Below are 57,016 nucleotides of genomic sequence, written 5' to 3' on the forward strand. Positions count from 1 at the left end.
GCCGAGTACGTGGCGGTGGAGGCCCGCAACCTCGCGCCGCTGCCGGCCGACGTCGACCACACCGTGGCCGCCGCACTGCCGATCTCGGGGCTGACCGCGTGGCAGGGACTGTTCGACCACGGCCGCCTCGCTGCCGGTCAGACCGTCCTGATCCACGGCGCCGCGGGCGGTGTGGGTTCCATCGCGGTGCAGCTCGCGCGCGAGGCGGGAGCCCGAGTGATCGGCACCGGCAGGGCCGCCGCCAGGGACACGGCACTCGAGCTCGGCGTGGATGCCTTCCTGGACCTGCAGGCCGATCCCCTGGAAGATGCCGGTGAGGTCGACGTGGTGTTCGACGTGATCGGCGGTGACCTCCTGGACCGCTCGGCCGCGCTGGTACGCGCCGGCGGCACGCTCGTCTCCATCGCCTCGCCACCCACGGTTCGGCCCCGAGACGGGCAGGCGATCTTCTTCGTCGTCGAACCCGATCGCGCCCGGCTCGCGGACCTGGCCCAGCGGCTCCGGGACGGACGGCTCCGCCCGATCGTCGGGGCCGTGCTGCCGCTCGCCGAGGCGCCCTCGGCGTTCGCGGCCGGCCGGCGCGCCCCCGGCAAGACGATCATCCGGGTCGCGGCAGGCGGATAGCCGGCTACGTGCGCGGCCGCCGATTTCCGTGGAACCTCCGGGCCGGTTCAGCTGCCGGCCACGGGGTATCGGCTCGTGATAGCGGGGATCCTCACCGTGCCGGTGGAGACCTTCGTGGTCACCGATCGCGCGATCCTCATCGTGGGCCACGGTGAGGCGCAGCGCCTTCGGCGTGGCGGCTTGTGTCACCGCGCGTTTTCGGAGTCTTCCGCGGCCCCACCCGCGATGAGGGCGTCGCCGAGCTCCGAACGCAGATACAGGACCGAGCGGCCGTGGCGTGCGCTGGTGAGCAGGCCGACGTCGCGCAGAGCTCGCAGATGCTGGTTGACGGCCGAGGTGGTGACGCCGAGGCGGCCGGCGAGCTCTGTCGACGACGCCGGCGTCACCAGCGTCGTGAGCAGGCCCGCGCGCGTCGCGCCGAGTAGTTCGGTGAGCGCCGCGGGGGAACGGCGGGACTCCGCCTGCCAGAGCGTTCCGGCGCCGCGCGTGCCGTACATGATCAGAGGCGGCTCTTCCGGTGAGATCGGGGCGGTCACGCCCCTGCTGAAGAGCGTCGGCACCAGGGTGAGCCCTTCTCCGCCGGTGGACCGGCGGTAGCCGGCGTTGCTGACCAGGCGAACGCGTACGACGCCCTCGTACAGGTGGACCCGCTCGTTGAGGTCGGCGAACATCGCCGCCAGACCGTGCGCGGAGATGACCTGTCCGCGGTAGATGATGTCGGCCTGCAGGACCGTCCGCATCCGCGGCCACCACGGCGCGAAGCAGGTGCGCCAGTAGGTCCGCAGCGCCTCCGCGATGCGCGCGCGAACGGTTGCCGGGTCGCCCCGCAACGGTGCGGGCAGCCGCCCGGGATGGAGGGCGCGCAGGTCGTCGAGCATGCGTTCCAGGGGCACGCGCGCGACGGCGGCGAGTTCGTCGTCGATGCGGGTGAGGGGAGCGTGCGGCCGGGGTGTCAGATAGTCGGGCGACCACAGCGCGTCGTTCGTGAGGGCGTGCAGCAGGGGCAGGTCGAGCCGGGATCGAACGTGCTCCGTACGCCGCAGCCAGGGCAGGTGCACGGGATAGCGTCCGGGGTCCCGGAACGTGCGCAGTGACAGTGTGAGCTCGTTGATCGGTGAGGCGGCGAAGCGCACGTCGGCGACGTCCATCCCCGCGAGCTCGTACGCGATGACCCCACCGCTCCGAACAGCGAACATGTAGCCATACGCTACATCATTGGTTTGCCTGCCCCGGGTGCGAGAGAAACGGGGCGTGATCCGAACCTTCTTCCCCGAGGACCGTGTCGGCCGCTCGCTGACTCTCAGCACGATGGCGTTCGCGCTGTCCAGCGGCGTCTTCTACGCCGTCAGCACGCTGTACTTCACGCTTGTCATCGGACTCGGTGCGACGAAGGTGGGCCTGGGGCTGGGCATCGCGGGCGGCGCCGGGGTGCTGGCCTCGTACGCGTCGGGGCGGCTCGCCGACCGGGTCGGCGCGCATCGCGTCATGACGGTGGCGACGGCCCTCAACGGCCTGGCGATGCTCGCCTACACGCTCGCTTCGGATGCCGTCGTGTTCACCCTGGTCGCCTGCCTGGCCGTGGTGATGCGCTCGGCGAGCGGTACGTCGAAGCAGGCGATGCTGGCACGGTGGTACACCGGCCCGGAACGGGTAGTGGTCCGGGCGCGGATGCGCGTGGTCACGAACGTCTTCATCGGCCTGGGCACCCTGGCCGCCGCCGCGGCGCTCCTGACGGGCACCGCCGTGGCGTACCAGGCCGCGATGATCGCCTCCGGAGTCCTGCTGCTGGCGGCCGCGGTGCCGCTGGCACGGCTCGGGTCCCAGGTGCCGGAGCTTCCGGCCCGGATGGTCGCCTCGGCGGAAGGCCAGGCGGCCGACACCCCCGCGGGGGGACCGTCACCGCTCAAGGACCGCACGTATCTGGCGAGCGTGGCGTGCAACGCCGTCGTGGCCGTGCAGTTCGGCCTGCTGACCGTCGGCGTCCCTCTCTGGGTCGCCTCCACCGACGCCCCCACCGCCATCGTGTCTGTGCTGCTCGTCCTCAACACCGTGGTCGTGGCCGTATTCCAGGTGCGTGTCTCGCGTGGCGTCCACGACGTGCGTCGCGCCGGGATCGCCGTCCGGCGCGCGTCGTGGCTGCTTGCGCTCGCGTGCGGGCTGTACGCGCTGGCGGGCTACGGAAACGTGATCACTGCCTGTGTCCTGCTTCTCCTGGCGGGGCTCGCCCACGCCTTCGGCGAGATCCTGGGCGAGGCGGGCGGCTGGGGCATGGCCTTCGAACTGGCCGACCAGCGCAACGCGGGTGCCTACCAGGGCCTCAGCCAGACCGGCTACGCGATCGCCGCCATGGTCTCACCGGTGCTCGTCACCGCCACAGCCATCGAACACGAAACCGTGGGCTGGCTCGCGCTGGCCGCGCTGTTCGTCGCCGGCGGCACCGGCGCCGCGGCAGTCGCCCGAAGGCATCGCCCCAGGGCCACGTCCGTCCCAGACGCACCCGGACCGGTTGGTGCGAGCGCGAAGGCGTGCTGAGACGGGATGCTGGGATCATCCGGCGGGAGCTGGACGCCAGGACGCTCGTCGCGGCGCGCTCCTCGGGCGGCTCGACCTGCGCCTGAACAGACCATCGCCAAGGCTTGAATTCGCCCTCGATAGGCATCGAATCGCTTGGGCAGCGTACTCGAGCGATTCCACTCCGCCTGGCCACGCCGAGGTAAGCGGGCGGGATAGGAGAGACGTCATGATCCGACGACGGTTCGCCGGCGGCATTCTGGCTGCCGGCATGGTGGCCACTGCCACCGCCGCATGTGCTCCCGTAGCAGAGCATGCGACCGGCAAGGTGCAGGGTGCGGCCGAGGTGCCGGTTGCCGTCACGGTTACGCAACCGCCGACCGAGACGCTCTCGATTCTGTTGCAACAGGCGCTTCCCAACGTCAAAGGCAAGACGTTCACCTCGGCGATCGTAGACTTCCCGCCAGGTTCACGTGCGGTGCCGCATCGGCACGGCGACAGTTTTGTGTACGCCTACGTGCTTGGAGGCACCTTCCGTAGCCAGATCAGTGGCGAGCCGGTGGGAACCTTCCATGAGGGTGAGCACTGGGTCGAGCCTCCGGGTGCCCACCATGTGCTCACGGAGAACACCAGCCAGACGAAACCGGCGAAGCTGCTGGTCATCTTCATCTCCAACACAGGAGACAAGATCAAGATCGAGGACCCGCCAGGGTAGTCCATCGGTTGCACAACCACCGGCCCAAGCGGACGACCGCGCTGAGCAGACCACGATGACATCAGGATGCGGCACCGCTCAGCGTGTGCGGCCCGCCGCGCGAGCACCGGAGTATCCGATGTCGTACGACAACCTGCTGATCGTGCTGGCGGTAGCCGCCGGCGTCCCGTTCCTCCTCGCCGCGGTGCCCCGCCTACCCGTACCCGGCCCGGTCCTCGAGATCGTGGCCGGTGTCGTCCTCGGCCCGGCAGTGTTGAACGTGGTGGCGGCGGACACCGTCGTCCAATCATTGTCGATCATCGGTCTGGGCTTCCTCCTGTTCCTGGCCGGACTTGAGATCGACATCCGGCAACTGCGCGGGCCGCAGGCACGGCTGGTCGGCGTCGGCCTCGTCGCCACGGTCGCGCTGGCCGCGATCGTCGGCTTGTTCCTGTACGCAGCGGGGCTGGTCGAGAGCCCACTGCTGATCGGCACCGCTTTGGTGGCCACGTCACTTGGATTGCTGGTTCCCATCTTGAAGGACGCCGGCGCGATCGACCGGCCGGTCGGGCAGGTCACCATCGGCGGAGCCTCGGCCGGTGAGATCAGCGCTGTGGTGCTGCTGTCGCTGTTCTTCTCCGAGCATTCGTCGGGCCCCGGATCCCGGCTGCTGCTGCTCCTCAGCCTTATCGGGCTGGCGGTGCTCATTGTGCTGGCGTCGATGCAGGCGGGGCGCTCCATGTGGCTGTCCCGAGCCGTGGAGATGCTGGCGGACACAAGTGCGCAGGTCCGGGTCCGCCTGTCGATGTTCCTCGTCGTCGGGCTGTCTGCGATGGCCTTGCATCTCGGGTTCGAGGCCATCCTCGGTGCCTTCGTCGCGGGAGCCGTGCTCCGGTTGATCGACCCCGACGCGGAACGGTCCCACCCGCAGTTTCACATCAAGCTCGAGGGGTTGGGCTACGGATTCCTCATCCCGGTGTTCTTCGTGACGAGCGGCATCCAGTTCGATCTCGGCGCCCTGTTCGCCGATGCCGGGACGGTGTCGCTGGTGCCGATGTTCCTGGCCGCGCTTCTCCTGGTTCGCGGACTTCCGGCACTGGCCTACCGCGCTGCCGGTCTCTCGCGCGCGGAGGTCATGGCCAGCGGACTCCTGCAGGCCACATCGCTGCCGGTGATCGTGGCCGCGGCGACGATCGGCCTGAAGCTGGACGCCATCCGTCCGGAGAACGCCGCCGCGCTGGTGGCAGCGGGCCTCCTGTCGGTGGTGGTGTTCCCCTTGATGGCGTTGCGGTTGCTGAGCCGTTCCGACCACCCACGCCGGCGGCGCCGCGGTTCTTACGGCCACCCCGGATAATCGCATCGTCGGCACACCATCCATCCACGCCCCTTCGCAACCCTGCCTGACCTCCGGCGGAGGCTTATCGTTCAATTCCGGCCGGACAGTCAGACCCCGAGAAAACATTCGCCGAGCGGTGCAGCATCTTCGCCCCTTCGACCGTCTGGGACGTGACTACCGAAGGGACTACAAGTGGATGACGAACCCGGCTTCGACGACTTCGTGGCAGAGCAGACGGACGCGCTGCTCCGCTACGGATACGTCCTGACCGGAAACCCTCATGACGCCGCCGACCTGGTCCAGGAAGCTCTGGTACGGCTGTGCGGCGCCTGGCCGAGGGTGAGACTCAAGGACAGCCCGCACAGCTACGTCCGTACCACGATGGCACGGTTACATATCAGCATCTGGCGGCGGCGCAGGCGTGAACACCTCATCGGAGAGCCGCCGGAGCGGGTTCACCACGAAGTCTTCCCTCCCGACGAGGACCAGGGGCTCTGGGAAGAGCTGGCCGCGCTGCCCCGCAGACAGCGTGCCGTACTGGTTCTGCGCTACTACGAACAGCTCAGCGACGCCGAGATCGCCAAGGTGCTCGGCATCTCTCCCGGAACCGTGCGCAGCCAGGCCTTCCGGGGCCTGGACAAGCTGCGTTCCTCCCTCTCCTCCGCACCGGCGACCCACAGGAGCATGCGATGACCGATCTGGAAGACAAGCTGAGGCGCGCCCTGTCCGGGGCGGCGCATCATGCGCCGCAGGCGCCGGCCGGTCTGATCGCGACGGTCAAGACGCGCCATCGCCGGCGGCGGGCACGGACCGCCGCCGTGCGCGCGGCCGCGGCTGTGGTCCTGGTGGCAGGCGGGATGGGCGTGGCGGTGAGAGCCCTGGGCGCGTCGGCCGAGCCGCATCCCGCGGTCAGCGCGACCGGCGAGTCAGAGCCGTCGGCGGACCAGATTCCGCCGCCCATCGAGAAGGTGTGGCCGCAGGCCGTACACAAGATCCCGGCCAAGTTGCCCGACGGCCGCGCGTACTACCCGCAACTCCTCCTCGACGATCGCACGCTGCTCGTCATGACGGGCGTCAGTGACGGAAAGCGTCAGTTCCTGTGGAGCTACGACCTGGGCACCGGCCAGCCCAGGCAGATCGCCGAGATCCCCCCGACGAAGGGATCGGCGATCTTCGCCGACGGCGTCGCCGCCGGTGGCGGCAACATCGTCTGGTGGGCGTCCTACAAGGAGGCGGGCAGCCCGCGGGTCGCCCGGATCTGGACGGTGCCGGCCACCGGCGGCCGGCCTCGGCCGGTGACTGACGTCCCCCTCGGCAACGTCATGAAGCAGGGGCACATCAACGGGCTGACGGTGACGGGCTCGGACGTGGTCTTCGCCTACGAGAAGGGCGGGGTTTACCGGGTGCCACTGAGCGGGGGCTCGCCGCAGCCGGTGAAGGGCGCCGAGCGGCACCACATCCTGCAATGGCCGTGGGTGGGCATCCACCGCGGAAAAGCGATCTTCCGCGAGCTGCTCAATGTCGAGACCGGCGAGCGGCGCGACGCCGTGGTCAAGGCCGACGAGGAGGTCAGGTGCGGCGTCGACCGGTGCGCGGGCGTGGCAGCGCGATACAGGACCGTCAAGGTCAAACGCCCTCGCGACCGCTCCGGCAAGGAGATCATGTGCGGCACTCGCCGGTGTCCGGACACGGCTCGGACCCAAACCATTCTGCGTAGGTTCGTCCGCGATCGCGACGGCTCCCACGAGCGCGAACTGCCGAGCACCTTCCATCCAGGCGATGACGCCGGCCTGGAGCGCTTCTTCAAGATCACGTTGATGGGACAGGGAAACCAGGCCGTCCTGACGCTGTATGACGCCGACACCGGCAGGTCCGCCGATCTCGGCATACGGACGGATGCGAAGGGAAACATGGCGACCCCCGACAGCGGCCTCGACCGCCTGATGACCTACCCGATCAAGAACGAGATGTACGTCCTGGACCTGGCCGCGATCGAGTAGGGGTGCCGTGCTTGCCTCAGGGCTCGACGAGGCCGACCGCGAACGCGTAGTCGTCCAGCGTGAACTGAGTGATGCCCGTGATGCGCAGGGCTTGCACCCGGATGGTGTAGGTGCCCGCGCCCAGGGGGGCGGAGAAACGCTCGAGGGCGTGGGCCCCCTCGGCGCCACCGGGGGTGTCGAACCTGTAGTCCGTGCTCGTGACCGGTTGCAGCTCGGTGGTCGTCCCCGCGGAGTTGATCACGACGATACGCACGGAGCACCATGCACTGGTGTCGCCGGCGCAAAGGGACTCGGCGGTGAAGCGGGCGTCGACGAACCGCGTCGTCCCCGAGGGCACGGTGACGTTGACAGACGCCGTCGGGATGTTCCCCCAGGTTCCGACCGTCTGGGCGGTCCATGGGCTGCTCTCCCCGGCGTAAGACTGAGCGCTGGTCTGCGTGCCGGTCTGGGAACTGGACACGGCGTCGGCGGCGGTGATCGTCAGCGCGAGAGCGCCGGACAGCGCCGCCGCGGCGAACGCGGCCTTGGTGAGTTTGGACAACGGGGTTCCTCTCTGCTCGCGCGAAGCCGTGCGCTCCGCGATGGGTCGTTGCTGGAACCACGCTGACGAGAATTCCGTGGCTGGTGAAGCCCTGGCCGAATCATCCGTACAAGTCCGTACAAGCGCCCGTCCGCCCCTTCCCGCGCCGGCGCGTCGCCCGGCCGGCCGGGCCGCCGCCTCGTGCACGCCGCGCACCGCTTTTCCTCCTGCGAACAGCGGCGCGGCCGCGTCCTGGTCGACGGCATCCCGGAAGGAACCGCGGTGTTCGTGGCCACCCACCCGGTCACCACCAAGCGCCTCCGCAGGGCGGCTGCCCAGCCCGGCGCTGGTCTCACCGCCGCACCGGGCCATGCTGCAGGGCTGCGCCGAGATCCACGCCGCGCTGAAGGAGGGGACGCTGCCGCCGTACCTGCTGGCCACGCCCCTGCCCGCCGACCTGGGGCAGGCGCTGCTGAGACTGCCGCGCGAGGTGGACTCCGGCGTGGTGGCGCGCGCCGGCCGGCTGACCTCCGAGGCGGGTGCCACGCTGGTGCGCCGGCTCGAGGCACGGCCGGAACCCGTGACGAGCGTCGAACGGCCCACCGCGCCCGGCGGCCGTCCACGCCCGCGCGTCCGGCAGGAGCCGACGGGGATGGCGTTCGTGGACGCGCTGTTCTGCGGAGAGTGCGGGCGGTAGCTGAGGGAGTGCCTGCGGCTGCTCGACGTCAAGCCCAGCCCGGTGCTGCAGGCGCGCGGCAGGGCGCCGTCGAGGAGCTGATCCGGCAGCGGGACGAGCGGCGCGGCCACGCCTCAGAGCAGGTGCTGGTGGCGGGTGGCCGCTTCCTGCCGGACTTCGGTGAGGAACAGCTCGGCGTGGCGTTCCTGCCGCCGGTCGTCGTCCGGATCGTGCCAGGAGAAGGCGTGCCGCGTACGCGCGTGGCCGGCGTACTGCAGCCAGCAGCCGTGGATGCCGGTCATGAGGTTGTCGAGCAGGTCGAGGGCCGGGCGGGCGGGGTCGAGGGAGGTGATGGGCAGGCAGACGGAGTCGGGGCCGGGGTGGCGGTGGGGGTGGTCGATGCGGGTCCTGGCCACGAGGCGTTCGGCGGCGGCGATGCGCCGTTTGGCGTCGGTCACGCCGCAGAGGTGCCCCTCGGCGACGTGCAGGGTGTGGCGGATGAGCGGCATGACCGTCTGGCGCGGTGTGGCGCCGAAGCTGATGGCGCTCACGATCTCGACGAGGCTTTCGACGGCGAGGGGCCTGAGGTGGTCGCCCTCGGCCACGACCTGCACCGGATGCTGCCGGACGTGGCGGCCGGTCGTGGCGGCCGCCGCGTGCAGCCAGTGGGCGGCGGCGATGGCGGCCGCGGCGGGGTCGATCTGCGTGATCAGCTCCTCGGAGCCGAAGGGCTGACGGTTGAGGAAGGCGTCCGCCTGGGCGACCTGGAGGGGTGAGGCGTCCTCGCGGCTGAGGGTGACGGCCTGCTGGGCGCGTCCGGAAAGGTCGTCGCGCTCGGCCTGCTCGACGGCCGACAGCTCGGCTGCGACGTCGGCGACGACCTGCGTGGTGAGCTCCGGGCTGTCGAGCGCGCGCAGGGCGCGGCCCGTGCGCTGTGCGATCTCCCCGACCTCGGCGGAGACGGGGACGTCCGCGGAGGCGGTCAGGATCGGGGCCACGGCGGTGAAGGCGTCGCGTTCGCGCTGCCGGTGCCAGCCGAGGCTGCCCGGTCCGTGCTGGTCGGAGATGCTGGCCGGGTGGGTGTAGCAGCGCCAGCAGGCCTGCGACAGCTCGGTCAGGCGGGCGGCCAGGCGCAGGGCGTCCGAGGGGCGGGCCGGGGGAAGAACGGCCACGGTGACCGCGACATCCCCGATGCCGGTGCTCCAGTGGGCGACGAGCGCGTTTCTGGCGTGGTCGACGGCATACCGGGTCACGGCAGCTCCTTGAAGGGGGAGACGCGAATGCATGCCCAGGATGCAGGATGCACCGCTGATCTGGGGGCTGTTTGCGGCTGTTGCAGGTCGCTGATCAGCGCTTTTGTGGCGAGATCAGCAGCAATTTCCTGGGGAGTGCTTGGTCTTACATCCCTCCGTCGAGGCGCATGAAGGCGGCGCCTTGCATGGCCGCGCGAGCGCCGAGGACGTGCCCGTCGCACATCAGCGACTCCGTCCCCACCCGGTCGGTCACCTTCCACGTCACCGGCTCGCCGCACTTCTGGCCGCGCCGGTCGTAGTTCCAGGTACGGCGGCACACCCGGCAGGTGGACACGTTGGCCATGGCGGAGAGCGTGTTGCCGTGTTCGGGACAAACGCCCCACGGGAAGGCGCACGTCGACTCGGCCAGGGCTCGATACTGGGCCAGGTCCCCGGCTGCGCGCAGCAGGTCCTCGCCCGCTCTCTTCAGCCATTCGGCGGCGTGGTGCGCCGCCTGGAGATGGGCGCGTTCGGGCGAATCGGCGGGCAGGCCGGCGTACAGGGCACGGGCCTCTGCCTCGAGTGCGTCGGCGCGGCCGGCCAGGTCGCGCAACTGGGCGGGAGTAATGTTCATCGCTGAAGATTCTTCCCTGTTTGCACGTCGAGTGCGCAGCCCACAATGCACGGGGCGTCAGGGGCGGCTGGCGATGGTCAGGAGGGTCGAGGCGGAGCCCGTCAGGGAGCGGCCGCGGCGCCAGACCGCGCGCAGGTTCCTGACCAGGTTGAGGCCCGCCAGCGGCACCTCGACGAGGCGGCCGGTGGCCAGCTCGGCCTCGACCGCGTACCAGCTGAGCACCGCCGGGGCCGCGCCCGCCTGGGCGGCGCCCTTGACGGCCGAGTTCGACCCGAGCTCCAGGCGTGGGCTGGCCTGGTGGAGCCCGGCGAAGGCGACGTCCAGGGTCTCGCGGGTGCCCGAGCCGCGCTCACGTACGACCAGCGGGGTAGCGGCCAGCTCGGCGCCCCTGAGCACCGTACGGCGGCGCGCCCACGGGTGGCCCGGCGCCACCACGACGACGAGCCTGTCGGTGCCCACCACCCGGCTGGCCAGCCCGTCCGGCACGTTGGGCCCCTCCACGAACCCCAGCTCCACGCCCCCGCTGCCCGACAGCACCAGCGCCGCCACGTCGGCGGAGTTCAGCACGTCCAGGCCGATCTGGACCCCCGCCTCGCGGCTCTGGAACTCCCCGAGCCAGCGCGGCACCAGGTACTCGGCCACCGTCATGCTGGAGGCCACCCGCAGATGCGCCGCCTCGCCGTGGCGGACGGCCTCGGCGGCCCGCATGAGCTCCTGCGCCGCCGCCAGCACCTGCGCGGCCCAGCCCGCCACCATCTTGCCCTCGGCGGTGAGCGTGGAGCCGCGCGGCGTCCGCTCCAGCAGCGGCAGGCCGAGCCGCCGCTCCAGCTGGGCGATGCGCTTGCTCGCCGACGGCTGCGCGATGCCCGCCAGCTTGGCCGCCTGCCCGAGGCTGCCGAGCTCGCCCACGTCCACGAGGAGCTTGAGGGAGTCGAGATCGGGCAGCGCAGTCATAGCCATAGGCTATGACCTCCCAGGCAATGCGCGGCTACCGGCCCTGTCGATGGCCCCGAAGACTGGGATCATGCTTCCCACCCCCTCCAAGACGTCCTGCCTGCCGGGCATCGCGGCGTGCGCGTTGGCGACGGCGGCCGCCCTGGTCGTCAACCGGTTCGTGCCGGGGCTCAGCCCCGCCACCGCCGCGGTGGCCCTGGGGGCGGCGCTGGCCAGCGCCGGGGTGATCCGCGCGCCGCTGCGCCCCGGGCTGCTGTTCGTCTCCAGGCGGGTGCTGCGCGCGGCGATCGTGCTGCTCGGGCTGCAGATCGCGGTGCCGCAGGTGCTCGCGCTCGGGTGGCAGGCGCTCGCGGTCGTCGCCGCCGCCACGGGGCTCACGTTCGTGCTCACGCCGCCGGCGGGCCGCCGCCTCGGCCTTTCCCCCGGTACGTCGCTGCTGGTCGCCACCGGCGTGTCGATCTGCGGGGCGGCGGCGATCGCGGCCATGCACGACAGCGCCGACAGCTCGGACGAGGACGCCGCGGGCGCGCTGAGCGTGGTGGTGCTCTACGGCAGCGCGGCCATCGTGGTGCTGCCGCTGCTGGCGTCCTGGCTGGGGCTGTCGCACGGGCAGCTCGGGATGTGGGCGGGCGCGGCCGTGCACGAGGTCGCCCAGGTGGCGGCGATCGGCGCGGCCTCTGGCGTGCTCGCGACGGCGGTGACGGTCAAGCTCGCCCGGGTCGTGCTGCTCGCCCCCGTCGTCGCCATGACCACGTCCCTGCGCCGCCCCCGCAGTGTCCCGGCGGGGACAGCAGCGGCCGTCCCCGCCGGGACCGCAGCGGCCGCCCCCGCTGGGACGGCGGTGGCTGTGCCCGCCGGGCGTGGCACCACCCTCACCCGCCCGGTGGCACCGCCTGCCGCAGTTCCCGGGAAGAGGCCGCCGATCGTGCCGTTGTTCGTGGCCGGGTTCCTGGCGATGGTGGCGGTACGGAGCACGGGGCTGCTGCCGCCGGTGGTGACCGCGAACGTGCCGGCGGTCACGAACGCGCTGATGGCGGCCGCCCTGTTCGCCCTCGGCACGGGGATCGACCTGCGGAAGCTGCTCAAGGGCGGACGGGTCATGCTGCTCGGCGGCATCGCCACCGGCCTCATCGCGACGATCTCGCTGGCGGGGGTGTGGCTGATCGGGTGACGAGGTCGCCATGATGGGTGCCGTGCTGACACGAATGTTGTTGACGGTCGGTCTGGTCGCGGTCCCGCCCCCGGCGAATCAGCCGGTCTGGGAACTGGTCCGGATGCACAATTTCGGCGGCTGCGACTCGATGTCGGCGGTCGTCCCGCTGAGCCGGAGCGACGTCTGGGTGTTCGGCCAGAGCGAGCCCGTCGACGACGAATGCGCGGGGACCGCCCGTCCGGTGGCCCAGCACTGGAACGGCCGAGCCTGGCGGGCCGCCGAACTGCCCGGACGCCACTACGGCGCCATCGGCTCGGCGGGCGCGTCCTCACCGGACAACGTGTGGGCCTTCACCACGAGCGACACCGGCGAGTCCGCCGCCCTCCGCTACGACGGCCGTCGCTGGACGGACGCGGGCAGATCCGCCATGGGACCCAACCCCAACCTCAGCCACGGTCTGGTGCTCGGCCGCCACCACGTCTGGGCCTTCGGCTCGGACGTCCACTCGGCGTCCTGGTTCTGGAACGGCCGCACCTGGCACCGGCGAGCGCCAAGGGACGTCAGCCGGACCAGTGTCGTGTCCCAGAAGGACGTCTGGGCGATCGGCTGTTGCGAGGTCACCCACTTCGACGGCAAGGCCTGGAAGAAGGCCGCATTCCCCGCTGGCCGCGACAAGGGGACCACCAGCCTGACCGGCGTGCTCGCGGTGGCCAAGAACGATGTCTGGGTCTTCGGCGACACCGGTGAGCGGGTGCTGGCCGCGCATTTCGACGGCCGCGCCTGGTCGCCGGTCGACGTCCCTGTTCCCGCTCCGGCGGCATCCGGGTGGCGCCTCGGTGACGCGGTCGCGGACGGCCGGGGCGGCTTCCGGGTGATCGCGTACCCGCCGGATGACACGAGCTCCCGCGTGCTGTCCCGCTCGGCGGCGGGGCAGTGGTCGGCGAGCACCCCTCAGGTCGCCGGCAAAGTGATCAAGCTGTGGGACCTGGCGCTCGTCCCCGGCACCACGGAGGTCTGGGCCGCGGGCACCGTGCGGCAGAGCGAGACCGACTCCACCTCCGCGGTCTTCGCCCTCAGATAGGTGACGCCAGGGGCCGAGGAGGCTCGGCCCCTGGCCCGCCGGTCACGAATACCACTCGTAATGGACGTTGGTCTTGGTCTCGGTGTTGAAGTCGATCTCGCCGTCGAGGTAGCGGTTCCACATGGTGGAGAGTTTCGACGACCGTACGGTGCACCCGGCCCAGCGGACTCCCTTGGGACGGATGCTGCCGACGTAGTCGTAGCAGGTTCCGACCTTCTTGCCGTTGACCCAGAGCCGGGCGTTCAGGCTGACGTCGTAGAGCTTCAGGCGAGTGACGCTCTTGATCCGCACCTTGATGCGGCAGGTGTCCTCGCACTTACCGAAGTAGATCTTGTAGTCGAGCAGATGTGGACGGGCCGCCGTGCCCGATGCCGAGGCCGCCGTCGGAGTCACCGCGATGACCCCGGTCGCGACGGTGGCGGCTAAGAGCATGCCGACAAGACTCCTGGTCATGTTTCCCCCATGGCCATGAACAGCCGCTTCCCCCGTTGAAAGCGGCGCACTCCCTTCCGATTAACCATCAGGAAAGTGGAATGGTCAACATTTGTCCGCATTTGTACGGAGATTGTGATCTCGGTGGATACGGGTGCCTCTTGATCGCGAATATGGGACGTTTTTGTCCGGTCTGCTGGTGCTGTCGGGGGATAAGTGAATCAGCCGTTGGTGGAGGACGATCCACGGCGGCTGGAGCCGTACGACATCGTCGGCCGCCTCGCGCGAGGTGGAGCCGGCCCAGCGCGTGGCCAGGTTCTCCACCGCGCCCGTGCTCCACGCCGACCTGGCGGGCCGGCGGCCGTACATCGTCAGCGAGTACGTGCCCGGCCCCTCCCCGCACGACCTGGTCACCGTCGAGGGGCCGCGCCGCGCTCGACCGGGTGGCGATCAGCACCGCCACCGCGCCGGCCGCCATCCACCGTGCCGGGATCCTGCACGGGGACTTCGAGCCCGGCAACATCCTGATGGGACCGGAGGGTCCCGTCGTGATCGACTCCGGCGTCGCACGAGCCCCGGACGCGCCGGACCCGACCTCGGCGCCCGTCCCCAAGCCGACCCGCACCAAGAAGACCGCGAGCGCCCCGGTGAGCGACGACTCAGGGGCGGGCCCGACCTCCGGCCCGAGCTCCGGAGGTCCCCCGGAGACCACCGCCGCGCCCGAGCCGGCGCAGCCGTCGCCCACTCTCCGGAATCCCTTCACCTGCATTCCGTCGATGTGCTGACCGGATCTCACAGCCGCAGGAGCCGCTGCGCGTTCGTACGGCCGATCTTGACGAGGTCGTTCTCGTTCAGCTCCAGCCCGTCGAACCAGGCGGCGGCCTCGCGCATGTCCTCGAACGGGTAGTCGGCGGAGAACAGCAGCCGGTCGGCGCCCACCTCCTGGATCGTGTTGAGCAGCGCGGGCGTGCGGAAGTTGCCGCTGGTGGTGAGGTAGAAGTTGGTCCGCAGGTAGTGGCCGAACGGGTGCCGCACGTCGAGGCCGCGGGGCGCGACGGCGAGCCGGTGGTCGGTACGCCAGATGTTGAACGGCAGCAGCTCGCCCAGATGGCCGAGGATCACCGTGATGCCGGGGCGGCGGTCGAACAGGCCGCTGCCCATGAGCCGCAGCGCGTGCGTCCCGGTCTCGACCGAGAACGCCCATGCCGAGCCGTACAGCCAGGGATGGCCCTCGTACTGGGGGCTCGTGGCCTGCAGCGGGTCGCGCGGGTGCAGGTAGACGGGCACGTCCAGCTCTTCGACGGCCGCCCAGAAGCCCGCGTACCGCGGGTCGTCGAGGTAGACCACCGTGTGCTCGTCGCCGACCTGCGAGAACCCGTTGATCAGCGCGCCGACCAGCCCCAGCTCGGTGACCGCGCGCCGGAGCTCGGTCACGGCCGCGTCGGGGTCCTGCATGGGCAGCGCGGCGAAGGAGGCGAACCGGTCGGGCCGCCGGGCGACCTGCTCGGCCGCGTGGTCGTTGAGGCGGCATGCCCACTCGACCGCCTTCTTCGCCTCGTGCAGCGACTGGATCCCCGGCGAGAGCAGGGACAGCACGGCCTTCTCGATGCCGCATTCGTCCATGATCCGCAGCCGTGCCCCATGGATGTCCAGCAGCATGTCGCGGTGCGCGGGCCAGGCGTCGGCCGTGAAGTGCGTCGCCGACTGCTCGACGATGTCCGGGTCGGTGGCCCCGAAGTGCTCTTCGAGGGCGATCTTGTCCACCACTGACGTCCTCCTCGATCGAGAGAAGCGGGATGGCCGGACGACAGCGTACGTGCGCGGCCTTCACCCCGCGAGAGCCGTCACGGCGGGGACGCGGGCGCCGGCTCTGTGCTCCCGGACCCCCAGCAGGAGGATCAGGCCGAGCAGCGGCCCCGCGGCGAGCGTGGCGAAGGCCCAGAAGAACGAGTGGGTCGCCTGGAACACCGCGCCGAGCACGACGGGCACGATCGTGCTGCCGAGCTGCCAGAACGCGTTCGTCGCACCGGCCGCCGACCCGGCGAGCCGGACCCCGGCGAGCTCCGGGATCAGCGCGATCATCAGCGGGCTGTACACGTACGCCGCGACCCCGAGGAACGGCGCCACCCACAGGAACCCGCTCAGGCTGTCGCGGGTGCCGAACACCAGCAGCGTCACGACGAAAGCGGCGAGCACGGCGACGGCCGGGAGCTTGCGCCGGCCGCCGAACAGATCGGACACCATGCCCATGAACGGCTTCGCCGCGATGGCGGTGCCGCCGAAGATCGCGACCACGGTGCCGGCCTGCACGGGGGTGAGGTGGCTGCCCTTGATCATCAGCGCGTTGGACCAGGTGACGAAGCCGTACGTGCCCCACAGCGCGCCGAACCCGGCCAGGCCGAGCAGCCACAGGTCCCGGTCGCGGGCCAGCGGGCGCAGGTCAGGCACCGCGCGGGCGACGTGCGCGGCCTTGGTGCCGCGCAGCAGGACGAGGCACAGGACCGCGACGACCATCGAGGCCGCACCGAACACCTGGTACGACGTACGCCACCCGGACGCGGCGATGAGGCCAGGGACGACCGCGTTCGCGATCACCGTGCCCAGCGAGGTGGCCGTCATGAACACGCCCATGGCGAAGCCGCGGTCCTTGGGCGGGAACCACTGGGAGATGAGCTTGACCCCGGCCGAGTAGTCGCACCCGGCGAACACCCCGACCCCGGCCTGGAACGCGATGCCCATCGCCACGGAGTCCGTCTCACCGAACAGGATCATGAACCCGCCGGCGAGGAAGAGCGAGCAGCCGACGACCACCCGGGGGCCGAGCCAGTCGGTCAGCACGCCGCCCGCGGCGTTGGAGACGACGTAACCGACGTAGTAGCCGGTGGCGAAGACGCCGAGTCCGGCCAGCGACACGCCGAGGTGCTCGCCCACCGCCACCGAGGCCGGGCCCCAGGTGGACCGGTCCACGGCGGTCATCGTGAACGACGCCCAGGCCAGCGCCAGCACCACCCAGCGGTACGGGCGGCGGACGACGGGCGGCTCCGCGGCGAGACTCATGATGAACAAGGAATCACATGGAGTCGATGCGATTCACCGAAATCAAGGGTCCGGCAAAATTGTGGCTTCCATTGGCAAAAATGGTGCGGGACGCCTTTTGTTGGGAAATGAGAATGCGGCGCCGGATGGCTGTGCCGGGAAAGCGGGTCAGGAATACTCTGGGGGGTGGAGGCTTGGCGCCGTTCGGTGTCTCACGGGAGTGGCAGGGCCCCTCATGACGTTTTTGTTGGATAAATCCACCTTCATTGGGCGAAGGTGGGAACTGTCGGCGGCGCGTAAGGCGCTGTCCAGCACGCGGCTGCTCACCCTGACCGGCCCCGGCGGGGTCGGCAAGACCCGGCTGGCCCTCAGGATCGCGGAGAACCTGCGGAACAAGTACCGGGACGGCGTCGAGGTGATCGAGCTGGCCACCCTGGAGACCGGCGAGCTGCTGGAGCCGACGGTGGTCGCGGCCCTGGGGCTGCGCCAAGCGCACCCCGATCCCATGGGGCTGCTGGTGGAGCACCTGTCCAACCGGCGCATGCTGCTGGTCCTGGACAACTGCGAGCACCTGGACCTGCTCTGCGCGCACTTCGTGGAACGGCTGCTGCACGCCACGCCCCGCCTGCAGGTGCTGGTGACCAGCAGGCACTCGCTGGGCGTGCACGGCGAGCAGGTGCTCCCGGTCCCGCCGCTGTCCGTACCCGGGCCTGTCCCCGCGCTCCACGAGGTCCAGGCCGGCCCGGCGCTCCCCGAGGAGACGCGGGCCGGCCCGCTGACGCCCAGCCGCACCGTACGGGAGGCCGCCAGACACGACTCAGTGCGCCTTTTCGTGGAGCGCGCGGCGCACGTCGTGCCGGGCTTCTCCCTGAGCGCGGGCAACCTCGCCTGCGTGGTGCGGCTGGTGCGGCGGCTGGAGGGGATCCCGCTGGCCATCGAGCTGGCCGCGGCGCGGCTGCGCACCCTGCCGCTGGAGGAGCTGGCGTACGAGCTGGAGCAGCGCTTCGACGTGCTGGAGGCCGGCGGCCCCATGACCCTGCCGCGGCACCAGACGCTGCGGGCGACCATCCAATGGAGCTTCCAGCTGTGTTCGCCCGAGGAGCGGCGGCTGTGGGCCCGGCTGTCGATGTTCGCCGGAGGGGTCGATCTCGACACCGCGGAGACGGTGTGCTCGGGCGAGGGCATCGATCCGGTCGATGTGCTCGACCTCCTGGCCGGGCTGGTGGACAAGTCGGTCCTGTGCCGGGGCGGGCTCGGCTTCCGCATGCTGGAGAGCCTGCGCGCGTACGGCTGCGAGCAGCTGACGCCCGCCGAGCGGCAATGGCTGCGCAGGCGCTTCGTCGGCCACTACCGCGAGCTGACGGAGACGCACCGGACCGACCAACTGGTGCCCGACCAGCTGGACCGATACCTGGCCCTGCGCCAGGAGCTGCCCAACGTCCGCGTCGCGCTCCAGACGTGCCTGAACGAACCGGCGCTGGCGCCCCTGGGCCTGGGCACCGCGTCCGCGCTGTGGTGCTTCTGGGTGCTCGCCGGCGCGCTCACCGAGGGCCGCTACTGGATCGAACGCGGCCTGGGGCTGGTGCCGGAGCCGGGCCGGACCCGGGCGACGGCGCTCTGGGTGGACAGCATGCTCGCCCTGCGCCAGGGAGACCTCGACGCGGCGATACCGCGGCTGGAGGAGTGCCGCGAGCTCGCCGCCAGGCTGGGATACGAGGACCTCGTGCCGTACGCCGTACGGACCGCGGGCGTGGCCGCCTGCACCGCCGGCGACACCCGGGGCGGTCTCGCGCTGCTGCGCGAGTCGATGGCCCTCCACCGGGCCAGGAACGACCTGGACGGGCTCATGTTCAACCTCTACTTCGCGGCCGCGTACGGATCGACCGAGGATCCCGGCCTGGCCGCGGAGTTCGGCGAGGAGCTGCTGGCCCTGAGCGAGGCCCACCATGCGCTGGTGTCACGCGCGTACGCCCAGTTCGCGCTCGGCGTGGCGCGGTGGAACCTGGGCGACTACGAGCAGGCCGAGGCGCTCCTGACGGCGGCCGCGCAGTTCACCGGTGAGGTGGACGACCGCTGGTGCCTGACCCAGTGCCTGGAAGTGCTGGCCTGGATCGCCGGCGCCCGCGAGGAGCACGAGAGAGCCGCCGAGCTCCTCGGAGCCGCGCACGCGTTGTGGCAGGCGGCGGGCGCCTCACCCGAACGGCTCTGCTACCACGCCGCCTGGCACGAACGCTGCGCGCGGCAGGCCCGCCACGCCCTCGGGAAACCGGCGTTCACGTCCGCTTTCCGCCACGGGGCGAAGCTCGGCGTCGACCGCGCCGTGACTTACGCGGTACGGCCTCTGGAGGCCCAACCGGAGTTGCGGCACTTGTCCTGAGCATTCATCGGGATCTCGAACCAGAAGGCATTGCCCGCGGCACCCCAGCAACAGGCCAGCCGCCGGAACACCTGCAGATCGTGCGGCGTCGGCGTGTCGTCCGCGTCCTCCGGTTCGACCTCGCAGCGCAGCACGCCGTCGGTGGCCCAGACGGTCAGCCGGTACGCCCCGCGCGCGTGGTAGTCCCCATCCATGATCAGCTGGTCCACCAGCAGCTCGGCGGCCTCTGCCAGTCCGTCGAGCCCCCATGAGGCCAGCCGGGCATGGATGAGAGGCCGCGCCTGCATGTCCGATGACAGCGACCAAGAGGCGATCCGCTCGCCCGGCACCTGGCTCTCGTCGGCGCCCAGGGCCCTGGACTTGATCCAGTCCCAGGCCCGGCTCAGGGCGCCCAGGTCGAGATGGTGCCCGGCGCTCTGATTCATCAAGGCGTAGTCGTTCATGCGGCACTCCCACCTGCGAGTCGATGGACGGCGTCGTGGTCGCCGGCATATATGGATGGGCACCGTGGCCGGTGCTTGCACATGGTTGACGATTCCTTCGTTCCTCGACGGTGTTTGTCGATGAATCCAGCATGCGTGCGGCGGCGGCGCGAGCGGCACGGGAGGGATACCCATATGACTACCTAGGCCGCCGACGTAAGCACGTGGTGCCGGGCGTCTACGTTCTGTCAACGGCCCGCATATTGCCTGTGGGTAACGTTTCTCCCTGGAAATTCACTAATCGAAGCAATGGGGGATTGCCTTGTCCGATGAATCCGGGCCGGCGCCGTTCACCGCGATTCACGGTGACGAGCGGCACCACATTTACGCGGACCTCGCCGCCAAGGGGCCCGTCCACCCGATCACGACGCCGGAAGGCATGCCGGCGTGGCTGGTGACCGGCTACGCCGAGACCAGGGCGCTGCTGGCCGACCCGCGGCTGGTCAAGGGCGGCTGGACGTCGGGGTCGTACGCGCACCAACTGCCCGAGGACGTGGCGCGCGGCATCCACACGACCATGCTCTACAGCGACCCGCCGGATCACCCGCGGCTGCGCAGGCTGGTGACCTCGACGTTCACCCGCCGCAGGGTCGAGAAGCTCATCCCGCGGATCCAGCAGATCACCGACGACCTGCTGGCCGAGGCCGACGGCGAGGAGACCGTCGACCTCATCTCCGCGCTGGCCTACCCGCTGGCGATCGGCGTGATCTGCGAGCTGATCGGCATCCCCGAGGCGGAGCGGGCCGATTTCCGCGAGTGGACCCTGCCGGCCGTTTCCCCCGGCATCTACAGCTACGAGGAATTCCACGAGGCGGTCGCCTCGCTGCTCGCCTACAGCCGCGAACTGATCGCGAAGAAACGCCGCGACCCGCAGGACGACCTGCTCTCCGACCTGATCGCGGCCCGCGACGACGGCGAGGGGCTCAGCCAGGACGAGCTGACGTCGATGATCTTCCTGCTGGTGATCGCCGGGCACGAGACGACGGTGAACCTCATCGGCAACGGCATGCGCGCCCTCCTCACCCACCCCGACCAGCTCGCCCTGCTCCGCAAGCGCCCCGAGCTCCTCGACCCGGCGATCGAGGAGCTCCTGCGCCATGACGGGCCCGTGCAGAGCACCCTGTCGTACCACACCGTGGAGCCCGTCGAGGCCGGCGGGGTGACGCTCCCGGCGGGCTCGGTCGTGTACTTCGCCCTGGTCGCCGCCAACCGCGACCCCCGGGCGTTCCCGCAGGGCGCCTCGCTGGACATCACCCGGGAGGCCCCGACGCACGTCGCCTTCGGGCACGGCATCCACTACTGCGTCGGCGCGCCGCTCGCCCGGGTCGAGGCCCGCATCGCGTTCCGCACGCTGCTCGACCGCTTCCCCGATCTCCGCCTGGCGGTGCCCGCGGAGAGCCTGACCAGGACGCCATCGCTGATCATGAACGGCCTGTCCGCCCTGCCCGTCCACCTGCGGCTCCCGGCGGCCGCTTGATCTAGAGTCGGCTCTAGCCCGTAGGCTCCGACGCGCTCGGCACCCCATCACATCGCTAGGAGTCTGATCATGCGTCACCGCGTCCTCGGCGGCACGGGCATCGAGGTGAGCGTCCACTGTCTCGGCGCCATGATGTTCGGCGCGGTCGGCAACCCCGACCACGACGACTGCGCCCGGATCATCCACCACGCCCTCGACCAGGGCGTCAACTTCATCGACACGGCCGACATGTACTCGGCCGGCGAGTCCGAGGTGATCGTGGGCAAGGCGCTGCGGGGCCGCCGTGACGACGTCGTACTCGCCACGAAGGTGCACTTCCCGATGGGGGACGGGCCGAACCGGCGCGGCAACTCGCGGCGTTGGATCATCAAGGAGGTCGAGGAGAGCCTCAAGCGGCTTCAGACCGACTGGATCGACCTCTACCAGGTGCACCGGCCGGACCACACGACCGACATCGAGGAGACGCTCGACGTGCTGGGCGACCTCGTCGGGCAGGGGAAGATCCGGGCGTTCGGCTGCTCGACGTTCCCCGCCGAGGACATCGTCGAGGCGCACCACGTGTCCGAGCGCCGCGGCCTGCGGCGCTTCAGGACCGAGCAGCCGCCGTACTCGCTGCTCGCCCGCGGCGTCGAGGCCGACGTGCTGCCGGTGTGCCACCGGTACGGCATGGGCGTGCTGACCTGGAGCCCGCTCGCCTCCGGCTTCCTGACCGGCCGGTTCAGGAAGGGGCAGCCCATCGACCTGACCACCGGCCGCGCGTCGCTCAGCCCCAACCGCTTCGACCCCTCCATCCCCGAGAACGCCGCCAAGCTCGAGGTGGTGGAGGAGTTGATCGAGCTCGCATCGGACCTCGGCTGCTCGCTGCCCGAGCTCGCGGTCGCCTTCCCCGCGGCGCATCCGGCCGTCACCTCGGTCATCATCGGCCCGCGCACGATGGAGCAGCTGGAGGCGACGCTCAAGGGCGCGGCGCTCACCCTCGACGATCAGACCCTCGACCGCATCGACGAGATCATCCCGCCGGGCACCAACCTCTACCACCCCGACGGCGCCTGGCGCCGCCCGGCGCTGACGGACGCCGCCCGCCGGCGCCGCCTGCCTGGCGACCGGGCCGCCGGCTGAGCCCGCGCGGGCCCTCAGCCCAGGTCCAGCTCGGAGCCGCCGAACTTGTCCCGCAGGAAGCGGCCCTGGTCGCGCAGCGCCTGCTCGTCCCCCCGGTGGATGGCCTCGGCCACCTTGCGCAGCTGGGCGTCGAGCAGGGCGAGCTGGGCGAGCAGCTCCTCGTGCGCGCTGCGCTCCCGCCCGCCGCGGCGGGTGCGGGCGTAGCCGCGCGGCAGGTTCGCGTACGCCTCCAGGCTGGCGGGCAGGTATCGGCGGATCGTCTGCGACACCACGTGCAGCTGGTCGGGGGAGGACGTGAGCTGCTCGGCGCGGTCCAGCACGCCCCTCAGCACCTCGGCCAGCGCGTCCACGGCCGCGTGCACGTCGCCGGGGAAGCGCCCGCCGATCCGCCGCAGCAGCTCGTCCAGGTCGGCCCTGAGCGCCCGCGTCTCCACCTCGGCGTGCGAGATCGTCAGCCGGACCCGGTCCGGCGGGGCGAGCAGCGCGCCCACCCCGTACAGCGCCACCACGACCACCGGCCAGAACGCGCCCACCAGCCCCAGGAAGTGGGCCACCAGGCCGAGCAGCGCCAGGCAGGAGCCGGCGATGTTCCGGTTCGAGCCCAGGTAGCGCAGGACGCGCTCACTGATAGCCACGGATCTCCTTGAACGCGCTGCTCAGCGACGTCTTGCGGGCGTCGAACACGGCGCCGCCGGTCAGCTCGGCGACCTTGCGCATCTCCTCGACGTCGCTCTCGCCGAACAGCACCACGAACGCCGGCGCCCGCCGATCCTGCGGCAGCGCCCGGTAACGGGCCTCGAAGGCGGCGTAGTCGGAGCCATTGGTGTTGTCGCCGTCGGTCATGAGCACGATCGAGGTGTAGTGCCCGGGCGTCACGGGACGGTCGTAGGCGGCGGCCAGGCTGTCGTAGATCGCGGTGCCGCCGCCCGCGGACAGCCCTTCCGCGAACGCCTTGATCTGGGCGAGCACCGGCTCCGGGTCGCGTTCTGGCACGGTGAACGGGACCGGCCGCATCGGCGTGCTGCTGAACGGGATCATCGTGACGGCCTCGCGGTTGCTGAAGCGCGAGAACGCGCCGGAGGCGGAGGTGTCGGCGCCGGTCAGGGCGACCAGCGCCTGCCGCAGCGCGTCGATCCGCTCGCCCGCCATCGAGCCGGAGACGTCCAGCACGAAGCGCGCCTCCGCCGGGACCCGCACCTGGTTGAGGTAGGTGGCGATCAACTCGTCGGCGGTGCTGCGCCGGTTGGGGAACGGCAGCTCGATCAGCTGCCTCCCGCCGAAGCGCGGGTCCGGGGTCACGCCCGGCGCGATCGGCCGGCGGTGGGTGCCGGTCATGATGTCCTTCTGCACGGCCGGGCTGCGCAACCAGGCGGTGAGCTTGCCGTACAGGGCCTTCTTGGGCTCGGGGGCCGAGGCGAGCAGCGTGAGCGGGTAGTCGGCGGTGACCACGCCGTCGGACGGGTAGACGAGCGTCAGCGGCTCGCGCATCCCCAGCAGGACCGACTCGTAGTTGACCATGCCGTCCACGCGCCGGTCGCGGACGTAGGCGTCGGCCAGCCACCCCGACGAGCCGGCCGTCAGGCGCTGCGCCGAGAAGAACTCCTTCAGCCGCGGCGTCACCGACGCGACCTGCTCGGCGCTGAGCGCGCCGTCCGCGTCCGACAGCGCCGCGGCCACCCCCACCAGGGCCGAGAAGCCGGAGTTGGAGGAGGCGGGGTTCGTCATGGCGAAGCCGAATCTGCCCTCCTTGGCCGCCCGGGAGATGTCGGCCCAGGTGACCTGCTTGCCGTCCCAGCCGAGCTCGCGGGCCTTGGCGGGCTTCAGCCCCAGCACGACGGGGGAGACCATGATCTTGGCCTGGGTGGACAGCCTGGCCTGCGCGCCGTCGATCAGGGACAGGTAGCGGTTGGAGGAGAACCAGACCGAGTCCAGCCGGCCGTCGGCGCGGCCGCTCGCGACCTGCTCGGCACCGTCGAGCGTGCCGGTGTAGGTGAGCCGCACCTTGACGCCGGCCTCCGACTCGGCCCGCCGCAGCAGCGGCTCGAGGTCCTTGATCTCGCTGCCGGCCAGCACCCGGAGCACGTCGGGCGCGTCGGCGGGCTCCTCGCCCCCGCCGCAGCCCGCCAGCAGGGCGGCGAGCAGGACGAGAGGCAGCGCCCGTCTCAGGGCTCGTCTCATCGCTCGCCCTCCCGGGCCCGCTCGAGGTACGCCTTGGCATGCCCCAGCTCGGCGGACAGGCTGTCGACGGTGGCCGCCATGTTGTCCACGGCCTTCGCCCGGAACGCGTCGATCGTGTCCATCGTGGCGTAGACGTTGTCGAACGCCTGCCGCAGCGTGTCCAGGTCCACGGTCGTCGAGGCCGCCTGGTTCTGGATCGCGCCCGCCTGGGTGCGCAGCATCTCGCTGGTGGCCAGGATCAGGTCACCGGTCGTGGCGTTCAGCGCGGTGATCTGGTCGAGCACCAGCTTCTGGTTCGCCAGCGCCTGCGCGACCGTGACCGCCGTGCGCAGCGCCGAGACCGTGGTCGTGGTGGCGCGGTCGACGCCCTTGCTCAGCTCCAGGTTGTTCTTGCGTACGAGGTCGAGCGCCAGATAACCCTGGGCCGACACGGCGAGCTGGGTGAGCAGGTCCTGGTGGCGCTGGCGCACGGTGAACAGGGCGTCGGAGCGCAGCGCCGTGGCCCGCTCCTCGTCGGCCAGCACGATGCGCTCCTCGAGAGCGGCGTCCATGGCCTGGGCGAGGACCGCGTACTCCTGCAGCCGGGTCATCGTCTCCCACAAGTTCGCCTTCTCGCCCTCGATGGCGGCGTTGTCGCGCAGCAGCTCGTCCTGGCCGGACTTCAGCGCGCGGATGATGTCGTCGATGTGCTTCTGCGCGGAGTGGTACTTGGCGAAATAGTCGCGCAGCCGGTCGCCGAACGGGATGAGCCCCAGGAGCTTGCGCGTCCCGCTCGCCGCCTGCTTCGGGTCCAGGTCCACGACGGTACGGCGCAGCGCCACCAGCTCCTTGGCGACCCTGGCCTGCGCGTCGGCGCCCTCACCGCGGGCCGCGTCCAGGGCGGCGACCGGCCGCTTGAGCATGCGGTTGGCCACCTGGGAGGCGGACTTGATCTCGGTGTCGCCCATCGAGGCGATGTCGTGCACCTTGCGGGAGAACTCGGGGGAGCGGTGGTCGAGCCCGCTCAGCTCGCCCGCGAAGTCGCGGGCCCTGGCGGCCAGCTCGGCGGCGCGCTCGTCGGCGATCGGCAGCATGGTGGCCGCCGTCTCGGCCGGGACCGGGGCGACCGGCTCGGGCGGCGTGAGCACCAGATCGGACACGTGCGGGATCTCCTTGCTAGGGCCGGGCGGAGTCGATGGTGGTGATGAGCTGGTCCAGCCGCTCATACGTGGGTGGCTCGACGACGTCCACCAGCTCAGCCCCCGCCGGCGCCCCGGTCCTGGCGACCAGGCCGGCGAACGCCTGAGGGTCGGTGGTGCGGAAGCCGTACGCGGCCGCCAGGGCCTGCAGCTCGGCGTCCTTCGTGAGCAACTGCCCCACCCGGTCGCCCGGCGGGGTCAGCGGGACCAGCGTGTGCTTGCTGAGCACGGTCGGCGACGGATACACCAGCCGCATCTCCGGCTTGATCGCGCCGTCGCCGGCGAAGACGTGCGCCAGGTACTGCGCCTCGTAGACGACCAGCATCGGCGTCTTGCCCGCGCCCAGCGCCAGGTAGTCGTCGAACGACGCCTCGCTGGTGGACTCCGCGAAGCCCTGGTCGAGGACGGCGGGGGCGATCATCGGGGCGATCTTGGCGATCTGGGCGTCGGAGGTGGGCACGTCCTCGCCGTTGGCGACATAGCCGATCGCCGACAGATACATGGCGGCGGAGTTGGAGGTACGGATGTCGGTGGTGGTGAGGAGGACCCGCTTACGAGCCGGGTAAGCCGAATTACCGGGAAGCTGATCCCAGCGGGTGCCTTTGGCTATTAAATCGAGATATTTCCTAATATCAAGGATTTGGTAGCCTTTGTCGGAATCGCGGACCACGCCCGCCCCCGCCAGCAGCTTCGCGATCGGCTCGAACGTGGCCACCGCCATCGGCGAGTAGAACGGCGAATAGGTGGTGACCGCCTTGCGGTCGCGCTTGATCCGCTCGGCGGCCGGAACGCTGGAGGGGAAGGCGAAAGCGTAGCGGCTCAGGTCCACATCGGTGACGATCTGCCGCGACCCCGCGGTGTCCACCTCGACCCGCATCCCATGTTTGGCGAAGGCCGCCTTGACGCGGGGGTCGTCGAAGAACGGCTTCTTCTCCGACCCGATGACCCCCCGCACCACGAGCGCCTCCGGGGCCTCGTCCGCCCGGTTCCCCAAGAGGATCGCCACGCCCGCCACCCCGGCCAGAACCGCCGCCAGAATGACACCGATCCAGCGCTTCATCGCATCCTGTTTCCTGAAATAACCCCCATGGCTGGAATTATGGGATGGCGATTGCCGGATCCGCGCGTGCGGAAAGGCGACTTACTGCAGAATTCATCCCCCGTTCACGGTTGGGGCGCCGGGTCCACCGTGCCGGGGGCCTGCTCGGGCTGAGCGGGTGCGAGGCGGGGCGCGGCGCGCTGGGTGAGGGCGATGGCGGCGAGGATGATGACGGCGCCGACCGGCTGGTTCCAGCTGAGACCCTCGCCCAGGATGGCCACCCCGGAGATCGCGGCGAACACCGGCAGCAGGTAGGTGACCGTGGAGGTCGTGGTGACCCCGGCGCGGACCTGCACCCAGTAGAGCAGCAGGTACGCCAGCCCGGTGCCCAGCCCGCCGAGCCCGGCCAGGCTCCACCAGACCGCGGCGGGCGCGTGCGGGTCCACCAGCGGCACCCCGGCCAGCAACGTGATCACGGCCAGCTGGACCGCGCCGCTGAGCAGCTGGCCGGCGGCCAGCACGACCGGCGGCTCGGGGCGCCGGCCGGTGATGAAGCGGCCCATGTAGGCGCCGCCGATCCCGTAGCAGGCCGCGGCGCCGAAGCAGGCCAGGCTGCCGCCGAGCTGCCCGCCGCCCATCGGCTGCCAGATCCCCAGCACGACCATGACGCCCGCGAAGCCGAGGCCGAGGCCCGCCACCCGGCCGGTGGTCGCCTTCTCGGTGCGCAGCAGCAGGGTGAAGGCGAGCGTGCAGAGCGGGGTGGTGGCGTTCCAGATGGCGGCGACCACGGAGGAGACGTACTGCTCGCCGTACGCGAAAAGGGTGAACGGCAGCGTGGTGAGCACGATCGAGGCGATCTGGAAGTGACCCCACAGGCGGGGGTCGCGCGGCAGCCGCTTGCCGCCGAGCAGCACGGCCAGCAGGAGCACCAGCGCCCCGATGACCATCCGGCCGAAGGAGACCTGGAGCGGATGGAGGGACTCCACCGCGACCTTGATGAAGAAGAAGCTGTTGCCCCAGATGGCGGCGAGCAGCAGGAAACCGGGCAACCAAGGTTTGAGCACGGATGGAGCGTAGCGGTTGGTCCTGACACATAACCATTTGAACGAGTGAGTACTCGCTCATTAGGATGGCCCACCATGAACAGAAGGAGGCGAAGGGTGCCGGCCATGGCGCCGGAAGACCGCCGTGCCGCGCTCATCGCCGCTACTCTGCCCCTGCTGCGCGAGTACGGCGCCGCGGTGAGCACCCGTCAGATCGCCGAGGCCGCGGGCGTGGCCGAGGGCACGATCTTCGGCGTCTTCCCCGACAAGGCCTCGCTGCTGCGGGCGACGCTCATGGTCGCGTTCGACTCTCGGCCGGCGGCGCAGGCCCTGGCGTCCATCGGCACGCGGGCCGAGCTGCGCGCGCGGCTGAGCCAGGCGGTCGCGCTGCTGCGGACGGGGATGAGGGCCAACGCCAACCTCATGGCCGTGCCCAAGGAGCTGATGGCCGACGACGCCGAGCTCTTCAAGCAGATCGTGGAGGGCCGGCGCCTGATCGTGGACGGGCTCGCCGCCCTGATCGAGCCCGACCGCGACCGGCTGCGCCGCTCTCCCCAGGCCACGGCGCAGCTGCTGCTCGTGCTGATCGCGTCGAGCGAGCACCGCGGCTTCGGCCGGATCGGCGAGTTCGGCGACCTGGACGACGAGGAGATCGTCTCCGTTCTGCTCGACGGGCTGCTTGTGCGGCCCACTACCACCCCATCGACAGAAAGCGCCTCTTGATGCTGCTCCGTCTTCTGCGGGTCCAGCTCAGGCCGTACGGGAAAGAGATCACACTCGTGGTCCTCTTCCAGTTCGTACAGACCCTGGCCACGCTCTATCTCCCCACCCTCAACGCCGACATCATCGACGACGGCGTCGTCAAGGGCGACACCGGCTACATCATGCGCATCGGGCTGGTGATGCTCGGTGTGACCCTCATCCAGATCGTCTGCTCGATCGTGGCCGTGTACTACGGCGCCCGGACCTCGATGGCCCTGGGCAGGGACCTGCGGGCCGCGATCTTCCACCGGGTGCAGGACTTCTCCGCCCAGGAGGTCAACAGGTTCGGCGCCCCCTCCCTGATCACCCGGACCACCAACGACGTGCAGCAGATCCAGCTGCTCGTGCTGATGACGTTCACGATGATGGTGGCGGCCCCGATCATGTGCGTCGGCGGCATCGTGCTGGCGCTGCGCCAGGACGCGGCGCTGTCGTCGCTGCTGCTCGTCGTGCTGCCCGTGATGATCGTCATCGTGGGCGTGATCGTGGTGCTCATGCGCCCGCTCTTCCGCACCATGCAGGAGCGCATCGACCGGATCAACCAGGTGCTGCGCGAGCAGATCACCGGCATCCGGGTCATCAGGGCGTTCGTCCGCGACAAGCACGAGCGCGAGCGTTTCGGCGCGGCCAACGACCAGCTGACCGACGTGTCGCTGCGGGTCGGGCGGCTGATGGCGCTGATGTTCCCGTCGGTGATGCTGGTGGTGAACGTCTCCAGCGTCGCCGTGGTGTGGTTCGGCGGACACCGCATCGCCGACGGGTCCATGCAGGTGGGCGCGCTGACCGCGGTCATCTCCTACCTGATGCAGATCCTCATGTCGGTGATGATGGCGATGTTCATGTTCATGATGATCCCCCGGGCCGAGGTCTGCGCCGAGCGCATCGAGGAGGTGCTCGACACCGAGCCGACCGTGCACCCGCCGGCGAAGCCGGTCACCCCCGAACGACATCTCGGCGAGCTGGAGTTGCGCTCCGTGGACTTCCGCTACCCGGGCGCGGAGGAGCCGGTGCTGTGCGACGTGAGCTTCACGGCGCGGCCCGGCCGTACCACCGCGATCATCGGCAGCACGGGCAGCGGCAAGACGACGCTGCTCAACCTGATCCCGCGCCTGTTCGACGCGACCGCCGGCGAGGTGCTGGTCGACGGCGTCGACGTGCGCGGCCTCGACGCGGCCGTGCTCTCCCGGGCGGTCGGCCTGGTCCCGCAGTCGCCCTACCTCTTCTCCGGCACCGTCGCCTCCAACCTGAGGTACGGCAGGCCGGACGCGACCGACGAGGAGCTGTGGAAGGCCCTGGAGGTGGCCCAGGCCCGCGAGTTCGTCGAGGCGATGCCCGGCGGCCTGGACGAGCCGATCTCCCAGGGCGGCACGAACGTCTCCGGCGGCCAGCGCCAGCGCCTGGCCATCGCCAGGACACTGGTGCACCGGCCCGAGATCTTCCTGTTCGACGACTCCTTCTCCGCCCTCGACTACGCCACCGACGCCCGGCTGCGCGCGGCGCTGGCCGAGGAGATCGCCGACGCCACCATCGTCATCGTGGCCCAGCGGGTCAACACCATCCGCGACGCCGACCGCATCCTCGTGCTCGACGACGGCCGCGTGGTCGGCAGCGGCACCCACGCCGAGCTCATGACGACCTGCCCGACCTACCGGGAGATCGTGCTGTCCCAGCTCACCGAACAGGAGGCCGCGGCATGACGACCCAAGCGCCCGCGCGCCGGCCCCAGCCCTCTTTCGGGCCGGGCAGGATGATGTCCGGGCCCGCCGAGAAGGCCCTCGACTTCGGCGGCACGCTCCGCAGCCTGCTGCGGCTGCTGCGCCCCGAGCGCACGCTGCTGGCCGTCGTCCTGGCCCTCGGCACGGCCAGCGTCGCGCTGACCGTGACGGGCCCCAAGATCCTCGGCCACGCCACGGACCTGATCTTCGCCGGCATCATCGGGGCCCAGCTGCCCGCCGGGATCACCAAGGAACAGGCCGTGGCGGGGCTGCGCGCCAAGGGCCAGGGCACCTTCGCCGACCTGGTGTCGTCGATCAACCTGGTGCCCGGCCACGGCATCGACTTCACCGCGCTGGCCCAGGTGCTGGCCTGGGTGCTGGCGATCTACGTGCTGGCGGCGCTGCTCGGCATCGTGCAGTTCCGGCTGACCACGACCGTCGTACAGCGGGCGGCGTTCCGGCTGCGCGAGCGGATCGAGGCCAAGCTGGGGCGGCTGCCGCTGAGCTACTTCGACGGCCAGCCGCGCGGCGAGATCCTCAGCCGCGCCACCAACGACACCGACAACATCGCCCAGACGCTGCAGCAGACGATGAGCCAGCTCATCTCCTCGGTGCTGACCGTCGTGGGGGTGCTCGTGGTGATGTTCTGGATCTCGCCCGTCCTGGCCCTCATCGCGCTGGTCAGCGTGCCGGTGTCGGTCTACGTCACCACCGTCATCGGCAAGCGCTCGCAGCCGCAGTTCATCAAGCAGTGGTCCTCGACGGGCAAGCTCAACGGCCACATCGAGGAGATGTACGGCGGCCACACGCTGGTCAAGGTCTTCGGCAGGCAGAAGGAGGCCGCCGAGATCTTCGATCAGCACAACGACGCCCTGTTCACCTCCAGCTTCCGCGCCCAGTTCATCTCCGGGGTCATCCAGCCGGCGATGATGTTCATCGGCAACCTCAACTACGTGCTGGTCGCCGTGGTGGGCGGGTTCAAGGTGGCCTCGGGCTCGATCTCGCTGGGCGACGTGCAGGCCTTCATCCAGTACTCGCGGCAGTTCAGCCAGCCGCTCACCCAGGTGGCCGGCATGGCGAACATGGTGCAGTCGGGCGTCGCCTCGGCCGAGCGGGTCTTCGAGCTGCTGGAGGCTCCCGAGCAGTCGCGGGAGCCGGCCAAGCCCGAGCGGCCCGAGCAGGTCAGAGGACGGGTGGCGTTCGAGAACGTGTCCTTCCGGTACACGCCGGACCGGCCGCTGATCGAGAACCTTTCGCTGACCGTGGAGCCCGGCCAGACCGTGGCCATCGTCGGCCCCACGGGAGCGGGCAAGACGACGCTGGTCAACCTCATCATGCGCTTCTACGAGGTGACCGGCGGGCGCATCACGCTCGACGGCGTCGACGTCGCCGAGATGTCCCGGGAGGAGCTGCGCGCCAACATCGGCATGGTGCTGCAGGACACCTGGCTGTTCGGCGGCACGATCGCGGAGAACATCGGCTACGGGGCGGAAGGCGCCACGCGCGAGCGGATCGAGGCCGCCGCCGAGGCCGCCCACGTGGACCGCATCGCGCACACGCTGCCCGACGGCTACGACACGGTGATCGACGAGGAGGGCGGGACGGTCAGCGCGGGCGAGAAGCAGCTGATCACGATCGCCCGGGCGTTCCTGTCCGAGCCGGCCATCCTGATCCTGGACGAGGCCACCAGCTCGGTCGACACTCGCACCGAGGTGCTCATCCAGCGGGCGATGAGCTCGCTGCGCGAGGGCCGCACCAGCTTCGTGATCGCCCACCGGCTGTCCACGATCCGCGACGCCAGCCTGATCCTGGTCATGGAGGACGGCCGGATCGTGGAGCAGGGCACGCACGAGTCGCTCCTGGCCGAGGGCGGGGCCTACGCCCGGCTGTACTCGGCCCAGTTCGCCGAGGCCGTCGTGGAGGTGGATTAGACCCGTTCCCCGGCGGTCCGTACATCGATCCACCCGCCGTGGCCCCTGTGACGGCGGTGGGACATCCTGTCCTCTCGTGAGGGAGAACATGGACGATGTCACGGCCGATGTCACGGCCGCCCCGGAGACGATGCTCGACCTGCTGGAGCGCCGGGCGGCCGGCGCCCCGGAGGCGGAGCTCGTGCGGTTCGAGGGCGGCGCCTCGCTGCGGGTCGGCGAGTGCCTGGAGGGGGCGACCGCCGTCGCGGGCGGGCTCGCCGGCCTGGTGACGGGCGGCGACCGGGTCCTCACGTGCCTGCCTCCGGGGCCGCGCCTGGTCGAGGTGATGTTCGCGCTGGCCAGGCTCGGCGCCGTGGAGGTGCCGCTGGCTCTGGACGTACGGCTCGACGCGGCGCGGCGGCTCGCCGGGGCCGCCGGGGCGCGCCTGCTCATCGCCGGCACGGACGCCGTGCGCGCCAACCCCGACCTGATCGCGCTGGCCGCGGGGATGGAGCGCGTGGTGCTCGTGACCGGGCGGGAGGCGGCCGAGCTGCCGGGCTCGGCCGACCTGGACGACCTGCTCGCCGCGCCGCACCGCCTCCCGGCAGGGCGTCCGGGACCGGCGGACCCCGCCGTCGTCATGGCCACCTCGGGGACCACCGGCCGCGCCAAGGGAGCGCTGCTGCCGCACTTCGCCGGGGTCCGGCACGCCCGGCGGGTCGCCCGCACCATGGGCTACGAGGCGGGGGACGTGCTGTTCAACGTCTTCCCCTGGAACCACATCAACGTCCGGCACGCGGGCCTGCTGCCCGCGCTGATCTCCGGCGCCACGCTGGTGGCCCATCACCGCTTCTCCGCCTCCAGGTTCTGGGAGATCTGCCGGCGGGAGGGGGTCACCGCGTTCAACTTCATGGGCGCCATCGCGGCCATCCTGGAACGGGCGCCCGCCAGCGGCTCCGACACCCGCCACCGGGTGCGCCGCGCCTACGGGGGCCCGGCGCCGGAGGGCCTGTCGAGGCGGTTCCTGGAGCGGTTCGGCGTGCTGCCGCTCGGCCCGGACGACGAGAGCCTGGGCCTGTCCGAGATCGTCCGCCGCACCGGCGTGGCCAAGGCATCGGTCCACCGGCTGGCCCAGGAACTGCTGCAGTGGGGCCTGCTGGAGCGGCGCGGCCCTTCATGGAGGACCTCTACCAGGCGACGGGGGAGACCATCCACCTGGCGGTGCTGGACGGGCTGGAGGTCATCTACCTGGAGAAGGTCTCCGGCCACGGCCAGGTGTCCAGGCCGTCGCGCATCGCCGGGCGCATGCCGCTGCACTGCACGGCGACCGGCAAGGCCCTGCTGGCGTTCGGCCCGGCGGCCCTCTTCGGCGACGTCGTGGCCACCCCGCTCACCGGCGCCACCGGGACCATGGTCGCCGCGCTGTCGGTGACGGCGCCGACCTTCCGCGCCGACGTCAACAAGTACGTGGCCTGCTCAGCATGGTGAGCAGGCGCATCACGAAGTCGATCATGGCCGCCGACGGCGGCCGGACCTGATCAGGCCGTCAGGAACGCCGCCACGGCCGCGGCGACCTCGGCGGGCTTGTGCTCCATGAGCGGGATCGTGCCGCCCTCGACGACGGCCGACGTCACGCTCGCCGCCCCGGTGAGATGCTCCCGGAGCGGGGCCAGGTTCGGCAGCGCGAACGGGTCCGCGGCGCCGGCCAGCAGCAGCACGGGCGCCGTCACCAGGCCGATCCTGTCCTCCATGACGTAGCGCGCGCACGCCCGGTGGCCTTCCGCCGGATCGACCCCCGGCGCCAGGGCGTCGCGGACGAACCGGTCGAGGAGGCCGGTGACCGGTTCGGGATAGTACGGCTGCCGCAGCCGCCACAGCTTGACCAGGTGGTCGCCCTCCGGGGACGGCTCGGCCTCGTCCACCCCCGGGCCGTGCGCGTGGGAGGCGCGGTAGCGGGCGTCCGCCCACGGGGCCGACGACAGGACCAGCAGCCCCACCCGCTCCGGCGCGGACGCCGCCAGCTCGACGGCCACCGCCCCGCCGGTGTGGTGGCCGAGCACGTCGGCCCGCTCGATGCCGAGGCCGTCCAGCAGCGCCAGGGCACCGGCCGCGAACAGCTCGATCGTGTGGGGCGCCGGAGGCTTCGCGCTGGCCCCGAAGCCGACCATGTCCATGGCCAGGACGCGCCGGTGCGGCGCCAGCAGGGGCATCAGCTCGCGGAACTCGTCCCACGATCTGGGGGTCTGGTGCAGGAGCAGCAGGGGGCGGCCCGCGCCCTGCTCGGCGTAGTGGAGCTGGCCGAAGGGCGAATCGGCGTACCCGAAGCGCGGCGGCACCGTGATGTCCAAGGGTCCTCCCTCATGCCGGGTCGTCACCTGATCTTTACATCGGACCGCCCGGCCAAACCTATACATTCATGGCGTTATGCACTATTCATGGGACAAATAGAAAGTCGTCGCGAGGCGAGTTCCAAGGTCCTCACAGGTGTTCGTGGCGGCATCGGTCGACCCCGACGACGATGAGGAATACCCCAATTCGGTCCTCGGCAAGGCCCAGTTGATCTTCGGGGCGTTCGAGTCGGGGGCGGTCCAGCTCCGGCTCACCGAGCTCAGCCGGCGCTCGGGGGTGCCGAAGGCGTCGGCGTACCGGCTCGCGCAGGAGCTGGTGCAATGGGGGCTGCTGGAGCGCAAGGGGGACTCCTACCAGCTCGGCATGCGCATGTTCGAGCTCGGCCAGCGGGTGCCGGTCTCCGCCGTGCTGCGCCGTGTGGCCCGGCCCCTCCTCAACGACCTGTTCGCCGCCACCAGGGCGACCATCCACCTGGCGGTCCTCGACCGCGGTCACGTGCTCTACGTGGAGAAGGTGGCCGGCGAGGCGAACGTGAACACCCACTCCCGGGCGGGCGGGCGCCTGCCCGCGGCGTGCACGGCGACGGGCAAGGCCCTGCTCGCGAACCTCCCCGACCTCGAGGAACGGCTCCGCCGCCTCGCGCGCACCGGCCTGCCGCGCCTGACGCCGCGCACCGTCGCGTCCGTGGAGGACCTGCGCCGGCAGCTCGCGGTCGTCAGGGAACGGGGCCACGCCATCGAGAAGCAGGAGATCCTGCTGGGGTTCGGCAGCATCGCCGTGCCCGTCATGGGAGCCGGTGGAACGGTCCTCGCGTCCGTGTCGGCCGCCGCGCCGCTGTCCCGCCTGGTGGCGAAGCGGCTGCTGCCCGGACTGTTCGCGGCGGCCGACGGCATCTCCCGCGCCGTCGAACGGGAGTGCTGACGATCATTCTTGGAGTCAGAACGCGGCGCGCATCCAGCGGGCCGACGCCTGCGCGCTCTCGTACGGGTCGGTGATGTCGGGCCGGTCCACCTCCACCATCAGCCATCCGTCGAACGCGTCGGGCAGGTTGCCGATGATGCCGGTCAGGTCGAGCTCGTCCCGCCAGGGTTCGACCCAGAGCCCCGCCAGCACGGTCTGCCGGTAGTCCCACCCCTTCTCGCGGCCCTCGGCGGCGACGCTGAGCCGGCAGTCCTTCACGTGCACGAAGGGGATGCGGTCCGCGTAGTCCTTGACGAGCCCGGCGACGTCGGCGCCCGCCCACGCCAGGTGGCCCGTGTCGGGCAGGAAGCCGAGCCGGGACTCCGGCAGGGCGTCGAGCACCGCCCGGCCCTCCTCCTCGGTCTCGACCCAGGTGCCGACGTGCGGATGCAGGCACGGCCGGACGCCCTCGGCCACCATGGCGTCGCAGATCCGCCCGATCAGCTCCGTCACCGCCTCGACGCGCGAGGGGGCGGCGTCGTGCCCCAGTGCGGGGGTCAGGACGCGCCAACGGCCCCTTCCACGCCCTCCAGAACGATCCCGCCCTGACCGTCCTCGAGTCCGCGGCGCGGCTCCGGGCGACACTCGAGGCCGGCGTCACCAGCGCGCGCGACCTCGGCGGGCTGTCCTCGGGCTTCCGCGAGGCGATCGAGCGCGGGCTGATCGCGGGTCCGCGGCTGAAGCTCGCGGTGAGCCCGATCAGCCACACCGCCGGGCACGGGGACATGCACCTGTACGGCGGGACGATCGCGCCCACCGTGCCCGAGCTGATCGAGATCGCCGACACCGTCGACGAGGTCCGCAAGGCGACGCGCCGGGTGCTGCGCCAGGGGGCCGACCTCATCAAGATCTGCACGACCGGCGGCATGGGAAGCAGGCACGACCACCCCGACGACGAGGGCCTGCGCCTGGACGAAGTGCGGGCCATCGCCGACGAGCTCGACCGCCACGGCGGCAAGCCGATCGCCGCCCACGCGCAGGGACGCAAGGGCATCCTGACCGCCCTGCGGGGCGGGGTGACCAGCGTCGAGCACGGGTACGGCATCGACGACGAAGGACTCGACCTCCTGGAGGAGCGCGGCGCCTTCCTCGTCCCGACGCTGTCGACCGTGTTCGCGATCAACAAGGAGACGATGCAGCCGTACCACTACGCCAAGAAGGTGAAGTGGTCCGAGATCACCAAGAAGAACATCGGCCACGCGATCGCGCGCGGAGCCAGGATCGCGCTGGGCACGGACGCCGGCGTCTGCCCGCACGGGGAGAACCTGCGCGAGCTCGGGCATCTCGTCGAGCTCGGCATGTCCCCGATGGCCGCCATCGTCGCCGGGACCCGGACCGCGTCCGAGCTGCTCGGCATCTCCGGCGAGGTGGGCACGCTGGAGGCGGGCAAGCTCGCCGACCTCGTGGTCACCGACGCCGATCCGTTGCGGGACATCCACGCGCTGGCCGACCCCGCGCACATCGAGATCGTGATGAAGGCGGGCGTCATCGTGAAGGACCTCGGTCTTGTACGTACGCGCACGTAGGCCGGGTTCAGTCTGATGCCCTTTGGCGGGGTATCCGCGGCAATGGCCATGGGCCATCTCACAATGAGGCCATGGCCTACCCTCCACAACCTCACCCACAAGACCCGTGGGGCCCGCAACCACGGGGAGCACACAGCCGCCCCGACTACGGCCGGCCGCCGTACGGTCAACCGGCCCCGCAGCCCGGCCACGAACCGCGAGTCACCCGCCAGGGGCCCGACCCCCACCCCTGGCAAGGGGGCCCGCCCTGGTCACCCGGCCCGCAGACCCAGTACATCCAGGACGACCTGTACGCCCTGCCCCTGGCCCAAGACGAGTACGCCCTGCCTCCCAGCCGCAACAGAACCCTGGTCATCGGGTTGTCGGCCGGCCTGGGCGTCCTCCTCGTGGGCGCCGCGATCGGCGCCGTCACCTACTTCAACTCCTCGGGCTCCAAGCCCACCATCGCCCTGCCGGGCACATCCTTCCCCACGACGGCGCCCCGGCAGTCCGCTCCGCCGTCGGAAGCGCCGACCACCCCGTCCCCCTCGTCACGCGCCCAGGCGGGATCGCCGATCGCCGACTCCGAGTTCGACGACTGGAAGTTCAACCTGAGCGGCGTCAAGTTCGACGCCAACAAGGTCGACGGCTGGACGTACGACACCTGCGATCCGGTGGACGGCCAGGGCGTGCTGGCCAAGAACGACTGCGAGCGCGCCGTCCAGGTCGCCTACTCGGCCTACCGCGGGCACCTCAAGGCGGTGCAGGTCATGATGTCGTTCCCGACGGACAAGGCCGCCAGGACCACCGCGACGCGGCTGGCGAAGCTCACCTCGGACGCGATGAACATCCGCAGCGACATGGTCCTGCCCACGTACGCGTACGGGAAGATCCGCACGAACCCCGCCAAGAAATACGTGGTCGTCACGATCGTCACCGCGGACAAGTCGGCCAGGTCGAAGGCCGCGAAGTTCCACCTCTACCTGCAGGCCCACTCCGTCAGCCATCTCCTCCTGCGCGACGTGATCGTCACCAGCTGACCTCGCTCGAGAGGAAACTCTCAGGTACGCAGGGTGCTGGCGTCCTCGCCGCCCTTGTACGTCTTCGACGCCCGGTGAAGCCGGTTCTCCTGCTCCCGGAGCGCGGTCGCCAGCAGGTCGAGCCCCCTGCCGATGTTCTCCATCCGCTGCCCGCGCGCCTGCCAGTACGCGCGGCCGTAGTCGTCGTCGCCGAGGGCGGTGCGTGCCGCGCTCGACGCCCCCTCGAACCGGTCGTGGGCGCCCGACACGTCACCGGCCATGCCGTCCGCCGTGCTCGCCAGCCGGTGGAGCTGGCTCTTGCTGTAGACGGCGCCGTCGTACCCCACGGCTGAGGAGCCTAGCTGGCATGTGCAGACATCGGTGGAAGAATCAGTAAAGAATGGGGTTTCTGAGGTTTTGGTGCGCGTGAGGGACGGAGGTGACGATGGACGAGCCGTGGCGGCTGTTGGAACAACTCGTCCAGGAGGTCAACCAGCAGACGGAACAGCTCAAGGAGATGCAGGAGAAGGTAGGGGAGCTGTCGGCGACGGTGAAGTCCAAGGACGGCATGGTGACCGTGACCGTCGGTCCCCGCGGTGAGGTGCGCACGATCGAGTTCGACCCCCGGGTCTACCGCAAGCTGTCCCCGTCGGAGCTGTCGGCCTCCATCGTGGAGCAGATCGGGCGGGCGACCACGCAGGTCTCCACTGAGATGAAGGAACTGATGGAGCCCTTCGGCGTACCGGATCTCCCGTTCGAGGACCTGTTCGGCGAGGGAACGAACTTCGAGTCGTTCCTGCCGAAACCCGGCACGTCAGAGCCGCGGTGATGCCGCTCGATCTCAGCCTGGTGCCCGAGATCGTGAAGCCGCTGGCGCTGCCGCTGACGGGCGGGGCGCTGCCGGAGACCGACATCGACGGGGTCCTCGCCGAGGCGCAGGTACTGGAGAACCTGGCGGAGCTGCTGGCCGCGATCAAGTCGGACGACGCCGCCGCGGTCGTGCGTTCGCTGCGCGACCAACAATGGCAGGGCGCCGCCAAGGAAACGTTCGAGCAGGTGTTCAACGCGCTCGGCGGACAGCCGGACGCGGACGGCTCCCCTTCGGACGAGACGCTGATCGATCTCCTGGAGAAGAGGCTCCGGGAGGAGGCGGAGGCCCTGCGCGAGCACGGCGTGCGGATGCAGCACACCGAGTGGATGATCTACGCCTCGCTCGCGCTGCTCGGCGCCATGATCGTCAAGCTGCTGGTGTGGATCTACGTCAACGGCCCGGCCGTTCTCAAGCTGATCCAGCACAACACGCTGCTGACCCAGGTGAACATCCAGACGCTGAAGCGGCTCGTCCTGGTCAACATGCTGAAGTTCGCCGGGATCATGGGCGGCCTGGACCTCGGCGTGCAGGTGGCGCAGCAGATCTGGGGGGATCGCGAGGCGGGGGACTTCGACCTCGCGTCGCTGGCGATGTCGCTCGGCAGCGGCGCGCTGACCGGCGTCCTGTTCGCCGGCGCGAACGCGGCCCTGTCACGGCTGCTGAGCCGGCAGATGGTGTACGTGGCGTCCGAAGCCGAACTGGCGGTCCGCGACAAGATCGCGGCGATCGCACAGAGCATGTACGGCCAGGCGCTGCTGGGCGGAGCGGCGGGCACCGCCGGAGCCGTCCCGGGACTGGCGCTCAGCGGGCAACTCGACGGCGAGCACCTGGCGTACACCTTCATCTCCGGCGTCGCGGGCGGGCTCGACATCCCCGCCTCGGTACGCGTGAGCCACATCCCGATGCGGGCGGTCGCGGAGCTCAGCGACGGTCCGTCCGTCACCACCCCGAACGCCGACGCCGACCCGCCGCCCTCCTCCGGCGATCAGCCCCTGCCCCTGCCCCTGCCCTTTCCTGTGCTCCCGCCCTCGCCCTCGACCTCGCCCCGACCCGTACGGCACAACACCGCCCCGCCGCCCGCGGGCCGCCTGGCGCCGCACCATTCCCGGCCCGAACAGCACGCCGACGTCGGCACCCTGATCAACCGGCAGCCGCCCGAACCGGGGACCAATCTGCCCCAGCCGCACCAGGGCCAGGTGATCGTCGGCGAGGTCACCCGGCGCCACGACGTGCTCCTGCACCCTCCGGCCGGGGACAGAGCCGAGCAGGGCGACACCCTCGCACGACCCCAGCAGAACCTCCCGGCCGCCCGGCCCCCGATCGGCGACACCGCCCCCGCCACCCGAGCCCCTACCGGCGACACCACCCCCGCCGCCCCGCGGGCCGAGCCTGCGACGCCGGGCAGCCTCCAGCGCACGTCGCTGCTCCCGGCCACGGTCCCCGCGATCATCACTCCGGCCCCGGACGACGCCGGTGCCGGTGCCGCTGAGCAGGACAACCACCACCAGGGCCAGGACGGCCAGCCTCCCGGAAGCACCGAAACGGCGCCGGTCGCCCAGGAGCGGCACACGGACGACTCAGCCCCCTTGCCGCGCGACGACAGCGATCCGCCGGCGACAGATCAGCGGGCGCCGGCAATCCCGGACAGCGATCAGCGGGCGCCGGCAATCCCGGAGGCCGATCAGCGGACGCCGGCACTCCCGGAGACGCCCCAGCACGCGCGCACCGACCTCCAGGGCGGCCAGACCATCGTGCCCAGGTCCAGCCCGCTGCCCGAGAGCCCGCGCCGGATCGAGCCGGTGACGCGGCAGGTGGCGGACCTGCTCAGCCAGGACGGCGCCTACGACCCGATCAGCGGTCCCGCCTGGGAGGCCGCCCACTCCGCCACGGTGGAGCGGCTGACGGACACGATGCGGTCCTCGACGAAGGACATGCTCGGCGTGGGCCGCAAACGAAATCTGCAGGAGGCAATCGGCGACCCCGGGAGCGACCTCGTCCAGAGCGAGGTCCGCGTCATGGGACGGACCCTCAGGACCTGGCAGGCGGTCCAGCGAAGCGACCTCCCGTCCTTCGTGGAAGGCTCCCGCTCCTACGCGGACGGCGACCGCCGGATCATCCACCGGCTGCCGTTCGACTCGCCCGAAGCACAGCACACGGTGAGACGGCTGGCCGTCGAGGAGCTGCTGCGCACCTGGGGATACGGTGCCGGCGAGATGCTCCCGGAACGGCTGGCCATGCACATGGCCGCGCTCGACGAGTTCGGGCTGACGGGGGTCCTCGACCTGTCGACGTACGGTGATCTCAACCGCGCCAGGACGGCCGCGAAGGTCCACGCCCGCTCCGGGGACATGCTGCGGGACTTCCTGCGGCAGCAGTACGCGGAGACGCAGCGGGAGCTCGCGAGCCGCGGCATCGAAGAGCTGGTGCTCTACCGGGGGATCACGTTCGACCAGCACCCGGTCCCCGGCCTGGCCGAGGCCGCGGACGGCGACGTCGTGGCGGCTCCGCCGGCGCTGCCGCTGCAGTCGTGGAGCGCCATGCCCGGGGTCGCCAAAAGGTACACCGGCCTGGGAGACGGGGCGGTCATGGCGGGGGTGTTCCCGGCCTCCCGGGTGCTGTCCACCCCGTGGACGGGAATGGGCCAGCTGCCTCTCCACGAGTTCGTCGTGCTCGCCACGCCCGGCGAGGTCACCGTGCTGCGGCCGCCGCACGTCGCCGCGACCTCCGCCGAATATTCCGACCTTCCACCCCGCTGGCAGGTCTCGAAGCCCAGCGACGGATGGACCCAGTGCGAGCAGGGGCACCGGCACTGGGGAACGGAGGGCGGGGCCGGTCTGCTGCTCTTCCACCGCCCTCCCGGCGGTGACGTCCACGTCCTCATTCAGCTGCGTTCCATGGAGACGCAACACGGCGGGACCATGGGGCTGCCCGGCGGCGCGCTCCACCGCGGCGAGGATCCGGTCGACGGCGGCCTCCGCGAAGCCGGCGAGGAGAACAGGCTGGACCCGCGCGAGGTGCAGGTGCGCGCGGTCCACCACGACGACCACGGCGGCTGGGCGTACGACACCGTCATCGGCGAGATGTCCCACCTGGCCGACGTCTGGCCCGCCTCCCGCGAGTCGCTCGACAACGTGTGGGTGCCGCTGGAGGAGGTGCCGCAGCTCAACCTGCACCCCGACCTCGCCCGGGCCTGGCCCGAGGTACGCACGGCACTCGACCGCGTCCTGGCGGCTCCCGACCCCGGCCCCCGGCCACCGCACCCGGCGAACACGCACGAGATGCCCGGCCTCCCTGACACCGAGGGATTCTCCCCGATCGCGGATCCGCGGCCACGGAACTTCGCCGAAGCCGCGGCGATCTTCCACCGCTGGACGCCCGGCGACGGCCGCCCCCACCACGACGGCCCCCCGAACCGGATCGAACGGCTGCTCAGCAACTCCCCGGCCGTGCCGGACGCGGAACTCCTGGCGGAGGGCCGGAGCCTCGTGGAACAGCTGCCCGTCATCGACGAGAGCGACACGACGGCAAGAGCCCTGGCCTCGATGAGCCGGATCCTCGCCTGGCCGAACCCGCGAAGAGCCCTCCACGACCTGGCGGCCGAACTCGGCTTGAACCTCGATTTCGACGCCTTGGTGGAGCTCTTCGACAATGCCCGGCAATTCGGCATGAACCCGGACGGCCTGACCGGCCGTACCGACCTGGTCGCAGCTCTCAGAACGGCCATGGCGGCGGACGCCCCTCGCTGGACAGGGCAGCGGCACCAATCCCTGTTCTCCTTCCGCGACGCGACCGCCGAGCAGGCGCGCACGATCGGGCTCCTGGTCGGGATGATGGACAGGCCCCTCACCTCCACCAGGGCCCGGAACCTCGTCAGGCCCGTGCTCGACCAGTACGGCATCCGCGACGTCAGGCAGTTGCTGCCGGTCGTCCAGAAGGCCCACGAGAAGGGCTACTTCCCGGCCGGGACGACCGGGGACGCGGCGTTCCACGCGGCCATGGACCGGTTCTGGCAGGACGACCCGTACCTGTGGAACGGGGTGCTGCTGGCTGACAGATACTCCTTGACCGATCTCCGCGACCCGACGGCGCGGTTGTCCGCGCGCCTGGAGGAGATCGTCGCGGGCTCGGGCCGTGACACCGTCCCGCCGCTGGAGCGCCTGGCCGGCGACCTCGGGCTGGGACGCTCCACCGAGCAGTTCGTCCGTCTGGCCGAGGACGCGCAGGCACACGGTGCCGACCTGGCGCGGGCGGCCGACCGCGAGGATCTCGTCGGCCGCCTCACCGCCTACCGGGCGCGCGACCCGTATCTCTGGGACGGGCTGCGGATCGCGGCCGAGCGGGACATCACGCAGCTGAGCAAGGACGAGGCACGGATCCTTTCCCGCCTCGCCGAGATCACCGGCTCCGAGTCGCCGTCCCGGATATGGGTGTTCGATCCGCTGCGCCGGTTGGCGGGGGACGCGGGTTACCACCATTCCGTCGAGCAGTTGGCGCGGCAGGCTGCAGCGGCACTGCCGCACGTCGTCGACCCCTTCGGGCCGGTCGACAGACAGCAGGTGCTCGACGCCCTGCGTGCGGACGTCGTCAGGCGGCCGGACCCGCAGCATGTCCCGCCGGGCCTGCACGACCTGTCGCCCTCGGCCGTCCGGGACGCCCGGCAGGCCGCGGCCGGCGAGCACGCGCAGGCGCAGCAGGCGTTCCGCCAGGCACACCCTTCCCTGCGCCGCGCCGTGTCGCGGTTCACCGGCCCCGACGCGCTGGCCGTGGCCGAGCAGGAGCGGGTCGCCTCGCTGGAGGCCCGCAGCCGGGCGTGGCAGCGCTGGCCGGAGCGCCCTGAGGTGTCTTTCACGAGGGATTTCGCGGCGTACCGGCGCGCCTACGATCAGGCGGTGCAACGCGCCGTCAGGGGAGAGACGGTGATCCCCTACATGCTGGAGAACGCCACCGCGTCCCTGGCGGCCCGTGACGGGGGGCGCGGGTTCGGGGTGGAGATCGAGTTCGTCCTGCCGAAGCACAACGTCCGCCAGGCCCTGCGGGCCATCGCCCGTGCCCTGCACAAGGCCGGTCTGACCGGTGACGCCGAGGTGCACGGCTACCACACCATGCAGGGCCAGGGCTATCACTCAGGGAAGAACGGCGGGCGCGGCCTCTGGAGGCTGGAACAGGACAACACGGTCGACGGAGAGCTGGTCTCGCCCATCCTGTACGACGAGCCGGCGGCGTGGGAGAACCTCCACACCGCCATCCAGATCATCCGCGCGCACGGCGGCACGGCCGGCGCCTCGACCGGCGGGCACGTCCACGTGAGCACGCACGACTACGACCACATCGTGGAGAACTACACCAGCGTGCGGAACTACACGGAGTATCACACCGACACCCTGTTCAGACTCGGGCACAACCCGGAGCGGGAAAGTCACCGGGGTCTGGCGCAGTGCCGGCCCAACGAGGTGCCCGCGGCGGGCTACCAGTCGATAGCCCAGGTGCGGAACTCGCACAGCGACCGCAAGTCCGCGGTGAACATGCAGAGCATGAAGGGGACCGCGAAAGACCACATCGAGCTCCGGCTGTGGGACGGTTCGCTCGACGCCGCCGTGATCCAGTCACAGGTGAAGGTGTCGCTCGCGACCGTCGAGACGGCGTTCCGCACCGCGATGCTGGGCGATCTGCCCAACCTGGGACGCATCGACCGGCTGGGCACCCACGCCGAGCTCCTCAAGCTGGATCCCGGGCTGGACCTCACCGAGCGGGGAACCCTCTCCTTCCGGGTCCTGATGGACGAGCTGTTCTGGCGGGCCGCCGACAAGGAGCAGCTCACCGCCCTGTTCGCCGCCACTCGCTGGGTGCCGGCGACATGAGCGACCGCACCGCGAAACGTGCCGTGATCGTCCGCAACACCTCGGCGGCGGAGCCGCCTCCGGCCGCCCCGGTCAACGGCGACGGCCGGCCGTACCGCTATGAAATGATCTACGCGGGCGGGACCTACCGCGGCTACGCCGACGACGCCGCCGAGCTGGCCGGGATGCTCATCCCCGGCTACGCCGCGCTCGCCACCGACGGCGAGCGTGCCGCGGCGCGGGTCCGCCTCGCCATGGACCTGCAGGTCAGGCTGCAGGCCGAGCTCGCGGCCGGGCCGGAGCTCGACGCCTGCGACGAGGCCGAGCGCGCCGTCCTCCTCGGCGGGCGGCACGAGCCACCGGCCCCCTCCCGGTGGGAGGCGCCGGTGCCCCTGGTCCTGGTCTCGGCCTTCTACGAGCCCGCCGGGGCGCTGCCGCGGCCGTCGGGGCCGGCGGAGCTCCAGATCTGGCTCGATCCGGCCGACGACTGGGCCCTGCTGACCAGCCTGCACACGGCCGGCGTGATCGTCGTGGGAGCTCGGGGCGACACCTGAGGCCGGAGGCTCACTCGACGGTCTCGGCCTGGAGCTCGTTGAGATAGTTGTAGATCGTGAAGCGGCTGACGTTGAGCCGCTGGGCCGCCTGGTCCACCGCGCCGCGCAGGGTGAAGAAGCCACGTTTGTTGAGATCTTCGACCACCGCGACCTTGTGCGACTTCTTCATCAGGTCGACCGGCACCCCGGCCCCGTTGATGGCGTTGTCGAGGATCCCCTCGCCGAGGCTCTCCAGCGACACCGGGAAGGTCTCCGCGGGCTTGCCGGGCGGGGCGTCGAGTATCGGGCCGGCCCCCGGTGAGATGGCGGTCATCGCATGGAGGATCTCCTCGGCCCGCTTCAGGTCGCCGATGTCGGTGTTGACGCACAGGCACACCACCGACTTGCCGGAGGGGGCGTGGAAGAAGATGCTCGACGAGCGCATCACCAGCCCGTCGGCGGTCTCCGACCGGTAGCCGATCAGGTGCTCGGTCCAGCCCGCCTTGAACGTGCGCAGCCCCAGGTCGGTGGGCGGCCCGCCGATGTCCCTGCCGGTCAGCGTGCCGCCGATGGCCGCGATCGTGTTGGGCATCGTGGTCAGGTTGTGCAGGACGGCCTCGGTCTTGGGGCCCATGGCCTGGGCGAGCGCCGGGATGACCGGGCTGAGCAGTTCGACCACCAGGGCGGCGTGGGCCCGCTCGCTCGTGGTGAACGTCGGCTCGCCGTCCGCGGACGTGCCTGTCATGGCCGCACCCCTGTCTCGTGTGTCGCAGGATCGATCTCAACAGTATGTCGAAGTTTTCACTGGTGCCGGGGCACGGACTCGACCAGGCTGATCGTGTACGGGTGCCGGGGGAGTCCAGGATCGTGCCCGTGTCCCCGCTCTCGGCGATCTCGCCGTGCCGCAGCACGATGGCGCGATCGGTCATCTGCCGCACCACCGCCAGGTCGTGGGTGATGAACAGCATGCCGGTGCCGTGCTCCCGGCGTACTTCGCGCAGCAGCTCCAGCACCTGCGCCTGGACGGACACGTCGAGCGCGGCCACGGGCTCGTCGCAGATCAGCAGCCGGGGCCGGACCGCGATGGCCCTGGCGATGGCGACACGCTGGCGCTCGCCGCCGGACAGCGCGCTCGGCTTGCGGGCGGCGTAGGCGGCGGGCAGGCCGACCAGGTCGAGGAGGTCGCCGACCCGCTGCCCGGTGCCGCCGACGGCGAGCGCCTCCGCGAGCGCCGCGCCGATGGACAGCGCGGGGTTGAGCGAGGCGTACGGGTCCTGGAACACCGCCTGGACCAGGCGGCCGGCCTGCCGCCGCTGCTTCGCGGTGAGCCGCCGGTGGTCGGTGACGTCCAGGTCGCCGAGGCGGATCGTGCCGCCGGTGGCGGTCTGCAGCCCGAGAACGCACCGCGCGATGGTGGTCTTGCCGGAGCCGGTCTCGCCCACGAGCCCGAGCGACTCGCCTTCGGCGATCTCGAAGGACACCTCCCGTACGGCCTGCTTCGTCACCGCCCGCGAGACCATGGATGTGGTGCGGTAGGTCATGCTCAGCCCGGAGACGGACAGGATGGGCGCGCCGGCCCGCGGCCGGGGCACCGCGGCGGGCTGCGTGGCCTCCTGGCGGCGCAGCCGCAGGTCGGCGCGGATCTCGTCCAGGCGGATGCAGGCGGACGAGCGGTCGCCGCCGACGAGCGCGAGCGGCGGCGACCTGCCCGCCGGGGAGCGGGAACGCCTGGCGGAGCGGCTCGCCTCGCTCACCGGCATCCCCGCGAGCCGCTGGGTGGAGCGGAACCTGCGCCTGTCCAAGCACGACTTCCGGGTCGAACTCCTGGCCGCCGAAGGGCTCGTCCTCTACAGGTACGCGGGACCGCCGGCCGTGCCGGAGCCGGCCGGCGAGGGGTCGTTCGGCGCGCGCGTCGCGGGACCCGTGAATCCCACCGGGGTCTCGGCGATCGTGGACGCGCTCGAACCCGCCGTCGCGGCCCACCTGAAGGACTTCCTCGAGGTCGACTGGCCCGACGACTACCGGGGCATGGAGCCGCCCGCCGACGCCGAAGGCCGCGCCCCGGCGGACGGCTGGCGGTGGGGAGCGACCTCCCCCTTCGGCGACTGGCCCTACATGGACTCCATCGCCCGCGCCATGGAGCGGGCGCCGTCGATGCGGCTGCTCATCTGCACCGGCCTGTTCGACCTCACGACGACGATCGGCGCCGCCCGGCACGCCGTACGCCAGTCGGCCTGGCCCCGCGAACGCGTCCGGACGGCCGGCTACGCCGGGGGGCACATGATGTACAGCGTGGAGGCGAGCCTGCGGGAGCTGTCCGGCGATCTGCGCGACTTCGTCAAGAGCAGTCCTGGGACATAACAGGTACGCGATCCGCCGGTTTCTTCTATGTTTGTCCCTGGCCGTGACCATGCGCCCAAGGAGATGTTCGTCGTGAAGAAACCTCTCGAAGGAGCCGCCCTGCGGGCCGGTGTCGTCGCCGTCGCGCTGACTGCCGGCCTGCTGACCGCCTCCCCGGCCACCGCCGTGACCGGTACGGAGTCCGTCGCCCTGGCCTCGCAGAACGCCGCCGCGGCCCGCCCGGGCAACGGCAGGATCATCTACGACGGCCTCAGCGGCGGCCGCGGTGTCCTGAAGATCAAGAACGGCACGCCGCGGGACGGCGTCGTCACCCTCGTCAAGGGCAGGACCAAGGCGATCAGCATCTACGTCCGTGCGAAGTCCTCCGCCAGCATCAAGGACGTCAGGGACGGCTCGTACCGGATCTACTTCACCACCGGCTCCCGCTTCAGCACCAGCAAGCGCAGGTTCGCCGTGGGGGCCAGCTACCAGCGCTTCACCCAGCGGCTGAAGTTCGTCACCACCGCCACCTCGTACAGCATCTGGAGCATCACCCTCCACCAGGTCAGGGGTGGCAAAGCGCAGACCACGCAGATCAACCCCAAGGACTACCCGGCCTGATCGCCGCGACTCAAGTGCCGCCGTGATCCGGCGGCACTTGAGCGTCAGTGGGCGCCGGCCGTCTGGGTGTCCTTCTTGCGTGCCCGGTAGGCCGCCGCCTTGATCTTGTTGCCGCAGGACTCCATGCCGCACCACTCCCGGCGCCCGCCGCGCGACCGGTCGATGAAGACCTTGGTGCACTCGGGATTGGCGCACTCCTTCATCAGCGGCGCCTCCGGCCCGCTGAGGAGCTCGATGGCGTGCCGCGCCACGGTGGACAGCGCCTGCGCTGGGGTCGCCTCGACCCACCTTCCCTCGGCGGTGAGCTGAGGTGTGGCCGGAGGCTTGCGCGCCGTCTCGTTGACCAGGGCGAGCGCCTCGTCGTCGTACCCGTCGTCGGCCAGCCGGGCGGTGACCAGCGCGTAGATGGCCTCCCGCACCGCCACCGCCTGGACGAGGTCCGCCTCCTGGCAGGGGGAGACGGCATCGACGATGCCGGACTCCAGGTACCAGGCGTCGAGCCGGTCCGGGACGTCCAGCGTCTCGAAGCGCGTGGTGCGGCGGGCCCGGAGCGTGCAGGCCAGGTCGAGCGCGGGGTCACCGCACAGAAAGACATGCTTCACATCACCAGTTTGACAGGTGACATCTCGCCGTGCAATCGTCGTCACCTCTCAAACCGGTGACGTCAGGAGGCTGCGGTGGAGTACGACTTCGTCGTGGTGGGCGCGGGCATCGCCGGAAGCGTGCTGGCGGCCCGGCTGTCGGAGGACGGCGGTGCACGCGTGCTGCTGCTGGAGGCCGCCGACCGGGACGATCGCGCCGCGGCCGGGGCGTTCACCCCCGGGCACCGCACCGGCTACGACGCCTGGCCGGAGGGATGGAGGTTCGACGACCTCCTGCCGTACCTCAAGCTGAGCGAACGGGCGCACGCCTGGTGGCCGGGCCGGAGCGGACCGGCGGCGCGGCCGAACCCGCTGCTCGAAGCCTGCCTGAAGGCGGCCGTGGAAGCCGGGCACCGCAGGGCCGACGACATCTCGTCCGGCCTGGAGGAGGGCTTCGGCCGGCCCGACCTGAACATCAACGGGGACTCGTACCTGGCGCCGGCCTCCGGCCGCGGCAACCTGCACGTCGTGACGGGCGCGCTCGTCCACCGCGTCCTGGTCGAACGCGGCCGGTGCGCGGGCGTGATCTACACCGCCGCGGGGGAGAGGGTCACCGTCCGGGCCGCGCGGGAGGTGGTGCTGGCGGCCGGCGCCATCGGGACGCCGCACCTGCTGATGCTGTCCGGCATCGGGCCGGCGGAACACCTGCGGGAGACGGGCGTCGAGCTCGTGCACGACCTCCCGGGCGTCGGGTCGAACCTTCAGGACCACGTCACGGCCGGTCTGGTGTACGCACCCGCCCGCCCCCTCCCGCCGCGCACCGACCACGACGAGGTGCTCGGCCTGCTGCGGAGCCCTTTCGCGCAGGACGGGCCCGACCTGCAGATCGGCTTCGTGGACGTGCCGAGCCACTCCCGCGCGCTGGGCGGCCCGTCCCGCGGCTACACGATCCTCGTGTCCCTGACGCGCCCGCGCAGCCGCGGCACCGTACGCCTGGCCTGCGCCTCCCCGGCGGCCCCGCCCGTCATCGACCCCGCCTACTACTCCGACGTCCGCGACCTGGCCACGATGGTCGCGGGCCTGGAGGCCGCCAGGGAGATCGGCCGGGCGCGGGCGCTGGACGCCTGGCGCGGCGGCGAGGTGCTGCCCGGCGCGGACGTGCGGGACAGGAGGGCACTGCGCGCGTACCTGCGCACCGGCCTGGCCTCGTCCTTCCACCCGGCCGGCACCTGCGCGATCGGCGCCGTGGTCGACGGTGAACTGCGGGTCCACGGCATCGAGGGCCTGCGCGTCGCCGACGCCTCGGTGATGCCGTCGATCGTGTCGGCGAACACCGGCGCGACCGTGTACGGCATCGCCGAGCGGGCCGCGGAACTCATCGCCTCGACCTAGCCGCCCGTCTCGTCGTCGAGCCATCGGGGATGGTTCTTCCTGGCCCACGCGGTCGTCACCCAGCCCGTACGCATCCCGCGCCGCGCCTGCGGGTCCCGGTACGCCAGCCGGATGTGCCCGATCACGACGACGGCGATCGCCACCGCCGTCAGGTCGTGCACGAAGATCGCGCTCGCGCGGGGGATCCCCGGCAGCAGGCCGGTGAACCACATCAGCAGGCCGGTGAACGTCATCACCGGCACGGCGCCGGCGATCCACCCGGCGTAGACCTTCTGCCCGGCGTTGAACTTGCCGGCCGGGCGCGGGCCCGGAACACCCCTGCGTACCGCGCGCAGCCACTCCCTGTCGTACGGCGCCAGCCGGTTGAGCCTGCGCAGGTCGGCGCGGAACGCCCGCGAGGCGAGACCGAGCAGGACGGGCACGGGCAGTAGCAGCCCCGACCACTCGTGCACGACGACCACCAGGTGGCGGCGGCCGACCAGCTGGGCCAGCGGCGAGAAGTACAGGCAGGCCGCCGCCCCGGCGCACAGCAGCATGAGCCCGGCGGTCGCGCGGTGAACCCATCGCTCGCCCCGGCTGAACCGCCGCAGCGAGCGCTCAGGCCGCCGGGTCGAGCCAGCCGTCGACGTCATAGCCGTACTCCTCCCAGTAGCCCGGGATGACCTTGTCGGTGACGGAGATGCCGGACAGCCATTTGGCGGACTTGTAGAAGTACATCGGGGCGACGTAGAGCCGCACCGGGCCGCCGTGGGCGTGCGTGACCGGCGCGTCCAGCATGTCCAGGGCCACCAGCACGTCGGCCCGGCGGGCCTGTTCGAGCGTGAGACTCTCGCTGTAGACGCCGTCGAAGCAGGTGAAGCGGACCGCCTTGCCCTCGGGGCGCACCCCTGCCGCGTCGAGGAGATGCGAGAGCAGCACGCCGGAGAAGGGGACGTCCGGCACCCGCCAGCCGTCGGTGCACCGTGCCTCGCCGACGACCCGGGTCTGGGGGAGCGCGCGCAGCTCGTCGAGCGTGTACGTCCCCGGCCGCTCGACCAGGCCGCCGATCTCCAGCCGGTAGTCGGCCGCGGTCTTCCTGGGCACCGAGGCCGCGACGCTGTAGTACCGGAAGCCGCCCGGGTTGGGCAGCAGCCCGCTGAGCCCGGTGGGGTCGTTCTGCGAGGCCGTGCCGAGGAGCCGTTCCCAGCCGCCCCGCACGAGAGGCGCGGCGGCCAGGCCGGCGGCGCCCGCGCCGAGCATCGAGAGCATCACCCGCCGCGCGATGGGCGGGCCGCTCTCCGCTGAATGTCGTTCATGAGTCACAGCTGCGATTCGAGCAGCCGCGGCTCCCGTCCGCGACGAAAAGCGGGCTCCCGTAAGACTTCCGTCAGGCTTGCTCGTGCCGGTTGCGAGGAGGACTCCATGAGCACCGAACCCACCACCGACCTGCCGGCTTTCCCGGCGACCGCGGCTCGCGCCGCTTCGTCAGCCGTTGAGCGCGCTGGCGAGGGTCACGGCCGCGCTGACGAGGAGAGCCGCCAGCACCACCTTGCGGAAACGCTCCGCATCGATACGGCTGAAGATCGCATTGCCGGCGAACCACCCCAGCTGCACCACGGGCAGGCCCACCAGCCCGATCCAGAGCGACTGGGTGTTCACCTGGCCGGCCACGGCGAACCCGATCAGGCTGAACACGCTGGTGCCGGCGAACACCACCGAGAGGGTGGCGCGGAACTTGGAGGGCTCATAACCCATGCCCTGGAAGGCGGCGACCATCGGTGGCCCGTTGGTGCCGGTGGAGGTGGACAGAGCGCCGGACAGGAGGCCGACTCCGACCAGTACGGGCACGTTTCCCGGCACCTTCACGCGCCGCCACACCATCACCGTGCAGCCTAGGACTCCGACCCCGATCAGTGCCGTGAGCACCTGCTCGGACGTCACCCCGTACACCCAGAGGCCGAGCGGCAGGCCGAGCACGATGCCGGCCATGGCGATCATGGCCACTTTCCACTCGGCGTGGTGACGCTGACGTACGGCGATCGTGATGGTCATGGCCAGGGCGGACATCGTGGTGGCGACCACCGCTGTATGCGGGTCGACAGTGAGGGCCAGCAGTGGTGTGGCGACCAGGGCGTACCCGAATCCGGTCACGGCGTGCACCGTTGAAGCAATCAGGATGATCACGGCGGCGGCAAGCAGCGTGGACACCTATCACACTTTGCCATAGATCCATTTAAATGATCCAGTATTGTCGGGAAATTGAGGAGACCGTCCGGTATTAGGAGCCAATGACATGGGTGGTCAGGACTCTGCGAGTTACGTCGTCAGCCCGGCAATCGACGGTGACCAGGCCGTCATATTCGTTCCCGGTCTAGGAGGCCGGACGAAGTTCGTGGACCGGTGGAACGAGCCGGGCCGGGAACCCGTCATCCGGCGGGCCAACTGGAGCGAGCCGATGAGCGTGCCCTCCATCGACGAGCGCGGCGCGGCGCTCGCGTCCCTCATCGCGCACTCAGGCGCCACGGATGTCGTGCTCGTGGGCCACAGCATGGGTGCTCTGGTCTGCCTGGAGGCGGCCGGGCACCTGGAGCGGCAGCTTCGCGGCATCGTCGTCATGTGCCAGTACCCGCCGCACCGTACACCGCTCTCGCCTCTGGCGGAGCTGCCGGACCGGGCGCTGGCCGAGGAGATCGAGGCGCCGCTCCACATTATGGACACGGTCGCTCTTCCCGAATACGCGCGTCTCTGGCGTTCTGAATACCACCTGCTCAATCGCTATCTGGAATCAGATCCGCGCCCGATGTCGAACGCGCCGATCGTCGCGGTCGGCGCCACCGGCGATGCGAGCTCCTGGGACACCGAGTGCCTCGATGACTGGAGCCATTACACGACGGACTGGCTGTCGGTCCATATGATCGACGGCGGCCACCAGATCGTCGAGGAACTGCCTTCCGAGATCCTTCGTGAATGGGTCAGGAAGGTTCGTGGCTGAGCAGCCGTCGCAGCTCGGCGGCCAGCTCGGCCACCGTCGGGTGGTCGAAGATCACGGCGATGCCGACGTCCACGTCGAAACCCCTGCGGATCTCCTCGACCAGCCCCACAGCGGCGAAGGAGTCGCCGCCCAGATCGAAGAAGCTCTCGTCGGGGCGCACTGACTCCACACCGAATTCGGCACGCCACATCTCCGTCAGGCGGGCCTCCAGCGACTCCTCGTCCGACGGCGCTCCACCCGACACCCGCTCGGGTGAACCCGGTTGTGCACGTGCCACGGCCGACGCGTCCGGCGTGACCTCGGGGTTCTTCAGGACCGCGGCCTCCCCCGACAAGGTGATCGCCACCTGTCTGTGGCCGGGCCGGCCCAGGATGCGCAGCAACATGCCGACCCCGGTCGCGGGCGTGATCCCGGCGTCCTGCCCGGCATCGGTGTCTCGCTCCTCGCGGTAGGTCTCGGGGGCGACCATGGACTCGTCGACGCGGCGCATGGTGAAGCCCCTGACCTCGACGGCGACGTCACCGCCGGCGGTCAGCACGTCGATGTCGGCCACGATCGTGTCCGACCCGCTCGGGCGCCGGCGGATGTGGCTGTACGCAAGCCCCGGTATCGGCCGGTGCACCACGATCGACTGGTAGGCGAAGGGCGCGTGCGGCGGCTCATGGTCGGGATCCCGCGCCAGCGACACCGCCGCGTCCAGGAGGGTGGGATGCAGGGCGTGCTCGTCGAGCTCGTGGTCGAACGCTTCGGGAAAGGTGAGTACGGCGAGCTTCGTGCCGACGTCCTCCCCGGAGGTCCAGATCTCCTCTCCCGGCCATCGTGGACCGATGGTGAACATTCGGTTGTCAGGGTCGTTCACGGGCACCCGCCGCTCGGGCAGCGACGCGCGCAGCCCGTCCAGGTCCACCGTGCCCGCCCTGGCGTCCGCCAGCCGGATCTCACCCGTCGTGTGGACGCGGTAGTCGCCGGACGAGCCCGACGAGAGCGGCGCGGAGCGTACGGTGAATCGCCAGAAGTCCTCATGCGGTTCGAAGCCGACCTCGAGTGACACGGGCTCCGGGGTGGTGATCGGCTGCCGGAAGACCATGTGGCGCAGCTGCGCGGGCCGCCCGTTCGGGTGATCGACCGCCTCGCGGAAGGCCCGCAGGACGAAGTCGACCTGGGCCGTGCCCGGCAGCACCGGCACGCCGTTCATCCGGTGTTCGTCCAGGATCGGATAGTCCTCGGCCGACAGCGGGGTCGACCACCGGCGCACCCCCGTCGCCGATCCGGAGCGCCCGGCCTGCCGGCCCTCGCGGGCAGCCATGCCGACCTCGGCCCAGGACGGCCAGTTGATGGCCATCGAGGCGCAGCCGGCCAAGGGCTGCCGGCGCACCACCGCGTCGAGGAAGGCGTTCGCCGCGGCGTAGTCAGCGCTGCCCACCAGGCCCCTCAGCGCCGCGCGGCTGGAGAAGGCCACGAAGAAGTCGAGGTCCGCCCGGCCCCGCAGCACCTCGACCAGGGCCAACGTACCGTGGACCTTCGGCGCGAGCGTCGCCGACACCTGCTCGCGCGTACGGAACTGGAGCATGCCCCCGCCCGCCACGCCGGCGAGGTGGAAGACCCCGTTGATGCCCCCGAAGGAGTCCGACGCCCGGTCGATCGCGCGCCGCAGCGCGTCCACGTCGGTCACGTCGCAGGCCTCGACGCGGCACTCGGCTCCGAGAGCCCGGATCTCGGCGAGCTCGGCGTCGTGCCCGCCTGTCGTACGGCGGCCCAGCAGCAGCAACCGTGGTCGCAGGCCGGTGTCCGCCAGGCCACGCGCCACGGCCAGACCGAGGCCGCCGAGTCCGCCGGTGATGACGTAGGCGCCCTCGCGGCGCAGGTCGACAGGGCCCGCACCGTCGGGGACGAGCTCCCGCTCCCCGGGGACCCAACGCCGATCCCCCCGCAGGGCGACGATCTCTGACCGCTCAAGGCCGCGCAGCTCCGCGAGCAGCCGATCGCCGGTCACGCCGCCCTGGACGTCGACGAGCTTGCACCTGGCGCGCGGGTTCTCGAGCATGTAGCTGCGCAGGAGTCCGAGCAGCATGGCCCGCACCGGGTGCACGGTCTCGCCGCCCGTCACGTCCGCGGACAGCTCGGTGACGACCAGGACGTCGCGAGCGCGCTTGTCGGGCGCCCGTCGCGCCGCTTCCTGCAGCAGCTCGACGATCCGGTGGAAACCGGCGTCGAGCTGGTCGTCGATGCTGCTCAGGTCGGGTTCGGCCGGGCCGCCGAGCTGCGTCGCGTCGACGATGAGCTCCGGGTATCGCCGCGAGTCCCTCAGCTCGTCCAGCAGCCGGACGACGTCCGCCGAGTGCCCGGGGCGGATCACGAACCCGTCCGCCGCCCCCGAATACGAGGAGCCGAGCCGCACCGGCAGCGCGTCCCACCCGGCCTTGTCGAGCAGGGCGACCAGCTCGTCGGCTCGTCGCGGATCGTCGGGCAGGAACACCAGTGGTCGCTCCCCGGCGTGGGTGTCGCGGTGCCCGGCCGGTGCGGCCTCCACCCACGTCGGCAGACGGAACACCGCACGGCCCTCTGGTTCCCTCGCCTCCTGAGCGGGCGAGCTGCTCGGAGACGCCCGCTCGATCCAGTGCCGCTCGCGTTGGTACGGGTAGCCCGGCAGAGGTACGCGTTCACGAGGACCCGCGGCACCGAGCGCCGACCAGTTCACCTCCGTGCCGAGGGTCCACATCCGGGCCAGCGCATGGAGGAACGAGGCGCGTTCGGTGGCGCCCTTCGACGGCCCGTTCGGGAGCGTCGGCACCGTCAGGTGCCGCTTGGCGCGCACCTGAGGATGTGCGCGGGCCAGGGTGGTGAGCGTCCGCCCGGGGCCCACCTCGACCAGCACCCGGTCACCGCCGGACAGCACGGCCTCGAGCGCCTGCTTGAACAGGACGGGCCGGGTGAGCTGCCGGGTCCAGAAGTCCACGCTGCGCACCTGTGCCGCCTCCACCAGGCCACCCGTGGACGCGGAGCAGATCTTCCAGCGCGGACGACGTGGCTGGATGCCGTCGAAGGCCAGGCGGAACCGGTCGGCAGCGCTCGTCATGGCCGGGGTGTGGAAGGCGTGCCGGGATCTCAGCCGGGACACGGCGAGTCCCGTCCCCGCGAGGACCTCGTCCTCGAAGCGCCGCACGTCGCCGGCCGATCCGCCGACGACCGTCTGCCGGTCGCCGTTCACCACGGCGACGCCGAGGCTCCCGAACAGCAGCGGCGACACGGTGTCCAGGTCGGCCGCGACCGCCACCATCGCGCCCTGGGGTGACTCGCCCATGGCCCGGGCCCGGGCGCTCACCAGCCGTACCGCTTCCTGGAGGGTGAACACCCCGGCGAGCGCGGCGGCCGCGAACTCCCCGACGCCGTGGCCGAGCAGCACGTCGGGCTCGACGCCCAGCGCCAGCCACAGCCGTCCCAGCGCGTACTCGACGCCGAAGAGCAACGGCTGCGCGACGGTGGTGTCCTCCCACGCCTCCTCCCGGATCTGTCGCGGCGCCAGGCCGTGGGCCTCGAAGAGGTCGAAGCACTCGTCGAGCGCCGCGCTGAACGCCGGCTCGGTGCGACAGAGCTCCGCCGCCATGCCGGCGTGCTGCGCCCCTTCCCCCGGGAACAGGAACACGGTGCTCCGGTCCGCCTGCTCCTCCGGGGTGACGATTCGCCTCGTGTGGTCGAGCACGGCGGCGGCCGCGTCGGACATGCTCTCGGCCACCACGGCGCCTCGGACCGGGTGCGGCGTGCGCCCCTTCTGCAGCGTGAACGAGACGCTGGAGAGCGGGTCCGCACTCTCCTCGAAGGCTCGGGCGAGCCGCTGCGGGTAGGCCTCGGCCGCGGACGGCGTCCGTCCCGACCA

General features: G+C 71.1%; 50 protein-coding genes and 2 pseudogenes (2 of these 52 cut by a window edge). 28 read left to right on the forward strand and 24 right to left on the reverse strand.

Going from position 1 to position 57,016, the window contains the following annotated elements; genetic code table 11:
- Positions 1 to 624: the 3' portion of an NADP-dependent oxidoreductase gene (locus tag ACIBI9_RS29475; RefSeq protein WP_397226393.1), read on the forward strand. Its footprint begins 300 nt before the window's first position; 624 of the gene's 924 nt are visible here — the last part of the coding sequence; its start codon lies off the left edge, out of view; the stop codon is at positions 622 to 624.
- 185 nt (positions 625 to 809) lie between these two features.
- Here the strand turns inward: ACIBI9_RS29475 and ACIBI9_RS29480 are convergent, their stop codons facing one another.
- Positions 810 to 1,820 (reverse strand): DUF5937 family protein, encoded by a 1,011-nt coding sequence (locus ACIBI9_RS29480; protein WP_397226395.1) that lies wholly within the window; start codon positions 1,818 to 1,820, stop codon positions 810 to 812.
- A 55-nt stretch (positions 1,821 to 1,875) separates the two neighbouring features.
- Here ACIBI9_RS29480 and ACIBI9_RS29485 point away from each other — a divergent pair, with 55 nt between their 5' ends.
- From ACIBI9_RS29485 to ACIBI9_RS29505, 5 genes are all read left to right on the forward strand, one after another.
- Positions 1,876 to 3,156: an MFS transporter gene (locus ACIBI9_RS29485; protein WP_397226397.1), complete on the forward strand. Its 1,281-nt coding sequence runs from the start codon at positions 1,876 to 1,878 to the stop codon at positions 3,154 to 3,156.
- 208 nt (positions 3,157 to 3,364) lie between these two features.
- Positions 3,365 to 3,850, forward strand: coding sequence for a cupin domain-containing protein (locus ACIBI9_RS29490; protein ID WP_397226399.1), 486 nt, complete (start codon positions 3,365 to 3,367; stop codon positions 3,848 to 3,850).
- Positions 3,851 to 3,968: 118 nt separating this feature from the next.
- Positions 3,969 to 5,183, forward strand: a complete 1,215-nt coding sequence (locus tag ACIBI9_RS29495) for a cation:proton antiporter (protein ID WP_397226401.1) — start codon at positions 3,969 to 3,971, stop codon at positions 5,181 to 5,183.
- 174 nt (positions 5,184 to 5,357) lie between these two features.
- Complete coding sequence (locus ACIBI9_RS29500; protein ID WP_397226403.1) at positions 5,358 to 5,858, forward strand: SigE family RNA polymerase sigma factor; 501 nt, start codon at positions 5,358 to 5,360, stop codon at positions 5,856 to 5,858.
- Entirely contained in the window at positions 5,855 to 7,165 is a 1,311-nt protein-coding gene (locus ACIBI9_RS29505; RefSeq protein WP_397226404.1) for a TolB family protein, read from the forward strand. Before ACIBI9_RS29500 ends, ACIBI9_RS29505 begins: the two co-directional genes overlap by 4 nt.
- Before the next feature lie 16 nt (positions 7,166 to 7,181).
- Here ACIBI9_RS29505 and ACIBI9_RS29510 read toward each other — a convergent pair whose 3' ends face one another.
- Positions 7,182 to 7,706, reverse strand: a complete 525-nt coding sequence (locus ACIBI9_RS29510; RefSeq protein WP_397226406.1) for a hypothetical protein — start codon at positions 7,704 to 7,706, stop codon at positions 7,182 to 7,184.
- 349 nt (positions 7,707 to 8,055) lie between these two features.
- Between ACIBI9_RS29510 and ACIBI9_RS29515 the strand changes: the two genes are divergently transcribed.
- Entirely contained in the window at positions 8,056 to 8,382 is a 327-nt protein-coding gene (locus ACIBI9_RS29515) for a hypothetical protein (protein ID WP_397226408.1), read from the forward strand.
- 113 nt (positions 8,383 to 8,495) lie between these two features.
- Here the strand turns inward: ACIBI9_RS29515 and ACIBI9_RS29520 are convergent, their stop codons facing one another.
- The 3 genes from ACIBI9_RS29520 to ACIBI9_RS29530 all read right to left on the reverse strand — a co-directional run bounded on the left by ACIBI9_RS29520 (position 8,496) and on the right by ACIBI9_RS29530 (position 11,181).
- Complete coding sequence (locus tag ACIBI9_RS29520; RefSeq protein ID WP_397226410.1) at positions 8,496 to 9,614, reverse strand: hypothetical protein; 1,119 nt, start codon at positions 9,612 to 9,614, stop codon at positions 8,496 to 8,498.
- Between the two features lie 145 nt (positions 9,615 to 9,759).
- Positions 9,760 to 10,227 (reverse strand): hypothetical protein, encoded by a 468-nt coding sequence (locus ACIBI9_RS29525; protein WP_397226412.1) that lies wholly within the window; start codon positions 10,225 to 10,227, stop codon positions 9,760 to 9,762.
- A gap of 57 nt (positions 10,228 to 10,284) precedes the next feature.
- Entirely contained in the window at positions 10,285 to 11,181 is an 897-nt protein-coding gene (locus tag ACIBI9_RS29530) for a LysR family transcriptional regulator (RefSeq protein ID WP_397226414.1), read from the reverse strand.
- Between the two features lie 70 nt (positions 11,182 to 11,251).
- Between ACIBI9_RS29530 and ACIBI9_RS29535 the strand changes: the two genes are divergently transcribed.
- Together ACIBI9_RS29535 and ACIBI9_RS29540 are read left to right on the forward strand one after the other, a co-directional pair.
- Positions 11,252 to 12,352, forward strand: coding sequence for a YeiH family protein (locus ACIBI9_RS29535; RefSeq protein ID WP_397226416.1), 1,101 nt, complete (start codon positions 11,252 to 11,254; stop codon positions 12,350 to 12,352).
- Between the two features lie 22 nt (positions 12,353 to 12,374).
- A complete protein-coding gene (locus tag ACIBI9_RS29540) occupies positions 12,375 to 13,415 on the forward strand; it encodes a hypothetical protein (RefSeq protein ID WP_397226418.1) in 1,041 nt (346 codons plus the stop codon).
- A 42-nt stretch (positions 13,416 to 13,457) separates the two neighbouring features.
- Here the strand turns inward: ACIBI9_RS29540 and ACIBI9_RS29545 are convergent, their stop codons facing one another.
- On the reverse strand, positions 13,458 to 13,868 hold the full coding sequence (locus ACIBI9_RS29545; protein WP_394495262.1) for a hypothetical protein: 411 nt from the start codon (positions 13,866 to 13,868) through the stop codon (positions 13,458 to 13,460).
- Positions 13,869 to 14,290: 422 nt separating this feature from the next.
- Between ACIBI9_RS29545 and ACIBI9_RS29550 the strand changes: the two genes are divergently transcribed.
- Positions 14,291 to 14,632, forward strand: coding sequence for a hypothetical protein (locus ACIBI9_RS29550; protein WP_397226420.1), 342 nt, complete (start codon positions 14,291 to 14,293; stop codon positions 14,630 to 14,632).
- Between the two features lie 7 nt (positions 14,633 to 14,639).
- On the opposite strand, the gene ACIBI9_RS29555 is transcribed toward ACIBI9_RS29550, so the two are convergent.
- Together ACIBI9_RS29555 and ACIBI9_RS29560 are read right to left on the reverse strand one after the other, a co-directional pair.
- Positions 14,640 to 15,614, reverse strand: coding sequence for an amidohydrolase family protein (locus ACIBI9_RS29555; protein WP_397226422.1), 975 nt, complete (start codon positions 15,612 to 15,614; stop codon positions 14,640 to 14,642).
- A gap of 60 nt (positions 15,615 to 15,674) precedes the next feature.
- The gene (locus tag ACIBI9_RS29560; protein WP_397226424.1) at positions 15,675 to 16,904 is read right to left on the reverse strand and encodes an MFS transporter; all 1,230 of its coding nucleotides are present in this window, start codon (positions 16,902 to 16,904) and stop codon (positions 15,675 to 15,677) included.
- 214 nt (positions 16,905 to 17,118) lie between these two features.
- Between ACIBI9_RS29560 and ACIBI9_RS29565 the strand changes: the two genes are divergently transcribed.
- Positions 17,119 to 19,260, forward strand: a complete 2,142-nt coding sequence (locus ACIBI9_RS29565) for an ATP-binding protein (protein WP_397226426.1) — start codon at positions 17,119 to 17,121, stop codon at positions 19,258 to 19,260.
- Here the strand turns inward: ACIBI9_RS29565 and ACIBI9_RS29570 are convergent.
- Positions 19,209 to 19,703 (reverse strand): hypothetical protein, encoded by a 495-nt coding sequence (locus tag ACIBI9_RS29570; RefSeq protein WP_397226428.1) that lies wholly within the window; start codon positions 19,701 to 19,703, stop codon positions 19,209 to 19,211. The genes ACIBI9_RS29565 and ACIBI9_RS29570 overlap by 52 nt on opposite strands.
- 301 nt (positions 19,704 to 20,004) lie before the next feature.
- On the opposite strand from ACIBI9_RS29570, the gene ACIBI9_RS29575 reads away from it, so the two are divergent.
- The gene (locus tag ACIBI9_RS29575) at positions 20,005 to 21,219 is read left to right on the forward strand and encodes a cytochrome P450 (protein WP_397226430.1); all 1,215 of its coding nucleotides are present in this window, start codon (positions 20,005 to 20,007) and stop codon (positions 21,217 to 21,219) included.
- A 69-nt stretch (positions 21,220 to 21,288) separates the two neighbouring features.
- Positions 21,289 to 22,338 (forward strand): aldo/keto reductase, encoded by a 1,050-nt coding sequence (locus ACIBI9_RS29580; RefSeq protein ID WP_397226432.1) that lies wholly within the window; start codon positions 21,289 to 21,291, stop codon positions 22,336 to 22,338.
- A gap of 14 nt (positions 22,339 to 22,352) precedes the next feature.
- Here the strand turns inward: ACIBI9_RS29580 and ACIBI9_RS29585 are convergent, their stop codons facing one another.
- The 5 genes from ACIBI9_RS29585 to ACIBI9_RS29605 form a co-directional block, all read right to left on the reverse strand.
- A complete protein-coding gene (locus ACIBI9_RS29585; protein WP_397226434.1) occupies positions 22,353 to 22,973 on the reverse strand; it encodes a hypothetical protein in 621 nt (206 codons plus the stop codon).
- Entirely contained in the window at positions 22,960 to 24,516 is a 1,557-nt protein-coding gene (locus tag ACIBI9_RS29590) for a substrate-binding domain-containing protein (RefSeq protein ID WP_397226436.1), read from the reverse strand. Before ACIBI9_RS29590 ends, ACIBI9_RS29585 begins: the two co-directional genes overlap by 14 nt.
- Positions 24,513 to 25,655, reverse strand: coding sequence for a toxic anion resistance protein (locus ACIBI9_RS29595; protein WP_397226438.1), 1,143 nt, complete (start codon positions 25,653 to 25,655; stop codon positions 24,513 to 24,515). Before ACIBI9_RS29595 ends, ACIBI9_RS29590 begins: the two co-directional genes overlap by 4 nt.
- Before the next feature lie 16 nt (positions 25,656 to 25,671).
- Positions 25,672 to 26,754, reverse strand: coding sequence for a hypothetical protein (locus tag ACIBI9_RS29600; protein WP_397226440.1), 1,083 nt, complete (start codon positions 26,752 to 26,754; stop codon positions 25,672 to 25,674).
- Between the two features lie 104 nt (positions 26,755 to 26,858).
- A complete protein-coding gene (locus ACIBI9_RS29605) occupies positions 26,859 to 27,797 on the reverse strand; it encodes a DMT family transporter (RefSeq protein ID WP_397226442.1) in 939 nt (312 codons plus the stop codon).
- A 105-nt stretch (positions 27,798 to 27,902) separates the two neighbouring features.
- Here ACIBI9_RS29605 and ACIBI9_RS29610 point away from each other — a divergent pair, with 105 nt between their 5' ends.
- From ACIBI9_RS29610 to ACIBI9_RS29625, 4 genes are all read left to right on the forward strand, one after another.
- Positions 27,903 to 28,499, forward strand: a complete 597-nt coding sequence (locus tag ACIBI9_RS29610) for a TetR/AcrR family transcriptional regulator (RefSeq protein WP_397226443.1) — start codon at positions 27,903 to 27,905, stop codon at positions 28,497 to 28,499.
- Positions 28,499 to 30,235: an ABC transporter ATP-binding protein gene (locus ACIBI9_RS29615; RefSeq protein ID WP_397226444.1), complete on the forward strand. Its 1,737-nt coding sequence runs from the start codon at positions 28,499 to 28,501 to the stop codon at positions 30,233 to 30,235. Before ACIBI9_RS29610 ends, ACIBI9_RS29615 begins: the two co-directional genes overlap by 1 nt.
- The gene (locus tag ACIBI9_RS29620) at positions 30,232 to 32,184 is read left to right on the forward strand and encodes an ABC transporter ATP-binding protein (protein WP_397226445.1); all 1,953 of its coding nucleotides are present in this window, start codon (positions 30,232 to 30,234) and stop codon (positions 32,182 to 32,184) included. The genes ACIBI9_RS29615 and ACIBI9_RS29620 overlap by 4 nt, the downstream gene beginning before the upstream one ends.
- Positions 32,185 to 32,272: 88 nt before the next feature.
- Positions 32,273 to 33,595 carry an AMP-binding protein gene (locus ACIBI9_RS29625; protein ID WP_397226446.1) on the forward strand — a complete coding sequence of 441 codons (1,323 nt, stop codon included), beginning with the start codon at positions 32,273 to 32,275 and terminating at the stop codon, positions 33,593 to 33,595.
- 106 nt (positions 33,596 to 33,701) lie between these two features.
- Here the strand turns inward: ACIBI9_RS29625 and ACIBI9_RS29630 are convergent, their stop codons facing one another.
- Positions 33,702 to 34,511, reverse strand: a complete 810-nt coding sequence (locus tag ACIBI9_RS29630; protein ID WP_397226447.1) for an alpha/beta fold hydrolase — start codon at positions 34,509 to 34,511, stop codon at positions 33,702 to 33,704.
- Positions 34,512 to 34,647: 136 nt separating this feature from the next.
- On the opposite strand from ACIBI9_RS29630, the gene ACIBI9_RS29635 reads away from it, so the two are divergent.
- Positions 34,648 to 35,433 carry an IclR family transcriptional regulator gene (locus ACIBI9_RS29635; RefSeq protein WP_397226448.1) on the forward strand — a complete coding sequence of 262 codons (786 nt, stop codon included), beginning with the start codon at positions 34,648 to 34,650 and terminating at the stop codon, positions 35,431 to 35,433.
- Between the two features lie 15 nt (positions 35,434 to 35,448).
- Here ACIBI9_RS29635 and ACIBI9_RS29640 read toward each other — a convergent pair whose 3' ends face one another.
- Complete coding sequence (locus tag ACIBI9_RS29640) at positions 35,449 to 35,925, reverse strand: sugar phosphate isomerase/epimerase family protein (protein WP_397226449.1); 477 nt, start codon at positions 35,923 to 35,925, stop codon at positions 35,449 to 35,451.
- 26 nt (positions 35,926 to 35,951) lie between these two features.
- Here ACIBI9_RS29640 and ACIBI9_RS29645 point away from each other — a divergent pair.
- Positions 35,952 to 36,998: pseudogene (locus ACIBI9_RS29645) on the forward strand (amidohydrolase family protein); the annotation flags it as partial.
- A gap of 71 nt (positions 36,999 to 37,069) precedes the next feature.
- Positions 37,070 to 38,017, forward strand: a complete 948-nt coding sequence (locus ACIBI9_RS29650; protein ID WP_397226451.1) for a hypothetical protein — start codon at positions 37,070 to 37,072, stop codon at positions 38,015 to 38,017.
- A 20-nt stretch (positions 38,018 to 38,037) separates the two neighbouring features.
- Here the strand turns inward: ACIBI9_RS29650 and ACIBI9_RS29655 are convergent, their stop codons facing one another.
- Entirely contained in the window at positions 38,038 to 38,343 is a 306-nt protein-coding gene (locus tag ACIBI9_RS29655; protein WP_397226453.1) for a hypothetical protein, read from the reverse strand.
- Between the two features lie 98 nt (positions 38,344 to 38,441).
- On the opposite strand from ACIBI9_RS29655, the gene ACIBI9_RS29660 reads away from it, so the two are divergent.
- Genes ACIBI9_RS29660 through ACIBI9_RS29670 form a run of 3 tightly spaced genes read left to right on the forward strand, consistent with a single transcriptional unit; the run spans position 38,442 to position 45,258 of the window.
- Positions 38,442 to 38,825, forward strand: coding sequence for a YbaB/EbfC family nucleoid-associated protein (locus tag ACIBI9_RS29660; protein ID WP_397226455.1), 384 nt, complete (start codon positions 38,442 to 38,444; stop codon positions 38,823 to 38,825).
- Complete coding sequence (locus ACIBI9_RS29665) at positions 38,825 to 44,725, forward strand: NUDIX domain-containing protein (RefSeq protein WP_397226457.1); 5,901 nt, start codon at positions 38,825 to 38,827, stop codon at positions 44,723 to 44,725. The genes ACIBI9_RS29660 and ACIBI9_RS29665 overlap by 1 nt, the downstream gene beginning before the upstream one ends.
- Complete coding sequence (locus ACIBI9_RS29670; protein ID WP_397226459.1) at positions 44,722 to 45,258, forward strand: hypothetical protein; 537 nt, start codon at positions 44,722 to 44,724, stop codon at positions 45,256 to 45,258. Before ACIBI9_RS29665 ends, ACIBI9_RS29670 begins: the two co-directional genes overlap by 4 nt.
- A gap of 10 nt (positions 45,259 to 45,268) precedes the next feature.
- Here the strand turns inward: ACIBI9_RS29670 and ACIBI9_RS29675 are convergent, their stop codons facing one another.
- The gene (locus ACIBI9_RS29675; protein WP_397226461.1) at positions 45,269 to 45,982 is read right to left on the reverse strand and encodes a transcriptional regulator; all 714 of its coding nucleotides are present in this window, start codon (positions 45,980 to 45,982) and stop codon (positions 45,269 to 45,271) included.
- 44 nt (positions 45,983 to 46,026) lie between these two features.
- On the opposite strand from ACIBI9_RS29675, the gene ACIBI9_RS29680 reads away from it, so the two are divergent.
- Positions 46,027 to 46,389: a hypothetical protein gene (locus ACIBI9_RS29680; protein ID WP_397226463.1), complete on the forward strand. Its 363-nt coding sequence runs from the start codon at positions 46,027 to 46,029 to the stop codon at positions 46,387 to 46,389.
- On the opposite strand, the pseudogene ACIBI9_RS29685 reads toward ACIBI9_RS29680, so the two are convergent.
- Positions 46,338 to 46,778 (reverse strand): annotated as a pseudogene (locus ACIBI9_RS29685) (ATP-binding cassette domain-containing protein); the annotation flags it as partial. The gene ACIBI9_RS29680 and the pseudogene ACIBI9_RS29685 overlap by 52 nt on opposite strands.
- On the opposite strand from ACIBI9_RS29685, the gene ACIBI9_RS29690 reads away from it, so the two are divergent.
- Both ACIBI9_RS29690 and ACIBI9_RS29695 read left to right on the forward strand, forming a co-directional pair.
- Positions 46,777 to 47,598, forward strand: a complete 822-nt coding sequence (locus tag ACIBI9_RS29690; RefSeq protein ID WP_397226465.1) for a hypothetical protein — start codon at positions 46,777 to 46,779, stop codon at positions 47,596 to 47,598. The pseudogene ACIBI9_RS29685 and the gene ACIBI9_RS29690 overlap by 2 nt on opposite strands.
- 72 nt (positions 47,599 to 47,670) lie before the next feature.
- A complete protein-coding gene (locus ACIBI9_RS29695) occupies positions 47,671 to 48,198 on the forward strand; it encodes a hypothetical protein (protein WP_397226467.1) in 528 nt (175 codons plus the stop codon).
- Between the two features lie 44 nt (positions 48,199 to 48,242).
- On the opposite strand, the gene ACIBI9_RS29700 is transcribed toward ACIBI9_RS29695, so the two are convergent.
- On the reverse strand, positions 48,243 to 48,800 hold the full coding sequence (locus tag ACIBI9_RS29700) for a CGNR zinc finger domain-containing protein (protein WP_397226469.1): 558 nt from the start codon (positions 48,798 to 48,800) through the stop codon (positions 48,243 to 48,245).
- Between the two features lie 75 nt (positions 48,801 to 48,875).
- On the opposite strand from ACIBI9_RS29700, the gene ACIBI9_RS29705 reads away from it, so the two are divergent.
- Positions 48,876 to 50,171, forward strand: coding sequence for a GMC family oxidoreductase (locus ACIBI9_RS29705; protein ID WP_397226471.1), 1,296 nt, complete (start codon positions 48,876 to 48,878; stop codon positions 50,169 to 50,171).
- Here the strand turns inward: ACIBI9_RS29705 and ACIBI9_RS29710 are convergent.
- The 3 genes from ACIBI9_RS29710 to ACIBI9_RS29720 form a co-directional block, all read right to left on the reverse strand.
- A complete protein-coding gene (locus ACIBI9_RS29710; protein ID WP_397226473.1) occupies positions 50,168 to 50,803 on the reverse strand; it encodes a cytochrome b/b6 domain-containing protein in 636 nt (211 codons plus the stop codon). The genes ACIBI9_RS29705 and ACIBI9_RS29710 overlap by 4 nt on opposite strands.
- On the reverse strand, positions 50,769 to 51,473 hold the full coding sequence (locus tag ACIBI9_RS29715) for a molybdopterin-dependent oxidoreductase (protein WP_397226475.1): 705 nt from the start codon (positions 51,471 to 51,473) through the stop codon (positions 50,769 to 50,771). Before ACIBI9_RS29715 ends, ACIBI9_RS29710 begins: the two co-directional genes overlap by 35 nt.
- Positions 51,474 to 51,635: 162 nt before the next feature.
- Positions 51,636 to 52,358, reverse strand: a complete 723-nt coding sequence (locus ACIBI9_RS29720; protein ID WP_397226477.1) for a sulfite exporter TauE/SafE family protein — start codon at positions 52,356 to 52,358, stop codon at positions 51,636 to 51,638.
- Between the two features lie 85 nt (positions 52,359 to 52,443).
- Between ACIBI9_RS29720 and ACIBI9_RS29725 the strand changes: the two genes are divergently transcribed.
- The gene (locus ACIBI9_RS29725; RefSeq protein ID WP_397226479.1) at positions 52,444 to 53,142 is read left to right on the forward strand and encodes a thioesterase II family protein; all 699 of its coding nucleotides are present in this window, start codon (positions 52,444 to 52,446) and stop codon (positions 53,140 to 53,142) included.
- Here ACIBI9_RS29725 and ACIBI9_RS29730 read toward each other — a convergent pair.
- On the reverse strand, positions 53,123 to 57,016 hold the 3' portion of the coding sequence (locus ACIBI9_RS29730) for an SDR family NAD(P)-dependent oxidoreductase (protein WP_397226481.1). 1,350 nt of this gene lie beyond the right edge of the window; 3,894 of the gene's 5,244 nt are visible here — the last part of the coding sequence; its start codon lies beyond the right edge, outside the window — the gene reads right to left on this strand; it ends in the stop codon at positions 53,123 to 53,125. The genes ACIBI9_RS29725 and ACIBI9_RS29730 overlap by 20 nt on opposite strands.

The organism is Nonomuraea sp. NPDC050451, assembly GCF_044458585.1.

Bases quoted from the DNA above. Each gene is read 5' to 3' on its own strand.
- ACIBI9_RS29480 (WP_397226395.1), bottom strand. From the start codon at position 1,820: ATGTTCGCTGTTCGGAGCGGTGGGGTCATCGCGTACGAGCTCGCGGGG.
- ACIBI9_RS29490 (WP_397226399.1), top strand. From the start codon at position 3,365: ATGATCCGACGACGGTTCGCCGGCGGCATTCTGGCTGCCGGCATGGTG.
- ACIBI9_RS29495 (WP_397226401.1), top strand. From the start codon at position 3,969: ATGTCGTACGACAACCTGCTGATCGTGCTGGCGGTAGCCGCCGGCGTC.
- ACIBI9_RS29505 (WP_397226404.1), top strand. From the start codon at position 5,855: ATGACCGATCTGGAAGACAAGCTGAGGCGCGCCCTGTCCGGGGCGGCG.
- ACIBI9_RS29515 (WP_397226408.1), top strand. From the start codon at position 8,056: ATGCTGCAGGGCTGCGCCGAGATCCACGCCGCGCTGAAGGAGGGGACG.
- ACIBI9_RS29525 (WP_397226412.1), bottom strand. From the start codon at position 10,227: ATGAACATTACTCCCGCCCAGTTGCGCGACCTGGCCGGCCGCGCCGAC.
- ACIBI9_RS29530 (WP_397226414.1), bottom strand. From the start codon at position 11,181: ATGACTGCGCTGCCCGATCTCGACTCCCTCAAGCTCCTCGTGGACGTG.
- ACIBI9_RS29535 (WP_397226416.1), top strand. From the start codon at position 11,252: ATGCTTCCCACCCCCTCCAAGACGTCCTGCCTGCCGGGCATCGCGGCG.
- ACIBI9_RS29545 (WP_394495262.1), bottom strand. From the start codon at position 13,868: ATGACCAGGAGTCTTGTCGGCATGCTCTTAGCCGCCACCGTCGCGACC.
- ACIBI9_RS29560 (WP_397226424.1), bottom strand. From the start codon at position 16,904: ATGAGTCTCGCCGCGGAGCCGCCCGTCGTCCGCCGCCCGTACCGCTGG.
- ACIBI9_RS29565 (WP_397226426.1), top strand. From the start codon at position 17,119: ATGACGTTTTTGTTGGATAAATCCACCTTCATTGGGCGAAGGTGGGAA.
- ACIBI9_RS29570 (WP_397226428.1), bottom strand. From the start codon at position 19,703: ATGAACGACTACGCCTTGATGAATCAGAGCGCCGGGCACCATCTCGAC.
- ACIBI9_RS29580 (WP_397226432.1), top strand. From the start codon at position 21,289: ATGCGTCACCGCGTCCTCGGCGGCACGGGCATCGAGGTGAGCGTCCAC.
- ACIBI9_RS29590 (WP_397226436.1), bottom strand. From the start codon at position 24,516: ATGAGACGAGCCCTGAGACGGGCGCTGCCTCTCGTCCTGCTCGCCGCC.
- ACIBI9_RS29600 (WP_397226440.1), bottom strand. From the start codon at position 26,754: ATGAAGCGCTGGATCGGTGTCATTCTGGCGGCGGTTCTGGCCGGGGTG.
- ACIBI9_RS29610 (WP_397226443.1), top strand. From the start codon at position 27,903: ATGGCGCCGGAAGACCGCCGTGCCGCGCTCATCGCCGCTACTCTGCCC.
- ACIBI9_RS29615 (WP_397226444.1), top strand. From the start codon at position 28,499: ATGCTGCTCCGTCTTCTGCGGGTCCAGCTCAGGCCGTACGGGAAAGAG.
- ACIBI9_RS29620 (WP_397226445.1), top strand. From the start codon at position 30,232: ATGACGACCCAAGCGCCCGCGCGCCGGCCCCAGCCCTCTTTCGGGCCG.
- ACIBI9_RS29625 (WP_397226446.1), top strand. From the start codon at position 32,273: ATGGACGATGTCACGGCCGATGTCACGGCCGCCCCGGAGACGATGCTC.
- ACIBI9_RS29650 (WP_397226451.1), top strand. From the start codon at position 37,070: ATGGCCTACCCTCCACAACCTCACCCACAAGACCCGTGGGGCCCGCAA.
- ACIBI9_RS29660 (WP_397226455.1), top strand. From the start codon at position 38,442: ATGGACGAGCCGTGGCGGCTGTTGGAACAACTCGTCCAGGAGGTCAAC.
- ACIBI9_RS29665 (WP_397226457.1), top strand. From the start codon at position 38,825: ATGCCGCTCGATCTCAGCCTGGTGCCCGAGATCGTGAAGCCGCTGGCG.
- ACIBI9_RS29670 (WP_397226459.1), top strand. From the start codon at position 44,722: ATGAGCGACCGCACCGCGAAACGTGCCGTGATCGTCCGCAACACCTCG.
- ACIBI9_RS29675 (WP_397226461.1), bottom strand. From the start codon at position 45,982: ATGACAGGCACGTCCGCGGACGGCGAGCCGACGTTCACCACGAGCGAG.
- ACIBI9_RS29680 (WP_397226463.1), top strand. From the start codon at position 46,027: ATGTCGAAGTTTTCACTGGTGCCGGGGCACGGACTCGACCAGGCTGAT.
- ACIBI9_RS29690 (WP_397226465.1), top strand. From the start codon at position 46,777: ATGCTCAGCCCGGAGACGGACAGGATGGGCGCGCCGGCCCGCGGCCGG.
- ACIBI9_RS29710 (WP_397226473.1), bottom strand. From the start codon at position 50,803: ATGACGTCGACGGCTGGCTCGACCCGGCGGCCTGAGCGCTCGCTGCGG.
- ACIBI9_RS29725 (WP_397226479.1), top strand. From the start codon at position 52,444: ATGGGTGGTCAGGACTCTGCGAGTTACGTCGTCAGCCCGGCAATCGAC.